Below are 55531 nucleotides of genomic sequence, written 5' to 3'. Positions count from 1 at the left end.
GCATCCTCCGCGCGAACGCGCCGACGGGCACTGTCTTCATGACGGTGCCCGTTCTTCGTTTCACGGGCGTTCGCACACGGCTCGCATCTCTCGCACCGGTACGCGTCCTCGCGCCCGGGTCGTCGATCCGTTCACGCGGCTGGAAGCCATCCAGCCCCGATCGAAAGGCACCCCATGCGCACCCTCGTGCTCAACGCCGGATATGAACCGCTCGCGGTCGTCTCCTTCAAGCGCGCGCTCCTCCTCGTGATGAACCAGAAGGCCACCGTGATCCTCCACGAGGAGGACAATCCGGTGTACGCGGCGAGCGGGACGTGGCAGCGGCCGAGCGTCATCCTGCTCACGAGGTACGTGCGAACACCGCGGGTGCATCAGGTTCCGGTGAGCCGTCGCGGCGTACTCCGGCGCGACGAGCACCGCTGCGCCTACTGCGGGCGCTCGGCCGCCACCATCGACCACGTGCTGCCGCGGTCGCGAGGCGGGCGGGACACGTGGGAGAACCTGGTGGCCTGCTGCCTGCGGTGCAACAACACGAAGGGCGACCACACGCCCGCCGAGATGGGCTGGCAGTTGCGGTTCACGCCGAGGATGCCGCAGGGCCGCAACTGGGTCGTGCGCGGGTTCGAGCGGCCGCTGCCGCAGTGGGACGAGTTCCTCTCCGCCGCCGCCTGATCTCCGGGAGTCCGCTTCGCGACCCGCCGCGTCGACGGTCGTGACAAGCCCGCCGCGTGTGCCCTATCGTGGTACGAGTCCGGAGCCACCCCTGACCTCCGGATCACATGACGCCAACCCGTAGGGTGCTGCAGTGCGGCTTCCGTCGGGATCCGGAGGTTCAGCTGTTGCACGGTGACGAGAACGACGCCCACGAGCCGACCCGCTCCGAGCGGCGAGCGACCGAGCGAGGTCGCACCCGTCGAACCACCCCCACGCGCCGCGCGCGATCCGGTCGCGCCGCTGCGGCGGCCGTGAAGCCCGTGGCGCAGCCGCGCGCCGTCGCCGGAGACGGTGCCGCTCGCGCCGTGGTCGCGGCCCCGCGCCCGACGCGACGCCACGGCCCGTTGCGCGTCTTCGCCACCGTGCTGGTGGTGCCGGCGATCTTCGGCACGGTCGCCCTGCCCGCGTACGCGCTCATGCCGGGCGGCGCCGGCTTCGAGACATCCGGCGTGTTCAGCCTCTCCGTCGCCGAGGCGCAGCGCGTCGACGTCTCCGCGCTGGCGAGCGGAGCGCCCGTGTCGAACGACACCTACTCGGTCACGACCGCGGCCGAGCTCGAACAGGCCCGACTCGACGCCGAAGCCGCCGAACAGGCCGCGTGGGCGGCCGAGCTCGCGTCGCGCGCCGGCTCGGGCAGTTACGCGATCTACACCGTCAAGGCCGAGGGCGACGACTATCCCTGGTGGGACCAGGTGCCCGACGACTACGGCGGCGGGCTCTCGCCGCTGCGCTACTACTACCGCGAGTGCGTCGACTTCGTCGCCTGGCGCCTGAACCGCGACGCCGGCGTCACGAGCGCCCCGTGGAAGTGGGACTGGGGCAACCTCGCGTCCGGCAGTGCGTACGCGTGGGCCGACGCATGGGCCGCGAAGGGATGGCCGACGTCGAGCGAGCCGGTCGTCGGGGCGGTCGCCTGGTTCCCCTACAACCATGTCGCGTACGTGCAGTCGATCAATGCCGACGGAAGCGTGAACCTCGAGGAGTACAACTGGAACTCCGATCACTCGTACCACCGGCGAACCATCCCCGCGAGCGACGCGCTCTACCTCTACCCGCCCGGCTGAGGCTCGCCGCACCGGTCGTTGTGGACACCATGGCGAATCCGGTCGGCTTTGTTGGACGACGCAGCCAGTGAACCCGTGTGCGAGGTGCCGGTAACGTGGGACCTCATTCCATGAAGAGGCAGGTGACCGCGATGACGCAGCCGTTGGACGAGGTGCGACTCGAGGAGATCGGGTTCGTCGACGAGCCCACCCCGGCGACCTCGGCGATCGTCATCCTCGGCTACAACTGAGCCGCGGGTCGAGGAGGCGCGCCAGCGCCGCGCCCCGCGGATTGAGGATGCACGCCGGCGCGGTCTCGAAACCCGCCTACCCGACCCGAGCCAGGCACGCCGGCGCGGGCGTGCCGAGCGTCTCCACGACCTCGACCGGCACGCCGTCCTCGAGCGCGACGATCGCGATCGAGTCCGAGGCCTGGTCGGCGACGAGGGCGAACCGTTCGTCGTGCGTCACGTGCAGGTCGCGCGGATGCCGCCCGCCGGTCGTCACCGACGCGACGTGCTCGAGCGACCGCGCGTCGGGGTCGTACCGCAGCGCGACGAGCGCGTCGGCATCGCGATCGCCGATGAGCACGGTGCCCGACCTTGTCAGCCGGATCGCCGAGACGCCGAGCCCGCGAGCGGCGACCGCCTGGTCGACGGGTACCCACGCGATCTCGCGGCTCTCGGCGAGGTCGACGAGGCTCGCCGTGCGGTCGAGCTCGTTCGCGACGATGGCGACCTCGCCCGCGATGACGAGATGTCGGGGACCGGCGCCGGCGTGCACCGCGATGTCGTCGGCGTCGTCGTGGGTGAGGCGGTCGGGGAGGCCTGCGAGTCCGAGCACGCGGATCCGATCGGCGCCGAGGTCGGGCACGAGGAGCCGGTCACGCGCGGCGTCGATCACGGCCTGGTGCGGATGCGGCGACGACTGGCGCTCGCGGTTCGGGCCGGAACCCGTGAACGCGATCGAGAATACGGCGTCGGCCGGGGCATCCGGAGCCACCGGATGCGCGGTGAGGCGCCCGCCGGAGTAGTTCGCGGCGAAGATCCACGAGCCCGCCTCATCGAAGGCGAGGAAGCACGGATCGCCGGCACCTGTGGAGCCGGCGGCACCGAACGGCGTGACCGCGTCGCCGTCGAGCGTCCAGGTCGACACGCGTCCATCGGCGAGTTCGTGCACGATGCCGAGCACGCGCGTCGCCCTCGAAACGGCGAGGTACATGGGATTCGGGCCGACGTCGATGGGATCGCCGAGGGTCGCCGAGCCGTCGGCCGCGACATCCAGACACCGGATGCCCCGCGCCGGCGATCCGAGTTCGCCGCGCGTCGACGCGCCCACCCAGAACCTCGTGGTCTGCGTCGCCGACATGCTCCCTCGTTCCTCGGGCCGCCGCCCGTGCCGGGCGGCCGTGGCGTGGCGCCCGCGCTCGCTCATCACGCTATCGCGAGCCGGTAGACTCGTGCGGTCAGCCTCTGTAGCTCAATGGAAGAGCAGCGCCGTCCTAAGGCGAGGGTTGGGGGTTCGAGTCCCTCCAGGGGCACCAGTGGAATCGGTCGCCGCGAGCGGGGCATCCGTCCGGCGGACGCTGCCGTCGCGCCCTACCCTGAACTCGCGGGCTCGGTCGGGTAGCGCATCACGAGGACGGTGCTGGCGGGATGGTCGCCGACCCCCTCGTAGACGTGGTCCTCGTCGCCGGGGAAGGTGTGGCTGTCGCCGCTTCGCAACCGCGCCGGCGCCGCGACGCTCCCGACGGCGATCTCCCCGTCGATCACCGTGATGCTCTCCACCACCCCGTCGGAGTGCCTGCGCGACTCCCTGCGTCCGGGACCGATCGCCATGCGGTAGACCTCGACGACCTCGGCGCGCTCGCGCCAGCGGCCGATCAGCCGGGCGTCGACGCTCTGTCCGTGGGCGCGGGGCCCGTCTCCCGCGGCGGCCGAACCCACGGCCGTATCGCCGCTCGTCAGGAGGAGATCGCTGAGCGGCACGGTCAGCGCCGTCGCGATCGCGAACAGCGTGTCGAGGGTCGGGTTGCGCCGCCCCCGCTCGAGTTCGGACAGCGTCCCCTTCCCGAGGCCGGTGGTGACCGCGAGCGAGCCCAGCGAGATGCCGCGTTCGGCCCGGAGGTCTCTGATGCGGCTTCCGATCGAGGCGGAGACATCCGGAAACGACGGCCTGTCCTTGGCGGGTTGACGGTCGGGCATGTCTGCAGTCTACTGTTCTGTGAACAAAACGTTCCGTAAACAGAACACGGGAGGGACCATGCCAGTCCAACGCCTGCAGCACATCCCCGGCATCGGGGTCGACCTGCTCGGCGACCGGGCCGATCGGGAGCACGACGCGTCGTTGCTGCGCCTCGAGAACCTCGACACCGACATCCGGCCGCCTGCGATCGCCCTGGAGCGCACGCGCGCCGCCGTCGACGAGGATCGCGCCAACAGCTACCTTCCATTCCAGGGCGCGGTGTCGCTCCGCGCGGCGGCGGCCGCTCACGTCGGCCGGCTCGCCGCCCGGGCCTACGATCCCGCTCGCGAGTGCGTGATCACGGCGGGAGGGCTCAATGGGATCCTGAACACGCTCCTCGCGGTCGTCGAGCCCGGCGACGAGGTGGTCATGGTCGATCCCATCTACGCCGGGCTCGTCAACCGGGTGCGGCTCGCGGGCGGAGTGCCGCGGTTCGTTCCCCTCACGCCGACGGCGGCGGGGTGGAGCGTGGATCCGGAGCTCCTGGCGTCGGCGGTGACCGAACGCACGGCCGCGGTCCTGATGATGTCGCCGGCCATGCCCACCGGCTCGGTGCTCGGTCGTTCGCACTGGGCGGCGCTCGCGCGCGCCCTCGATGGTCATCGCGCGTGGCTGATCTACGACGCCGCGATGGAGCGCCTTCGGTTCGACGACGGTGAGCGGGTGCACCCCGCGCAGGTCGAGGGGCTGGCCGCGCGCACCATCACGGTGGGGTCGGCGTCGAAGGAACTGCGGATGATCGGATGGCGCGTGGGGTGGGTCGTCGGCCCCGAGGCGATCCTCGCGGATGTCAACCTGGTCGGACTCACCAACGTCGTCTGCCAGGTGGGACTCGCCCAGGAGGCCGTCGCGGCCGCCCTCGAGGCGCCGGACGCCGCCGACGATGTCGATCGCGCCGTCGACACGTGGCGGGCACGGCGCGACGTCATCCTCGACCAGCTGGCGGGGCTTCCCGTCATCCCTCCCGACGGCGGGTGGTCGCTGCTCATCGACACCGCGCAGCTCGGGATGAGCCCCGCCGAGGCGTCGGAACGTCTCTTCGAGCGGGGCCGGGTCGCGGCGACGCCGATGGACGGCTGGGGGCCGTCGGGCGCCCGCTACCTGCGCCTGGTGTTCGCGAACGAGCCGACCGAACGCCTGCACGACCTGCGGACCCGGTTCGATGCCGCCTGGGGCTGAGTCGTCTCGAGCGCATGCCGCGGCGATTCACCGCCCCGCGAGGAGCCGCGACGCCACGACCGCCCCCGTGGCCAGCGCCGCGAGTCCGGCCGCCGTGAACGCGGCCGCGACGAGCCCGACGCCGGTCTCGAGCACGCCGCCGAGCGTCGCGCCCAGCGCGATGCCCGCGTTGAAGAACACGACCATGAGGGCGCTCGCGGTGGCGCGCAGCTCCGGCGAGGCCACACCCAGCAGTCGCGACTGGAGCATCGCCGGCAGGCCGCCGATCGCGAGACCCCAGGCGAGGATCGCCGCGACCACGGCGACCGTGCTCTGGAAGGCGATCCCCAGCGTGCCGAGGGCGACGGCGAACAGCGCCGACATGGCGACGAGGGAGGTGACCGGCCAGCGGTCGGCGGTGAGCGCCGCGATCACGAGGCCGGCGATGCCCGCGGCGCCGAAGCCGAAGAGGATCGGGCTGATCCACGCGGCGGGCAGGCCGGCGACATCCGTCAGGTAGGGCGCGATGTAGGTGAACAGCGTGAAGCTCGCCGCGGCGGTGAAGAGGCACGCGATCGCGGCGGCCAGCACCGGGCGGAACGATTGGTCCCGACGGCGTTCGCCGCGCGGGGCGGGACGGGTGCCGGGACGGCGGGGGAGTCGGCGATGGATCACGACGGCGACGGCGGCGAGCACCGCGGCGAGGCCGCCGAAGACGAGCCGCCAGTCCGCCACCTGCCCGACGAGCGTGCCGAGCGGGATGCCGAGGACCGTCGCGCCGGAGGCCCCGGCGCTGACGACGGCGACGGTTCGACCCGAGACCCGGGGGTCGACGAGCGATGTCGCGTACACCATCACGATCGACCAGAACGCGCCGTGCGCCACGGCGGCGACGACCCGCACGCCGAGCGCGACCTCGAAGCTCGGCGCCAGCGCGGTGATCACGTTGGCGATCGCCATCACGGCGAGCGCGGCGACGATGAACGTGCGGCGGTCGACGCGTGCGGCGAGGCGTACCACGGGGAGGCTCGTGACGATGATGGTGGCCGACCACAGGGAGACGAGCAAGCCGACCTGCGCCGCCGAGACGCCGAACTCGGCGCTCATCGCGGGAAGCAGCCCCGCCGGGATCATCTCGACCGTGACGGTGGCGAACACGGCGAACGCGAGCACGATGAGCGTGGGCCACGGGGTGCGGGTCGCCGGAGGGGCTTCGGGGATGGCGGTGGTCTGTGACATACCGCGAGGCTAAACTTTGACATCTATGTGAAGGTCAAGTCCACGGGAGGACCCATGCGCATCGGCGAGTTGTCGCGACGAACCGGCGTGCCGACCAGGATGCTGCGGTACTACGAGGAGCAGGGCCTGATCGCGTCGGAGCGCAGGTCCAACGGCTATCGCGACTATCCCGAGTCCGCCGTCGCCGCCGTCGAGCAGATCCGCGGCCTGCTGTCGTCCGGGCTCACCACGAGGGTCATCCGGCTGCTGCTCGGCATGGAGGGCGTCGAGGGAGAGGAGCTCGCGCGCACGTGCTCGCGAAACCTCGCCGAGAGCCTCGCCGCGGAACTCGACGCGCTCGAGGCGAAGATCGGATGCCTCACCCGAAGCCGCGACACCGTACGCGAGTTCCTCGTCCGCAGCCGGCACGCGGAGGTGCTCGGCGACGCCCACGTGGTACTCGCACCCGTCGCGGCCGACTGAGCCGACAGGGCGCACCGACCGCGGTCGTCGGCGTCAGGCGTCGTTGAGGTACCGCAGCACCGCGAGCACCCGCCGGTGGGCGTCGGAGTCCACGGGCAGCCCGAGCGCGTCGTAGATGTGCGACGTGTGCTGCACGACGGCCTTCTCGCTGAGGAACAGCTGCGCCGCGATGCGGGCGTTGCTCCGCCCCTCGGCCATGAGCGCGAGCACCTCCTGCTGCCGCGGGGTGAGGTTGCCGATCGTGGTGCCGGCCCGCTTGGCCCGTGCCACCATGACGGCCACGACGTCGGGATCGAGGGCGGTGCCGCCGGCCGCGACGGTGCGCAGGTCATCGAGGAAGGTCTCGACGTCGGCGATGCGCTGCTTCAGCAGGTAGCCGACCCGGCCGGTCTGGGCGTTCAGCAGCTCGTTGGCGTACCGGCGCTGCACGTGCTGCGACAGCACCATGACCGCCGTCTCGGGGTGTTCCCGACGGATGCGCAGCGCCGCCATGAGGCCCTCGTCGGTGTGCGTCGGCGGCATCCGGATGTCGGTGACGACGAGTTCGGGTCGGTGCGTCGCCACGGCCTCCTCGAGCCCGACGGCGTCGCCGGCGTTCGCGGCGACCTCGAAGCCGCCCTGCTCGAGGACGAGCTGGAGGCCGTGGCGCAGCAGCGTCTCGTCTTCGGCGATGACTACACGCACGGCAACTCCACGGTGATGTTCGTGCCCTGTCCGGGCGAGCCAGTGATATTGATGGTGCCGCCGAGCACGTCGACGCGCTCGACGAGGCCGCGCAGCCCGGTGCCGCCGCTCAGCGAGGCGCCCCCGAGGCCGTCGTCGCGCACCTCGACGCGCAGCACGCCGTCGGCCTTGTTCAGCCGTACGGAGGCGTTGTCGGCGCGGGCGTGCTTGACCGTGTTCGCGAGCGCCTCGGCGACGACGAAGTAGGCGGTCCGCTCGACCACGCGCGGGCAGGGGCCGTCCTGGCCGAGCTCGAGCGCGGTCGGGATCGGCATGCGGTCGACGAGGTCCTCGACGGCCGCGGCGAGACCCTGCTCGATGAGCGCGGCAGGCATGACCTCGTGCACGAGTCGGCGCAGGTCGGCTGCGGCGGCATCGATGCCCATGCGCAGCCGGGTGGCGCGCTCCGCGAGGACGTCGGCCGATCCTGGTGCGTTGGGGAGCTGCTGCGCCTCGATCCCGAGGAGCACGAGCTGGACCTGCAGGCCGTCGTGGAGGTCTTGGGCGATGCGGCGCCGCTCGAGGTCGGCGGCGTCGACCAGGCGCTCGCGCGAGCGCTGCAGGGCGATGCGGCTCGCCCGGAGCTCGGCGGTCAGGCGCTCGCGGTCGACGGCGATGGCGACGACGCGCCCCGCGGTGCGCACGAGGTCGGCGTCGCCGATCAGTTCCGAGTCGTACGTGATGGCGCCGACGAGGCGACCGTCGAGGTTGATCTCGACGGTGCCGCGCCCTCGGACGGGCGCGGTGGCGGGAAGCGGCACGCCGTGCTCGTCGACGAACGCCCGCCGCATCGGCACCCAGAACGACAGTTGCAGCGTCTGGTCGCCGAGCGCATTGGCGAGCGCGGTCGCGAGCGTCGGCTTGGCGCCGCCCGTCGCGCCGAGCCAGCTGCCGAGCTCCTCGAGCTCGCCGGTCCTCGCGAAGCCGCCTCGGAGCACGGCGAGCGCGAAGGCGATGGGGATGCCGGCGAGCAGGGCGAGCTGCATGATGCCGGTCAGGAGGCCCGGGATTCCGAGCGCCCGGCCGAGCACGTTGGGGATGAGGACGAGGGCGATCACCGCGAAGGCGCCGTAGCCGTAGAGCCGCATGAGCGCGCCGCGGTGCGCCCGGTCGGCGGTCGCCAGGCGACGTACGAGCAGGGTTGCGGTGGCGATCATGACCGAGACCCCGAGGATCTGCTGGACGAGGCCGCCGGCCGCCGCGAGGTCGGGGCGATCGGCGATGGCGAGGCCCGCCTCGGGCGACTGCGCGGGGTCGAAGAGGTACGAGGGCGCCTCGAACACGAGCGAGGTGACGTAGGCGACCGCGACCGTCGCGATCGACGCCCGTCCGCGGAGCCGCCCCGACGGGAACGCGTGCAGGAGGTGCACCGTCGTGGCCAGCGCGAGCGTGCTGGTGACGGTGCCCGTGGCGACCAGCACGGGGATCTCGGTGTTGGCGAGTCCGGCGGCGTAGACGGCGAACCCGGCGAACACGATGAGTCCGCCCATCCGGTTGCTGGGGCGTCGGTACCAGGCGAGCAGGCCCGCGGCGAGGTAGATGACGAACACGACCGGGAATCCGACGAGCAGCGGGCCGGCCGGGCCGTCGAGCGGGAGGAGCGCGACTTCGACGGCCGCGAGCAGGGCACCGGTCGCGAGCAGCGTCGCGAGCGACCTGTCCAGCGACCGGGACAGGCTCGATCGCATCACCGGGCTCGACATCGCGGTCCAGCGTAATGGGCGCAGCCGGGAGGGTGCCGCGAGGAGCATGCGGGACCTCGCGCTACGACTTCGGAAGCGGTGTGAACGTGTGCCCGAGGGCGGTCGAGACCGCGGCGAAGATGCGCACGGCGGGGTCCATGCACGGCTCGGTGCCGGGGTCGTCGGCGAGGGTCTTCGAATCGGTGCAGTCACCCGACGGGATGTCGCTGTTCGCGAGCACGACGACGGTCGTGTCGCTCGTCGTGTCGTAGTAGAGCGCGGTGTTGAAGCCGGGCAGCTCGCCCGTGTGGCCGAACCAGCCGTCGAGGCATCCCGCACCGAGGCCGTACCCGCCCTTCGGCGCCATCGACGTGAGCCGCTCCACCTGGGCGTCCTCACCGAGCAGGCCCTGGCCGGTGCCGAGGGCTCGGCCGTAGACCAGCAGGTCGGCGGCGGTGGAGGTCATCTGGCCGGCCGTCCACGCCCAGGTGGGGTTCCAATCGGTCGCGTCGACGGGGTCGGTGGAGTCGTCGGGGGTGCCCTGGAGGGTGAAGCCGCGCGAACTCGGCGGGGGCAGCTGCACCTCGTCCGCCGACGGCATCGCGGTGTCCCCGAGGCCGAGCGGCTCGAGCACCAGCTCGCCGAGCACGGTGGCGAACGGTTCTCCGGTGACGAGCTCGGCGATCCGGCCGAGCATCACGAAGTTGGTGTTCGAGTAGTCGAACTGCGCACCCGGTTCGAACTTCTGGGGGAGGGCGAGACCCATCGCGATGAGCTCGTCGGGCGTGTACACCCGCATCGGGTCGGCGAACAGCGCGGCCTGGAAGTCCTCGTCGAGCGTGTAGCTCGCGATGCCGCTCGTCATGTTCAGCAGCATCCGAACCGTGATGAGGTCGCCGTCGGTCACGCCGTCGAAGTACTTCTCGACGGGGTCGTCGAGCGAGAGCGCGCCCTGCTCGGCCAGTTGCAGCAGCACGGTGCCCGTGAACGTCTTGGTCACCGACCCGATGCGGTGGTGCACGTCGGCCGTCATCGGGATCTTCGCGGCGGGGTCGGCGTCGCCGTACGAGGCCGTCCACGTGCCCTCGGGGGTCTGCACGGCGACCACCGCACCGGGGGCGGAGGCCAGCGCGAACCCGGCGGCGGCGGCCTCGTCGAGGGCCGCGGCGGTGGCGTCGTCGACGGGCGCGGTCGCGGCCGCCGGGAGCGGCGTCGTCGCCACCTCATGGGGATCGGCGACGCACGTCGCCGCGACCGGGGCCGCGGTCGCCGGAGCAGCGGCGTTCTCGGCCGGGTCGGCGGCGCAACCGCCGAGGATCAGGGCCACTGCGGCTGCTGCGGCCGCGCCGGCGATCGTTCGTTCGAGACGCACTGTGGGACTCCGTTCCTCGGCGCTCGACGGCGCCCATCCCACTCTGCGCGAGTCACGATGGCCCGACCATAGACCTGGGTCCCGTCCCGCGGTCGGATGCCTCGGGCCCGTGGTCGGATGCCTCGCCCGTTATCGGATGCCTCGGGCCCGCGACATCCGGAACGCCCCGTCAGTCCCAGTCGACGGCGTGCATCCACCCGGCGATGTAGGCGCGCTCGTTCGGGCCGAGGCGCATGCCCATGCGCGGGACCGGCGCATCGTCGAGTTCGCAGAGCTCGAAGATGCGCCGCACCACGACGGCGCGGAGCGGGGCGTGGAGGTTCTCGAGCACCTCGCGCTGGAGGGGGCGCTCGAGCATCGGCCACCAGAGGCCGATGGGCGGCAGCCCGTGCCGGCGTCGGGGGCGGTCGTCGTGGGCGGGTTCGATGAGGGAGGTCATTGCGCCGGCTCCTCGGCCGTCTCGCCCGTCTGCGGGTCGCGGATCACGACGTGCTCGTCGGGGTCGGCCGCCTCCTCGGCTCGCTGATGCTGCTCGGCGGCGTCGACCGCCTCATCGAGTTCGTCCGCCGCGCTCGGATCGGTAGGGTTCGGATCGGTCATCGGTGCACTCCTCGTTCACGGCCGGATCGCGACAGTGAGATCGGCCATCATCCACCGTAGGCGGCCACCTCGTCGAGGGCGAGGGGATTGACCGACCCCGTGCGGGGTGCTACCCCGGGCGGTATGTCGCCAGGCTCAGACCAGCACGTCGGCGAGGTCGTACGCCACCGGCCGGTCGAGCTGCGCGAACGTGCACGAGTGCGGTTCCCGGTCGGGCCGCCAACGCTCGAACTGCACGGTGTGCCGGAACCGCATGCCCTCGAGCTGGTCGTACCGCACCTCCAGCACGAGCTCCGGGCGGAGCCGCACGAACGAGACGTCCTTGCTCGACGCGAAGCGGCTCCGGTCGGTCTCGCCGGTCATCGCCGCGCCGGCCTCGTCGAGTTCGACGTGGGGCGCGAGCTCGTCGATGAGCTGTTGTCGCCGCGCGTCGCTGAAGGCGGACACGCCGCCGACGTTCCGCAGCTGCCCGTGATCGTCGTAGAGCCCGAGGAGGATCGATCCGACGCCTCGTCCCGAGGTGTGCACCCGGTACCCGATCGCGACGACGTCGGCGGTTCGACGATGCTTCGCCTTCAGCATCACGCGCTTGCCCGGCGAGTACGGCGCGGCCAGCGGCTTGGCCACGACGCCGTCGAGTCCGGCGCCCTCGAACTCGGTGAACCAACGCCGGGCGAGTTCGACGTCGTCGGTGATGCGGGTGATGTGGATCGGATGCCCGAGCCCCTCCACGAGGGTCTCGAGGGCGGCGCGGCGCACCGAGAACGGTTCGTCCATGAGCGACCGGCCGCCGAGCTCGAGCAGGTCGAATGCCACGAACATCGCGGGCGTCTCCTGCGCGAGGCGTTCGACGCGGCTCGCCGCGGGGTGGATGCGCTGCGTCAGCGCCTCCCAGTCGAGCCTCGTGCCGCCGGATGCCTCGGTGCTCACGACGATCTCGCCGTCGAGCACGCAGGGCTCCGGCAGGAGCCGCGTGAACGCTTCGACGAGCTCTGGGAAGTACCGCGTGAGCGGTTTCGAGCCGCGGCTGCCGATCTCGACGTGCTCGCCGTCGAACGCGACGATGCCGCGGAAGCCGTCCCACTTCGGTTCATAGACGAGCCCGCCGGCCACGGAGTCGGGCTCGGGCACCGACGGCACGGCCTTCGCGAGCATGGGAGCGACGGTGGTCTCTGGCGCCATGCGACCACGATAGGCCCGGATGCCGCGTCGCGGCGAGGCATCCGCCCGGTGCGTGCTCGCGGGAGCCCTGTCTAGTCGGGGTTGCCCTCGTGTTGAATCTGCCAGGCGATGTCGAGCTGCTCGAATTCGCTGGCGTAGCATCGGCCTTCCTCGCCGGACGTGACCGCGTCGCTGGGGTTCGAGTAGTCGATGATGGTGTCGGTGTCGTCGACGGATACGAGGGGATGGCCTGCCGCGTTCATACATTCCGAGTAGCGCGCGAAGCCCTCGCGGTATTCACGTTCCGTGACCGTGCCGTCCGAGAGTGCTTCCTGCTGGGCGGGGGACGGGTCGGCCTTGGGTGCTCTGGTCGCCCAGGACACCCAGATGACGTAGTCGTGGTGACGGTCGGCGGTGATCCGGAGGGTGTGTCGGCCGCCCCCGTCTACGCCGATGAACCCGCCGCCGTTCGCCTCTCGGGTGTCTTCGGCGTTGCACGTCGACGAACCGATCAGTTCGCCGTCGAACGTGTAGTCGACGCGGCCGGGGTCGAGGCAGTGGAATGCCAGGACGATCGACTCGGCACCCTCCGGCTTCTGGCCGAGTTCGATGTCGGTGTCGCCCGAGCTGCGAATGAAATGGGGAGTTCCGAACAGTCGGGTGTCGTCGTACACGAGGAATTCCGTCATGTCATCGAGGTTGATGCTCGTCGGCTCCGATGGGGAAGCGGTGAGGGCGGCTGCGGAGATCGCACCGCCGGTCAGGGCGCCGGCAAGGCCGAAGGCGGCGATCGAGGCAGCAACGGTCCGTCGCCGGTTCGGTGCGGCCGGTGTGGTCGCGGAGGCGGTGGCGGTGGCGACCAGGATGCGTCGCAGTTCCTGGTCACGCTGACTGCGAGGACGCTCTTCAGAGTTCATCGGTCGCTCCTTTCAACGGATGACGCGGGATGGGGTTCGAGATATGTGCCCGGAGCTGCGCCTTGGCTCGGGACAGTCGCGACCGGACCGTGCCCGCACTGACGCCGAGGAGGTTCGCTGCCTCGTCAGTGGTCAGCCCTTCGAGCACGCAGAGCGTGACGACGTGCTGGTGTTGGAGGGAGAGCAGTGCCAACGAACGGGTTGCCGGCCCGTCGCCGTAGTCCCCGTCGGCATGATCCGGAGTCGAGGCGTCGACCGGCAGTCGCGCGAGCACATTGCGGTGCCGACGTGTCGACCGGGTCACGTTGCGCGAGACGTTCGTGGCGGTACGAAGCAGCCATGGCAGCATCGAGCCGTTGACGAAGCGAATCCCGTCGCGCCGGCGCCAGGCCTCGAGGAACGTCGTGGCGACGACGTCGTCCGCATCAGCGGCCGTCGGCACGAGGCCGTGCACGTGGCGCCGGATGCGGGTGTGATGGCGATCGAATATGCGCCCGAACGCCTCACCGTCGCCCCCGAGCGCACGTGCCCAGTCTTCGTCATCCGCAGTCGTCACACTATGGACTGTCCGCTCGACCCGAGGACGTTCCCAAATCTCAGGATGCCCCGGTCCGGAGCTCGAGAGTGGTGGCTCGCCTGGCGGCGCGTGCGATGACGATGATGACGGCAGCGAGCACCATGGTCTGCGCCACAGCGACGGCGAGGTCGACGCCGGGCAGGGGCACGGCAGCCGCGGCGATGTCTCCGGCGAGGATGAATGCGAACAGCGACAGCAGAAGACTGAGAGAGATGCCTGTGGCAAGGGGTGCGTGCCAGGGCAGTGCTGAAATCACCCCAAGTCCGGCAACGAGCACCGCGGTAGGCAGGCTCGGCCCGAGCCAGTCGAATCCGGAGGCAAGCAAGGAAAGGCCGAGCTGAGTCCCTGCGGCCACCACTGCGATCCACCGCGCGGCCACGTTGCGCCCAGCGAACGCCGCGGCGAGGGCGACGACGAACAGTCCCGCGACGATGACGGTCGGATTGCTGAACGGCCCGAGCGTTCCGGCGTAGTCCACTCCGGGCGACCAGGTGATCACCGAGACGTAGAACGTCAGGAAGGCCGCTGCGAGCACGAGCGGGATGATCACCGCCGGCCGTCGACCGTCTGCGACGCCGAATCCGCGACGCAGGCCGCCGACGGCCAGCGCGAACCGATCCCCGATTCGGGGGCTGGGCTCCCCACGGGCGTCCGCCTGATCGAGCAGGATGCCGACGACCACCGCTTCGTGCTCCGCACGCCACTGGGAGGGATACCACCGCAGCATCCGTCGATACTGCTCGACCCGCTCCTCGCTCACGTGCCCTCCTCGTGCGACCTCGTCCTCGGTCATTGCGCAATCGCCGGTCGACGGGCGAGCCTGACGCGAGCCAGACGGGCCGCAGATTCCATGCGTTCGAGCTCTGCCGCCAGCGACTGCTCCCCGAGTCCGGTCATCCGGAAGTACCTGCGAAGCCGGCCATCGACCACCTCGTCACCGTCGGCGGCAACGAGGCCCTCTCGCTGCAGACGCTCGAGAACCGCGTACAACGTCGCCACCTTCAACTCCACACGTCCCTCCGAGGCGTCGCGGACCTCCTCCATCAACGCGTACCCATGACGGCGCCCGCCGCTGAGCGACACCAACGTCCAGAACGTCGGCTCCCGCATCTCAGACCCCATGATTGCGAGAATACTCCAATAACTGGAATATTGGGCGACGACCTGGATTGTTCGTCACGGATCCTCGGTGCGCCATGGAGATTCGGTTTCTCCCGGACATGTCTCTCGTAGGGTGCATGGACGAAGGAGCAGAGCGTGGGGTTTGAAGACCGGTTGAACGGTGCTGATCCTGGGCAGCGTGTGACTGCGGACGGTGAATGGTCGGCGCGGCAGCTCGCCCAGGCGATGGCTCTCCAGCGGCGGAGACGGCGACTGTTCGGGCGACCACTGACCGCGATGTCCGTTCTGGCTGGGCTGGTCGCGGTGGGCGCGACGGCCGCGGTCGCGAGCTCCGGCTCGTACGGCCCGCCACCGCGATACGTCGGAGATCTCACCTATGAGCGAGTGATCGAGACCGAATCAACGGCGGCGCGCTGCTACCTGACCCTCGGCGTCGAGCCCGACGGCCAGACGGTCGACGAGCTGACCGTCCGGCACTTCGAGAAGGCGAAACGCTTCCTCGCCTCCATCTCGGTCGAGCAACTCGCGGCGGAGGCAGAGGCCGGCGACAACATGTGGTCCGACGCACGGCGCCGTGAGCTCGCAAGGGACGAACCCGACCTCGAACTCGTCAACTCGATGCTTGTCGCGCAGATCTCCGACGAGTTCACGGCGCAAGGGCTGCTTGGGCACGGAGTGAGCTTGCAGACCGAGTACGGCTGCGAGCCGCGATGAGCGCGCGAAGCCGGACAGCCGCCGAACGCCTCACGAACCTGCACGACCGACTCGCAGCCGACCTGCTGCGCTACTTCGTCCGCCGCACCGAGCAGCCGGCCGACGCCGCCGACCTGTTGGGCGAGGTCTTCCTGGTCGCGTGGCGTCGCATCCGGCACATCCCAGCAGACGACGACGAAGCCCGCCTCTGGATCTACGGGGTCGCTCACCGCGTCCATCTGAACTGGCTCCGAGGACGTCGCCGTGCCATCCGGCTGGCGGAACCGCTCCGTGCAGAACTCCTCCGATCCGCCGCGCTCTCGAGCCGAGACGAGGACCTCGAGGTGCACCAGGCTGTGGCATCGCTGCCCCCTGACCAGCGAGAGCTGATCAGATTGGTCTACTGGGACGGGTTCCCCGTCCCCGTCGCGGCCGGCGTCCTCCGCATTCCTACCTCCACGGCACGCGGACGGCTGGAACGAGCCAAGCGCCGACTCCGATCCCAGCTCGAGGAGCCCTCCGAGAATCGACCGCCGCGCGCGGTCACGGGCCCTCGCGGTCGCCCGACGACGACCGACGAAGTGACCGCGTGACTCGCGGCAGTCCCTTGCATCTTCCGACCATCGCATGGGCGACCATGCAGATCCGGACTTGGACGCGCCGGTTCCAGCCGGACATGTACTCGGTGAAGGACATCGTCACGGGAGGAATCGGATGAACGACGCTGAGCTGAGAGAGGCCCACCGTGCTGCGGCGCCACTGGTGGCGCCGCGGGATGAACGGATGGCCGCGCTGCTCGACGCTGTCGTGTCCGAGCGAGTCCGGCTTCGTCGGCGGGGTCGACGGCGCCTCTTCCTGGGGGTGGCGAGTTTCGCGCTGATGCTGGGCGGAACGGGCGCCGCGCTGGCCGTCCCGGGGGTCCAGGAGTGGTGGTTCGGGTTCAGTCCTGACCGTACCGATCAGTGGACCAACGACACCCGGCAGACCTGCCAGGCCAGCTACATCGTCGGTCCGATACCCGGTGTCTCCGACACCGACCCGGCTGTACTCGCGGCTCGGGAGACCTTGGAAGGCATCGACTTCGAGTCGGTCGCGATCGACGAGGCCGTGCTGAAGCGAGGACGTGAGATGGCCGCCGAAGCGCTCGCGGCGGCCGAGCAGAAGGGACAGCCCACCCGCGACATGTGGTTCAACGACCCGGATGCGTGGGCGATCTTCGAGGCCATCCCGGAAATCGTGTTCGACGGGGTGAAGGAACAGGGGCTGGATCCTTCCCGAGTCAGTCTGGAAGGCGGATTCGACTGCGGCGGCCCGAAGTGAGCGCGCGTGACCGCGCTCAAGACCGCCGATTCGAGACCGCCGTTCGGCAGAACGTCTCAGACATCCTGGCGTACCTCGAACGACGGATCGACCCCGCCGCTGACGCCGCTGACATCCTCAGCGATGCGCTCTTCACAGCATGGAAGAAGCGGGCAGACATGCCATTCGACGATGCAGCGCTGCGGCCGTGGCTCTTCGCGTTCGCGCGCAACACCCTGCTGAACGCGCGACGAGCCGCCCGTCGGCGAACGGCGGCAACGAACGAACTCAGGAACTTCCTCACCCAATCCCAGTCCGGCACGAAGCCGTCGACCGAGGGGGCGGTGGAGATCCGCATGGCCGTCGCGAAGCTGCCCGACGACCACAGGGAACTCATCGAACTCGTGCATTGGGAGGGCCTCTCGGTGGCTGAGGCAGCGAACGTTCTCGATATCCCACCGTCGACGGCGCGATCAAGGTACGCAACAGCGAAGCGGCTGCTTCTGGCGGTGCTCGATCCGGCGGGAACCGCGGTCTGAGCGCGCTCCGGTCGCGTCGTCTCATCGAGCGGGCCGGCGAGGAGTGCCGGCATCCGCCCGGGGCGTGCCGCGGCTACAGCACGGTGCGCAGCCCTGCCGACATGGCGGTGTGGTGCTCGAACACCAGGTTGGTCTCGGTGAGGGCGACGGCCGGGTTCGCCGAGAGGTTGTTCAGCACGAACTGTCGCACGTGCTCGCTGTCGCGGACGCGCACGTGGATGAGGAAGTCCTCTGATCCGCCGAGGAAGAAGAGCTGCGCGACCTCGGGCTGGGTGCGCAGGTCGTCGGAGATCTGCTCCATGAGGTGACGGGCGCCGGGGCGGATGCGCACGCTCACGAGCGCCTGCAGGGTGAATCCGAGCGCGAGCGGGTTGATCTCGGCGGTGTACCTCGTGATGACACCGCGCTCGCGGAGGGAGCGCACCCGGGCGAGGCAGGTCGACGGGGAGACGCCCACGGCCCGGGCGAGGTCGACGTTGGGGATTCGGGCGTTCTCGTGCAGGAGGGCGATGATCTGTCGGTCGATCGCGTCGAGTGCGATGGGACCGGATGCCCCGGCGGACGTGCCGGCGGGCGCGCCGACGTCGGACGTCCGCACGGGCCGGCGGCCGTCGGTGGCCTCGCTGATCTGCGGCAGATCGCCCATTCCGGGCCTCGCTTTCGAATGTGTGCGGTGAATCCCGGCAGTCTACCGAATTCCATGCGGTTGTGCTTTGCGTTCGGCGAACAACCGGCGACGATGGAATCACACATCCACACAGCATTCGGAGTCCACCATGCGCATCGGCGTGCCTGCAGAGATCAAGAACAACGAATTCCGCGTCGCGATGACGCCCGCGGGCGTGCACGCACTCGCGCACCGCGGCCACGACGTCGCGATCCAGGCGGGCGCGGGCCTCGGCGCGGGCTACCTCGACGCCGAGTACGCCGCGGCCGGCGCGACGATCGTCGAGACGGCCGCCGAGGCGTGGGCGGCCGAACTCGTCATGAAGGTCAAGGAGCCCATCGCGAGCGAGTACGGCTTCCTCCGTGAAGACCTCACGCTCTTCACCTACCTGCATCTCGCGGCCGACCTGCCGCTCACGCGGGCGCTCCTCGATTCGGGTGCCACGGCCATCGCGTACGAGACCGTGCAGCTGCCCGACCGGTCGCTGCCCCTCTTGACCCCCATGAGCGAGGTCGCCGGCCGGCTCGCGCCTCAGGTCGGCGCCGCCGAACTGCACGCGTCGAAGGGCGGCCGCGGCGTGCTCCTCGCCGGGGTGCCCGGCACGAGCCCCGCGAAGGTCGTCGTCATCGGCGGCGGCGTCGCCGGCGAGCAGGCGGCCGCGACCGCCATGGGTCTCGGCGCCGACGTGACGGTCATCGACATCTCGCTGCCGAAGCTGCGTGAGATCGACGCGCGCTACGACCACCGCATCAAGACGCTCGCCTCGTCGCCGTACGAGGTCGCTCGTCAGCTTCGCGACGCCGACCTCGTGATCGGCGCCGTGCTCGTACCCGGGGCGGCCGCGCCGAAGGTCGTGACCGACGAGATGGTCGCCACGATGAAGCAGGGGGCGGTGCTCGTCGACATCGCGATCGACCAGGGTGGTTGCTTCGAGGGCTCGCGGCCCACGACGCACGCCGAGCCGACCTTCCGCGTGCACGACGCGATCTACTACTGCGTCGCGAACATGCCCGGCGCCGTGCCGGCGACCTCGACGCCCGCGCTCACGAACGCCACCCTCCCGTATGCGCTGAAGATCGCCGACCTCGGCTGGGAGCAGGCGCTCGCCGCCGACCCCGCGCTCGCCCTCGGCCTGAACGTCACGGCCGGCCGGCTCGTCAACGAGGGTGTCGCGCGCGCCCACGGCCTGGAGCTGCAGGCGGCGGGCTGACGCGGCCCGCGCCGACGCCGCTCACGCCGACGGCCCGGGTCTCGCAGGAGACCCGGGCCGTCGTGGGTGCCCGCATGCCGGGCGCCCGTGGTTCAGGAAAGGGTGAGGAAGAGCTTCTCGAGCTCCTCGACCGTCATGCGGTTCGGGTCGTCGGCGTCGCCGCTGGGCTCGGTGAGGCACTCGCGCATCGCGTTCGAGATGATCGCGAAGCCGGCCTTGTCGAGCGCGCTCGACACGGCCGACAGCTGCGTGACGACGGTGCGGCAGTCGCCGCCCGACTCCACGGCGTCGATGACCGCGTTGAGCTGGCCGCGTGCGCGCTTCAGGCGGTTGAGGATGCGCCGGTCCGCGTCATCCGTCGCCGTGGCGGTGGTGGTCTCGATGGTGCTCATGCTGCGCTCCCCAGGGTGACGGGCAGACCATCGCCGTACCAGCGGGTGATGCCGCCGTCGATGTTCACGGCGTCGAAGCCCTCGGACTCGAGGAACTGCGTCGCCCGGGCACTGCGGCCGCCGGCGTGGCACATGACATAGACCGTGCGGTCGCGCGGCACCTCGTCGAGACGGGCGGGAAGGGTGCCGAGCGGGATGTGGTGGGCGCCGGGCACGCTCGCCTGGGCGACCTCATCGTGTTCGCGGACGTCGATGATGTAGGCGTGGGAGATGGACTGCATCGCGGGTGCCTCCTGGATCGGACGGTGGCCGGTGATCGATTGTACGGCGGGGAGCGTCGCGCTATGCTGACGCATACCCCAAGGGTATCAGGATACCCCCGGGGTATCAAACCTCCGGTCGATGCGGCGATGCTCCCGGGAATCCGAGCGAATCAACGTATGGTGTCGGTGTGTGGCGGCTCGATCGGGATCATGACGAGGGGGGCATCCTCCGGCCCCGGACGGATGCCGCAGCCGAACGACTCACCCCGAAGCCCATGCGCACCGACATCACCAGCCCAGAAGCACTGAGCCTCGGCGATCCCGAACTCGTCGCCGGCAACGTCGCCGAGCCCACGTGGCGGCGCTGGCAGGGGGAGCTCGCCGCGGTCGGCGGGCGCTCGCCGCTCGTGCGGTTCGACGACACGACCCGAACGCGGATCGAGCTCTCCACGACGCATCCCGGCGGCCTGCCGCAGTTCATCACCGGCAAGTCGACCCTGCTCTCGAGCCTCATCCGCGACGAGCTCGCGCTGCGCAACGCACGGCTCGCCGCCGCCGAGATCACGCAGAAGGGCATCGAGTTGCGGTCGGTGCGCGGCATCGAGTCGGTGCACCTGGCGATCGGCCTCGCATCGTGGCGCAACGCCGGCGAGGAATACCTGGCTCCGGTGCTGCTCCGGCCGCTCGCGATCCGCCGCTACGGTCGGGACTTCGAGCTGAAGCTCAAGGGCCAGCCGTTCCTCAATCCCGCGCTCGCCCGCGAGCTCCGGGAGCAGTTCCGCATCACGCTCGACGCCGAGGCGTTCGTCGCGCTCGCCATCACGAACGGCGTGTTCAAGCCGCAGCCCGTCATCGACCGGCTGCGCGGGCTCACGTCGCACCTGCCGTGGTTCCACGTGGCGCCGCGACTCGTGGTCTCCTCGTTCGCCGAGGTCGGACCGGCGATGGCCGCGGATGTCGCGCGCCTCGACCATCCCGTCATCGACGCGATCGCCGGCAACCCGGCGGCGCGTGCCGCGCTCGCCGAACGCAACGAGCCCGTGCGCCCGGTGCCGCAGGACGAACGGCCGCCGTCGACCGACACCCTCCTGCTCGACGCCGACTCCGAGCAGGAGCAGGTGATCGCGCAGATCGAATCCGGGTCCTCGCTGGTCGTGAAGACCCTCCCGGGCACGGGCGGCACGCAGACGATCGTCAACGCCATCGGCGCGCTCGTCGCGAAGGACAAGCGCGTGCTCGTCGTGGGCGCCCGACGAGCCAGCCTCGACGGCATCGCCCACCGGCTCGGCCAGGTCGGCCTCGGCGGCGCCGCCGTGACGACCGCGACCCTGCGCCGTGACCTCATCCAGTCCATCTCCCGCAACGAGAAGGCCGAGCGGCCCCGCGTCGCCGACGTCGACGACGCCCTCGTGCGGTTGCGCAAGGTGCTGCTCGACTACCGCTCGGCGCTCACCCGCCGCGACCCCGAGCTGCGGGTGTCGGTGCTCGACGCGCTGGGCGAACTCGCACGGCTCGCCCAGTCGGAGGATGCGCCTTCGACCACCGCGCGTCTCGACCACGCGTCGCTCGTCGCGCTCGCCGAGGGTCGCGACCAGGTCGCGCGCGACCTCGCGAGGGCCGCCGAGCTCGGCGAGTTCCGCTACGGGCCCGGTGACTCGCCGTGGTACGGGGCCTCGTTCACCTCCTCCGACGAGGCGATCCACGCGCACGAGCTCGCCAAGCGCCTGAGCGGCACCGAGTTGCCGCGGCTCCTGGAGCGCGGCCGTGCGCTCATCGCGCAGACGCGGCTGCGACCGTTCGAGTCCGTCGCCGAGCTCGGGGTGTTCCTGCGACTGCTGCTCGACGTGCGCGAGACGCTCGACCGATTCGTGCCGTCGGTGTACGACCGTCCCCTCGGCGAGCTCATCGCCGCGACGAGTTCGCGGCGCGACTCGCCCGGCATGTCGGGTTCGAACCGCCGGCGGCTGCGGCGTCTCGCGCTCGAGTACGTGCGGCCCGGCGTGCACGTCACCGACCTCAACGCGGCGCTTCGCGGCATCCAGCAGCAGCGCACCCTGTGGCATCGGTACTCCGAGGCCGGCGCCATCCCCGGGGTCCCCGTTGGCATCGACGACGTGTACGTCGCGTATCGCACGGTCGCCACCGATCTCGCCGCGCTCGACGCGCCACTCGGTGTCGTGGGCACGCAGCGCCAGCTCGCCGCCCGCCCGGTGCGAGAGCTGGTCTCCGCCCTCGAGGGACTCGCCGCCGAGTCCGAAGTGCTCATGAACCTCCAGGAGCGCACCGCCGTGCTCTCGCGGCTCCGCGACCTTGGACTCGACCCGCTCCTGGTCGACCTCGCGAAGCGCCACGTGCCCGAGCGGTTCGTGGCCGACGAGCTCGAACTCGCGTGGTGGCAGTCCGTGCTCGAGCGCATGCTCGCGAGCGACAAGGCGCTGCTCGGCGCCAACACGACCGTGCTCGACCGCCTCGAGGCCGACTTCCGGCTCGTCGACGAGGCTCACGCGTCGGCGGCCGGTCCGCAGCTCGCGTGGCACCTCGCCGAGAACTGGAAGGTCGGGCTCGTCGACCACCCCGATGAAGCGAACCGACTGAAGCGGATGCTCCGGGGCGACCGGGTGCGGCCGGGGGCACTGCACCACGACACCCCGCAGCTGTTCCGCGCCCTCGCGCCGGTGTGGCTCGCGTCGCCCTACGAGGTCCCCGAGATCGACGACGGGATCGTGTTCGACACGGTCATCCTCGTCGACGCAGGGTCGACGACCATCGCCGAGAACCTCGGCGCTATCCGGCGCGCCAAGCAGGTCGTCGCGTTCGGCGACCCCGTCACGCAGACCCCCACGCTGTTCGAGACCGCCATCGACGACGGCGACGCGCAGCCGGCGGGCTCGACCGAGCACGGCGTCGACGCGCTGCACGCCGACTCCGCGTTGGCACGGCTCGGAGAGCTGCTGCCGACGCTCACCCTCACGCGGAGTTACCGCGCGGGCGGGGAGGACCTCGCCGAGCTGGTGAACCGCCGCTTCTACGCGGGCCGCATCACGTCGCTGCCGTGGGCCGGCAGCTTCCTCGGGCACGGCAGCCTCGGACTGCACTACGTGCGCGGCAACGGCCTGCCCGACGCCGTGACGGGCACCGTGGAGTCGATCGACTCCGAGGTGGCGAAGGTCGTCGAGCTCGTCATGGAGCACGCCGTCAAGCGTCCCCGCGAGTCGCTCATGGTCATCACCGCGAGCGCCAGGCACGCCGCGCGCGTGCACCAGGCCGTACTCGCGGCGTTCGCCAAGCGCACCGACCTGTCCGACTTCATCCTCAAGGACCGCGCGGAGCCGTTCACGGTGCTCACGCTCGAGCAGGCCGTCGCGCAGAGCCGCGACCGGGTCATCTTCTCGGTGGGCTACGGGCGCACCCCGCACGGACGCCTGCTGTCGAACTTCGGTGCGCTCGGGGAGCCGGGCGGCGACCGCCTGCTCGCCGTCGCCATGACCCGCGCTCGGCGCTCGATGGATCTCGTCTCGGCCTTCCGTCCCGAGGACATCGACGAGGACCGGCAGTCGCACGGCGTCCTCGCGCTCGCGGCGATCCTCTCGCAGACCGAGGAGCGCGCCGCGGAGGAGGACGCGCGTCCCACCGGCGAGTCGATGCTCGACGATCTCGCGGCGCGGCTCGACCGCCGCGGCATCCGGGTCAGCGTCGGCCATCGCGGCCGGCTCGCCCTGGCCGCCGCCCACGCGGGCAAGGCCGTCGTCGTCGAGACCGACGAGGCGTTCACGGGGCTCAGCCTGCGCGAGTCGCTCCGGCTCCGGCCCGACGTGCTTCGACGCCTCGGCTGGCACTACCTGCGAGTGCACAGCTTCGAGCTCTTCGGCAACCCCGAGGCGGTCGCCGTGCGGGTCGCCACCCTGCTCGGCAGGCCCGAGCCGGGGGCATCGACGGATGCCGCGGCCGGATGACGACCGACGAACCCAGGCAGCGGGTGGAGCGTGCCGGAACGGGACGGCGAGCGCGTCTCACGCCGGCGCCGGGCACGGATGTCGCGCCCGAGGCGCCCACCCCGTCGACCGGTGACGCCGAGGAGCTCGGCACGAAGCCGAAGCGGCGGCGCGGGTCATCCGACGACGAACGGATCACGCGGGAGCGACCGCCGCACTGGTGACGGACGCGGGCCTCAGTCCGGGCGCCTGCCCGCCCCCTCGCCCTGCGCGGCGAGCAGGTCGCGGATCTCGGCGAGCAGGGTGAGCTCGCTCTCGGGCTCATCGGGATCGGGGGCGCCGGCATTGCGCTTCTGCTCGGTGCGGTGCTTCAGCGTGTTCATCGGCAGCACGAAGACGAAGTAGACCACGGTGGCCACGATGAGGAACGCGATGATCGCGCCGAGCACGGCGCCGAAGCGCACCTCGGCGACCTCCCCCCGCAGGGTCGGGATCTCGAGCACCATCGCCGTGTCGAGGCTGTCGGCGCGGAAGATCACGCCGATCAACGGGTTGATCAGGTTGGTCACGATCGAGTTCACCACCGCGGTGAACGCGGCGCCGATCACGACCGCGACGGCCAGCTCGATCACGTTGCCGCGGAGGATGAACTCCTTGAAGCCCTTGAACATCGACGCCCCTCGTCTCACGCCGCGATGGCTACGCCGCGCTCGGCGACGACCCCGAACCCGAACCCGAGCCCGAACCCGAACCCGAACCCGAACCCGAACCCGAACCCGAGCTCGCGGACGAGCCGGAGCCGCCCGACGACGAGCCCGACGAGCCGCTGCCCGACGAGGCATCCGACCCGCCGGAGCCCGACGAGTCGCCGCCGCTGCGCGAGTCGGTGCGGTAGAAGCCCGACCCGTTGAACGTCACGCCGATGGTGTTGAACAGCTTGCGCAGGCGGCCGCCGCACACGTCGCACACCGTGAGGGCGTCGTCGGTGAAGGCCTGGTGGATGTCGAACGCGTTGTCGCATTCGGTGCAGCGGTAGGAATAGGTGGGCATGGTGACTCTTCCGGATCGAGGGTGCGCCGTCAGAACGCGATGATGCGCGTGGGCGTCACGACCCCGTTCACGGGTTGGTCGTGCACCTCGCGCGGCACCCGCTCGACGAACTCGCTGTCGAAGACGACGGCGTACACCGGAGGACATTTTCCCATCGAACCGAGGGTCTTGTCGAAATAGCCGCGACCCCAGCCGAGCCGCATGCCCGTCGCGTCCACCGCCGCGGCCGGCACGAGGATCAGGTCGACGTCGTTGATCGCCATCGGCCCGAGCAGTTCGCCGCCCGGGTGGCTGGTGCCGTACAGCCCCAGCTCCACGGTCTCGTCTTCGCCGACGGTCCAGTCGAGCAGGCCGTCTTCGCGGGTCACCGGGAACAGCACGCGGATGCCACGGGCCTCCGCCCACTCCACGAACGGCCTGGTGTCCGGCTCGGTCGGCATCGAGAGGAAGCACGACAGCGACTCGGCGCCGGTCGAGCCCACGATCTCCTCGAGCCGCGCGGTGAGGCCCTCGGTGGCCTGCTCCCGTTCGTGGGCGGGCATGTTCTGCCGGCGCTCCCGGATCTCGGCACGGAGGATGCGCTTCTGGACATCCGGATCGGCGGGCATGCCAGCCATCCTAGGACGGTCTGTCGGTCGCCGAGCCACTGCGCCCCGCCGTGACATCCGGATACGCTGAGACGCATGACTCATCGGATCACCAAGGCCGTCATCCCCGCAGCGGGGCTCGGCACCAGGTTCCTCCCGGCGACCAAGGCGATGCCGAAGGAGATGTTGCCCGTCGTCGACAAGCCGGCCATCCAGTACGTCGTCGAGGAGGCCGTTCGCGCGGGCCTCACCGATGTGCTCATGATCACCGGACGCAACAAGAACGCGCTCGAGAACCACTTCGACCGGGTGGCCGAGCTCGAGGCCACGCTCGAGGCGAAGGGCGACACCGCCAAGCTCGAGAAGGTCAACGAGTCCACCGACATGGCCGACATGCACTACGTGCGCCAGGGCGACCCGCGCGGGCTCGGGCACGCGGTGCTGCGGGCGCGCATGCACGTCAACGACGAGCCGTTCGCGGTGCTCCTCGGCGACGACATCATCGACGAGCGGGACGTGCTCCTCACCCGCATGCTCGACGAGCAGGACCGGCGGGACGCATCCATCGTCGCGCTGCTGGAGGTCGACCCCGACAGCATCCACCTCTACGGCGCCGCCGCCGTCGAGGCCACCGACGAACCCGACGTGGTGCGCATCACCGGCCTCGTCGAGAAGCCCTCGAAGGACGTCGCCCCCTCGAACTACGCGGTCATCGGCCGCTACGTGCTGAAGCCCGAGGTGTTCGACGTCCTCGAGCACACCGAGCCGGGCAAGGGCGGCGAGATCCAGCTCACCGACGCGCTCATGGAGATGGCGGGCGACGTCGAGGGCACGGGCGGGGTCTATGGGGTGGTCTTCCGCGGACGCCGCTACGACACGGGCGACAAGCTCGACTACATCAAGGCCGTGATCCAGCTCGCCAGCGACCGAGAGGACCTCGGCCCCGAGCTGAAGCCCTGGCTCGTGCAGTACGTCGCCGGACTCGACCGGACCTGAGATGGCGGCCGCCACGATCCCCACGTTGCGTGACGGGGACGTCACGCTCCGGCCGATCCGTGCGCGCGACGCGAAGGCCCTCGAGCGCGTGCTCCTCGACAACCGGGGGTGGCTGCGCCAGTGGGAGGCCACGTACCCGGGCGGCGGGTCCGTCATCGACACGCGCGCGAGCATCCGCAACCTCCTCGCGCACGCGCGCAGCGGTCACGCGCTGCCGTTCGCCATCGAGCTCGACGGCGAGCTCGTCGGCCAGTTGAACGTCTCCTCGATCGCCTTCGGCTCCCTCTCGTCGGCGACCATCGGGTACTGGGTGGCGCGGTCGGTCGCCGGTCGGGGCATCACGCCGACCGCGGTCGCGCTCGCCACCGACTACTGCTTCTCGACGCTGCGCCTGCACCGCATGGAGATCTGCATCCGGCCCGAGAACCATCCGTCGCTGCGCGTCGTCGAGAAGCTCGGGTTCCGCTACGAGGGTCTCCGGCGCCGGTTCATCCACATCAACGGAGACTGGCGCGACCACTTCGCGTTCGCCCTCGTCGCCGAGGAGGTGCCGCGCGGCGTGCTCCGACGATGGCGGGAGGGACGCGTCCCGGCGGACGCCGCGCGCGTGACCGCCGAGGACCTGGCGGCCTCGGCGTCACCGCTGCGCCACGCCGATCGCTGAACACGCGTGCACGCAGCCGGGCCGAACGCCCGGCGTGACCTAGCGTTGTGCCATGGACGTGATCGGCGGGGGAGTGCTCGTGGCGGCAGCCGCGGCGCTCTGGATCGCGTACCTCCTGCCGAGCTGGTTGCGCCGGCGCCAGTACCTCGCGACGGAGCGCAATGCCGTGCGGCTCCAGCAGACCCTGCGGATCCTCGCCGAGACCGCCGAGACCCCCGAGCCGGTGCGCGTCGAGGCCACCGCCCGCGAGGTCGCGACGCAGCAGCGCATCCTGCACGAACACGAGCAGGCGGTGCGCCTCGCGGCCGAGGCGGCCGAGCAGCTCGCCATCGCCGAGCGCCGGGCCGCCGAGGAGGCGGCCGAGGCCGCGCGTGAGCTGGCGGCATCCGTTCGCGCGCCCGTCACCGAGCCCGTCGCGGTCGTGACGACGGCGGCGGATGCCCCGTCCGCGTCGGCGGCGACCGATGCGGCGAGGGTGGATGCCGCGAAGGCGCGTCGCGCGTTGCGCCGCCGCCGTGGCCGCTTCTCGCTGCTGCTGCTCGCGTCGCTCCTGACGGTCGTCGGAGGGCTGATCGCCGCGGCGTTCGGCGCCTCGCTCCTCATCGCGGGGGGCGGCGCACTCGGCATGGTCGTGGCGTTCGCCGGCCTGGTGCGTCTCGCGAGGGTGCGGGTGCCGCGGATGGCGTCGGCGCCGGTCGTGACGCCCGACGCCGAGCCGTTCGAGCCGATCGACCTGTCCGAGCCGCAGGACGAGGAGCACGGCTGGACGCCGCAGCCGCTGCCGAAGCCGCTGCACCTGTCGCGCGGCACCATCGCCGCGATGGCGATGGCCTCGATGGAGGAGGCGGCGGAGCTGAAGCGCGCGGCCGTCGACGCCGAGGTCGCACGCCGCGCCGACGAACTCGAGCCGCCGGTGCCCTCGATCGCTCCGGCGGCGACGGCGCAGCGCGCCGAGTCGCCCGGCGAACGGGTCGGTGCGGATGCCCGGAGGGCCGTGTCCGACGCCACGGACGAGCGCCGCACTGCCGACCCGGCGAGCCCCTACGCGCGCATGGGCATCGTCGACGACGCGCGTCCCGCGTTCGACGACCTCGACGCCGTGCTGCGTCGCCGCCGGCAGGTCGGTTGAACCCCGGCGGTGGTCCGAACCACCCCCCGAGGAGTGATAGGCTCGTTGTCGCTCGGGCCCATGGCGCAGTTGGTAGCGCGTCTCGTTCGCAATGAGAAGGTCGGGGGTTCGAATCCCCCTGGGTCCACGTTGTGAAGCCCCGGCCATCGGCCGGGGCTTCACGTGTTCCGTCGGTCAGCTGCGTTCCCGAGGCGCCGGTTCACGGTCTCCCGGCGCCGGGCGCGGGCGCTGGGATGCTCATCACCCGTCCGGTGCGTTCGGATGATTCGGCTCCGCCCCAGGCCTGCCCGACGATGTACAGGCGCGGGTCCTCCCCCCGGCTGAGCGCACAGGCGAAGGCGCCGCGGTCCAGTTCGGCCGTGGCCAGCACCTCGCCGCCCTCCCGCACCCGCACGCAGTGCCGGTTGCCGACGTCGGCGTACCACACCGCACCATCGGCATCGATGCAGATCCCGTCCGGGTGGTCGCCGGGCGTCGGCGCCCACGTCCGGCGACCGGTCAGACCACCGTCCGTGCCGATGTCGTATGCCGTGAGTCGACCGGCGTAGGACTCGGCGACGATGAGGGTCGCACCGTCGGGCGTGATCGCCATCCCGTTCGGGAACGCGAGGTCGTCGGCGACCCGTCGGACGTCGCCGTCCGGCGTGACGAGCGCGATCAGGCCCGGCGCGAACGCTCCGTCCGGGAAGTCGAAGCCGATGCAGTTGACATAGGCATTGCCGTGGTCGTCGACCACGATGTCGTTCCAGGGTTTCTCCGACAGCCCGGAGAGGTCCGCATGCCGTGTCATCGACCCGTCAGCCTCGCGGCGTAGCAGCCGTCGCTGCGCCGAGTCCACCACGAGCAGGCTGCCGTCGCGGAGGAAGTCGATGCACATCGGGAACGACGGGACGGTCACCACGACCTCGTGGCCGCCCTCCGGGTCGACCGCGATCACCTGGTTCGCGCCCCAGTCGGAGAACCAGAGCCGTCCGTCGTGCCAGCGCGGTGATTCGCCGAACACGATTCCCTCCATCAGGACGTCGATGGTACGCACTGATCACCTGCCTTTCGCGTTGTCTTCTTTCAGACATGTCGGAGCAGGCGCCGGAGAATCGACACGATCGAAGCCCGTCCTCCGGTCGATCACCCCGACACGGTCGGATCCACCGCTCGGTCGGGGTGCCGCTCCTCGATCCACGAGAACAGCTCCTCCTGGCGCTCGCGATCGAACGTGCGCCCGGCGGGTCGCGTGACCTTCCCGATCTCGACGTATCCGTCATGCAGGTCGGCATGCCGGTCGCCCATCACGAGGTCGATCGCGTGTCGGGCCGTCGCGCGGGGTGTCGACGCCCCGGGCAGCAGCGCCATGGCGGGCATGACGTGCTCCCAGGTCCAGCGCACGTAGCCGGGCAGGTCGCGGACCAGGCCCGTACCCGGTACGAGTCCTGGGTCGTAGGTGTTCAGGCGGTGGCCGGATGCCTCGGCGCGGCGCGCCCACGCGTGCGCGAGGGTGACGAGGGCGAGCTTGCTCTCGGCGTAGGCCCGCCCGCCCGCGTGACGAGTGGCTCCCCGATCGGTGCGGTCGGTGCGGGCCAGCTCCTCGGGTGGCGCGGAGCGCGGTGACGGGACGAGGCCGAAGGAGTGGGCACGTCCCCGGTGGGTGCCCGATCCCATCAGCACCACGTGACCGCGTGGCGCGAGGATCGGCAGGATGCCCCGCACGAGCGCGTGCTGTGCCACGACGTCCACGGCGAAGGTCTGTTCGATGCCCTGCGCGCTCGTGCCGCGACGGTCGCCGAACTGGGCGCCGGCGCTGAGCATCGCGGCGTTCGGAGCGGCGACCTCGCCGCCGGCGATGCGGTCGCGGAGCTGCTGGAGTGCCGCATCGACCGAATCGAGATCGGCGAGGTCGATCGTGATGCCGACGGCGTCTCTGCCTGCCGCGCGGGCACGCCCGACCACGCGGTCGAGCGCGTGCGGGTCGCGTGCGAGCAGGACGAGCCTCGGGCGCGCCGGGTGGTCGATCAGTCGATCGAGCATCTCGGCGCCGATGCCGCGGGTCGGCCCGGTGAGCAGTACGGTGGGGGAGTTGATGTCATGATCTGTCATGACTCGAGTCTGCATGATGTCAGATCATGACACAAGGGTTCGCTAGCATGATCCCATGCCCCGCTGGCCCGCCGACTCTCGCGCGCGACTCGCCGACGCCGCGCTCGAGCTGTTCTCGGAGCACGGCTACTCGGGTGTCACCATCGACGACATCGCCGAGCGAGCCGGGGTGACCGCACGAACCTTCTTCCGGCAGTTCCGCGACAAGGAGGAGGTGCTGTTCGCCGACGACGACCTGCTGCTCCCCGCGCTGCTCGAGACCATCGCGGAGCCGACGGGACCGACCGCCGCCGAGCAACTGATGGAACGGGCACTCGTCGGCCTCGCCGGGCGGATGCAGCCGGCGCGCGATTCGCTGCGCCAGCGTCAGGCGATCATCGATTCGGAGGTCGCGCTCACGGGCCGCGAGCTCGCGAAGCAGGCCCGATGGCAGCAGGCGATCAGCGCCGCGCTCGTCGAGCGCGGCTTCGACCCGGGCGACGCAGGCCTGCTCGCCGCGATCGGCTTCGCGTTGTTCCGGCGCGAGCTGCACGAGTGGCTCGCCGACCCGTCGGACGACCCTCTGCCGCTGGCGGATCGCATCCGTGACGCGCTGCCGTCCGTGCGCACCGTGTTGGACGCATCCACGCACGGCTGAGTGACGCGTCGGCGGGATGGACCGACCGTGACGGCCGTCTACCCCAGCGTGAGGCCGCTGACGGCGACCATGCCGCCCAGCGCGACGATGAGGATCGATGCGACGATGCCGATGATCTCCGTGGCCCGGGGGTTCAGCGATCGGCCGAACAGCGATCCGACGGACGCGAGTACCAGCTGCCACGCGAGCGAGGACGCGCCGACCGCGACCACGAAGACGACCGGTCCGATCGGCGACGTGCTGTGGGTCGTGATCGCTCCGGCGAGGGCGACGAAGTACACGAGCGTCAACGGATTGATCGCCGTGAGCCCGACGAACCTCAGGAACGCCGCGAACGGAGCCGTCGGCTCCGCAACCGCTGCCTGCGCTGACCGCCGCCGCACGGCCATCACGAGCTGCCGTACGCCGATCGCGAGGATCACCAGGCCGGAGACGATGAGGAACGCACCGCGATGGGATTCGACGAGCGGCGCGAACGTCGCGCCGACGAGGGCCGCGACGGCGCAGTACGCCGCGTCGACGATCGCCACCCCGATGGCCGCCGACGCCGCGACGCGGAAGCCGTTGACGAGTCCCTCGCGCAGGAGGAGCGCGCCGATCGCGCCCAGGGGCATGGCGACACCGAGGCCGGCGACGACCCCGGCTCCGGCGGACAGGAGGATCTCATCGAACACATCGTCCAGTCTCGCGGACGCGCCCTTGGCACACCGCGATCCTTGTTGTTCGACGTCTAGAATGAGCGGCATGGACGCCATCGACGAGCAGATTCTCGGTCTACTGCAAGAGGACGCTCGCCGATCGTTCAGCGACCTCGGGCGTCGCGTCGGCCTCAGCACGAACGCGACCGCGGCGCGGGTGCGGCGCATGGAGGAGGACGGCACCATTCTCGGCTACACGGTGCTCACGGGCGGCGCGGCCCTCGGACCGCGGGGCGGACTCGAGGTGTTCATCGACGTTCGCCTCGACAGCGAGACCGACTACGACGACTTCACGGCCGCCATCGAGCCCATGGGCCAGATCGTCGAGGCGATTCACCTGACCGGGCCGTTCGACTACCTGCTCCGCGCCTACGCCCCCGACACGGGCGACCTGGACGCGCTGCTGCGGCGACTCAAGAGAGACTGCGGCGCGGCGCAGACGCAGACGCGGGTCGCCCTGCGGCCGACCCGTGTTCCCGCGCCGTCTCGCCGGGCCGGCTGAACCGCCGGCCGCGCGCTACGCGTTGGCGGCGAGATACCGCTCGTGCACCGCTGCCGGGATCCGTCCGCGCGCCGGCACGTCGATGCCGTTCGCCTCGGCCCAGGCGCGGATCTCCTTCGACGTGGCGGTCGTCGCACTGCTGCGTCGCCCACCTCGCCCTCCTCGCCGAGACGCCGTGCGCGCCGCGTCGACGTACGGCCGCAGGGCCGCGCGGAACGAGGCCGCGTTGTCCGCGGAGAGGTCGATCTCGTAGTTCGTGCCGTCGATGGCGAATGCGACGGTCTCGTCGGCGTCGCTGCCGTCTAAGTCGTCCACCAGCGTGACAACGGTCTTCGTGGCCAATGCCGCGTTCCTCTCGTCGCTGAGTCCGGTCCTGCCTGAAGCATAGTCGCGACGGCCCCCGATCGGCCGGACGCGCGCCGACCGACCGGCCCAGCGGGCCGTTCCACTCCGCACGTCGCCGCGCGCTTCACCTTCCCGCGGTCGGGATGGCCTCGGGAATCGGCGCCTCGCCGACGGCCGTGATCGCGGTGAGTGTCGGATGCCCCGTCGCGAGGATCGCCGCGTCGCTTCGCGGATCGAGTTCTCCCTCGAGGTCGGCGACGGTGAGTCGCACCTCGCCCTCGCCGTGCTCGGTCGCGGTGGTCTGCACGATGCCGAACGGGGCGAGCGTCGCCGGTCGTGGCATGAGGTCGCCGGCGCTCACGTGGTTCGGGACGTTGAGGTTCAGCACGGTGCCCGGCGCGCACTCGAGGAGCACGCGCAGGATCCGGCGTGAGAGCCGCGCCGCCGCGTCCCACTCGTGCGTCTGCGGATGCAGGCCCACGTCGAGCGACACGGCCAGGCCTCGTGCGCCGTTCGAGCCGCCGGTGAGGGCGGCGCCGACGGTGCCGGAGTGCAGGATCGCGTGTCCGACGTTCGCCCCGCGGTTGACGCCGGAGAGCACCGCGTCGGGCGCCGGGCCGAACGCGCCGTGCGCCGCGATGAGCGCGATGAGGGCGGGAGCGGCGTGCACGGCGTAGCACGGCACCTCGAGTCCGTCGATGGTGCGACGGTCCATGTGGATGCGACCGTCGTGCTCGGCGCCGATGATCGACGCACTCGATCCGCTGGATTCCGAGGCCGGCGCCGCGACGACGACCTCGAGGCCCTCCGCCGACGCCGCCAGGGCGAGGGCGTGCAGGCCCGGTGACTCGATGCCGTCGTCGTTGGTGATGAGGACCCTCATGGCCGGTCCACCTCCGTGCGTGAGGCGAGTTCGTCGAGCGTGACCATCTCGGCCTCATCGTCGTCGAGGGGGACCAGTTCGACATGCTCGCGCAGTCGGCGGATGGCCTCGGCGTCGCCGGTTCCGAGCCCGTGCCGGGTCACGTTGAGGGCACCGGCGGCGACGCCGATCCGCACGGCGTCGTGGAGCGGCTCGCCGTCGGCAAGGGCGGCGACGAGGGCCGCCGTGAACGAGTCGCCGGCGCCGCGCACGTCCACCTCCTCCATCGCGGGCACACGGACCGCGTGCGTCGAGCCCGCCTCGACGAGGAGCGCGGGCCGGTCCGAGCGGGTGACGACGACGTTGTGGGCCCCGGCCTGCCGCAGTCGTCGGGCGGCCGCCACGAGCTCCGGCACCGATGTGCCCGTGACCGCGCCCGCGTCGACGAGTTCGTCCTGGCTCACCTTCGCGACGTGCACGCCGCCCGCGAGCGCTGCCGCGAGCCGGGTGCCCGCGAGATCGGCGACGACGGGGATCCCGGCGGCCGCGAGGTCGGCGGCGAGGCGCCGGTACACGTCGTCGGGCAGGACGCCGTCGGTCGCGGGCCCGCTGAGCAGCACCACGCGCGCGTTCATCGCCTCCCGGAGCACCACGGCGTACAGCTCGTCGAGATCGTGTCGCGTCAGTGCGTCACCGGGAAGCTCCGCCACCGGTTCGCGCTGCCCGGCACGGCGGTCGTGCACGTAGGCGGCGCCGTGCCCGGCGCGCTCGACGGCGTGCACCTCGATACCCTCGTCCTCGAGCAGGTGTCGCACCGCGCGGCCCGTCTCGCCGATCAGGGCGGCGCAGATCGCGACATCCCTCCCGAGCGTGCGCAGCATCCGCGCCTGCCAGACGCCCTGCCCGCCCGCGTGAACGTGGATGTCCGCACTGCCCGCCTCATCCTCGAGCGTCACCGTGAGCAGCGGCGACGGGGCGAAGACCACCACATCGGCCATGGGAATCACCTCGGTTCGGAGGTTACGCCCGGCGCACGACAGCGGGAACCGGGTACCCATCGGCCCCGGGGGAGCATAGAATCGCCGGCCGGCGCCCTTCCGGGCCCGGCAGGGCGCCCGCGTTCCACCCTCCGGGAGGCGCCCGGGCGGCTCGCGCGGGCAGGCATATGGTGGAGGGGATGTCGCAGCCGCCCACCGAGGAGATCCCACTCGATCCCGCGAAGCGGTGGCGCGCCTTCTGGGTGTGCGTCGCGGTGGCCGCGCTCACGATCCTGGACCTCACCAAGGTCAACGTGGCGCTCCCGTCGATCCAGGACGCGTTCGACTCGACCTCGACGGAACTGCAGCTGATCGTCGTCGGCTACGTGCTCGCCTTCGGCCTCACGCTCGTGCCGGCCGGCCGCATCGGCGACCAATGGTCGCGGCGCGCCCTCTTCGTGATCGGGCTCACGCTCTTCACGCTCACGAGCCTCGCGTGCGCGCTGGCGCCGAGCTCGGGCGTGCTCCTCGTCGCGAGGCTCCTGCAGGGCGTGGCGGCCGGCATCCAGATGCCGCAGGTCATCGGCCTCATCCAGCAGCTCTTCCGGGGCCCCGAGCGCGGGCGGGCGTTCGGGCTGTTCGGCGCGACGATCGGCATCTCCACGGCCTTCGGTCCGACGCTGGGCGGCCTCGCCATCGCGATCGGCGGGCCCGTCGACGGGTGGCGCGGGATCTTCTGGATGAACGTGCCGCTCTCGCTCATCGCGATCGGGCTGGCCGTCTGGCTCCTGCCCGTCACGCGACGGCGGTCGACCCGGCGGCTCGCGCTCGATCCGGTCGGGGTCCTGCTCTTCGGCGTCACGGTCGTGGCACTCATGTGGCCGTTCCTGTTCACCACCGGCTCGCCCGACGACAACCCGGCGAGGTGGTGGCTCCTCGTCGCCTTCCTCATCGCCGTCACGGCGTTCGTCGCATGGGAGCGCCACTACGCGGCATCCGGGAGGCATCCGCTCGTCCCGCTCACGCTGTTCGGAGTCGGCACCTACCGCAACGGCACGCTGCTCATCAGTTCGTACTTCGCTGCGCTCCCGGCGATGTTCCTGCTCACGACCCTCTACCTCCAGCACGGGCTCGGGCTCGCGCCGGTGTACGCCGGCATGGTGGGCATCGGCTTCGCGCTCATGAGCGCCGTCGGGTCGTGGCTCGGCGGACGCCTCGTGAACCGGCTGGGGCGCCCGCTGGTGGTCTGGGGGATCGTCGCGGTGCTCGGCGGCGTCGGGCTGCTCGTGCTGGCCGCGCTCGCGACGCCGCCCGGGATCACGCCGTGGGCGATGGCCGCGGCGATGACGATCGGCGGAATGGGCGGCGGGTTCGTGATCGCCCCGAACCAGACGCTCACCCTCGCCGACATCCCGGCCAGGCAGGGCGGACTCGCGGGCTCCGTCAACCAGCTCAGCCAGCGCGTCGGCACGGCCGTCGGCACCGCGGTGGGCCTGTCGCTGTTCTACTCCACGATCTACCGCGAGAACGGCTCGGCGGAGTCGGCCGATCTCACCGTGTACCACCACGCGTACGGCTTCGGCATGGTCTCGGTCGGGATCTTCCTCGCGATCGCGTTCGCCATCGGGGTGGCCGACCTCGGCGCTCGGCGGCGCAAGCGGCGCGCGCTCGGATGAACGCACCCGTCGGTCAGCGGATGCCGCGGGCATCCGTTCGCCGGCGCCGGGGGTGCGCTCAGCGGATCGCGAGGATGCGAGCGCGCTCGGGCGGGTCGTGATGCTCGATGGCGGCGCGCACGGCCACGCGCGGCATGGTCGGCGCGTGCCGTTCGACGAAGTCGGTCAGTCGGTCGCGGTCGATGTCGCCGGCCGCACGCAGCACCCAGCCGAGCGCCTTCTGCACGAGCGGCTCGGGGTCGTCGGCGAGCGTCTCGGCGAGGGCGTACGCGTCGTCGAGTTCACCGCGACGGATGAACGCGAACGTCGCGACGAGCGCCGTGCGGCGCTCCGGCCAGAATCCGGATGCCGCGAGCCGGGCGAGCGGGGCGCGATCGCGATCGAGCAGGTACCCGCCGACCACGTCGTGCGCGGCCAGGTCGACCAGATCCCAGTGGTCGATACGGTCGTGCCGGCGGAGGTAGAGCCCGTAGAGATCCTCGCGCCGCTCGTCGCCGGTCTTCCGGTGCGCCGCGGACTTGCCCATGATGCTGCACGCGAGCGCGCGCACCTCGTGCGTCGGCGCTTCCAGGAGGAGCTCGAGTTCGTCGGCGGGGAGGTCGAGGGCGGTCTTCGCGAGGTCGAAGACCGCGCCCATCCGCACGCCGATGAACGGCGCCTCGGGGTCGGGCGGGAAGTACCGTTCGTACTTCCGGCGCTCGTCGGCGCTCGCCATGCCCTCGAGCGTCGCGATCAGCTCCGCGGCATCCGTCATCCTGCGATCCCCTTCGAACTGCGTCGCGACCCAGCGTACGACTGCGTTCCGGCCCGGGACGGGCCTCTGCGCGACTCGTCCTCCACAGGCGTGGCGAGGTGGGAGTTCTCCACAGGTAAATGCCAGATCAGCGGCGATTTCCTCGGTCGTTCGAATGTCGGTAGGTGAGTGCATGATCGAAGCATGGACACCTTGGGCGCGCTCGAGCACGATCTCGACGTGCTGCGCGCCGAGTGGTCGGGGGCGTTGCCCGCGTTCGGGGCGCACTCGGGCGACGCGCAGGCCGAGGTCGAGCAGCTCAGCGATGCCGGGCTGGTGCGGGTGACCGACCGCCTGGCACGCCTGCGCCGTGATGCCGACGCGCTGCTGACGCGGGTGGCGGCGGAGGTCGCCCGGCGCTCGGGGCCCGAGTACGGCGAGGCAGGGCTGGCGAAGGCGCACGGGTTCCACAATCCGGTCAGGCTGGTCGCCGCGGCCACGGGCGGGTCCCGAGGGGACGCGGCCCGGCTGGTCGCGGTCGGCGTCGCCACGGCGGAACGGCAGAGCTTCAGCGGCGAGCGTCTCCCGTCGCGGCACCCGCATGTGGCGGGGGCGGTCGCGGCGGGCCGACTCAGCGTCGACGCGGCATCGGCGATCACGTCGATGCTCGACCGGGTCGCGATGCGCGCCGATCCGACGCTCGCCGACGCCACCGAGTCGGCGCTCGTCGGGCTCGCCTGCCGGGTGCCGCTCGAGGTGCTGCACCGCGGCGTGCGCGAGGCCGAGGCGCGACTCGACGCCGACGGCGTCGAACCCCGTGAGGAGCAACTCCGGGCCGAGCGGTCGCTCACCATCCGCGAAGACGGCAACGGGCTGGTGCACCTGCATGCCCGCCTGGATCCCGAGAGCGCTGCACCCGTGAAGGCGGCGATCGAGGCGCTCGTCGGCGACGCGCTTCGGCGCCGCGACCGCGGCCGGGCGGCGCCGGCGGTCGACGACACGCGCACGATCCCGCAGGTCCAGGCCGACGCGATCGCCGCCATCTGCCGGCACGCCCTCGGCTGCGAGCAGACCATCGCCCCGCTGGCGAAGGCGTCCGTCATCGTGCGGATGGATCTCGACACCCTCCGAGACGGCATCGGGCACGCACGTATCGATGGCATCGACCAGCCCATCTCCGCCGGCACCGCCCGCCGCATGTCCGCCGACGCCGAACTCATCCCCGCCGTGTTCGGCGGCGACAGCCTCCCCCTCGACCTGGGTCGCGGCGCACGCCTGTTCACCCGGGCGCAGCGCCTCGCGCTCGGCGAACGCGACGGCGGATGCGCCTCGTGCGGGCAGAACATCGGCTACGTCGACGCACACCACATCAGATGGTGGGAACGCGACACCGGTCCGACCGATCTCAGCAATGGGGTCATGCTCTGCTCGTTCTGCCACCACCGAATACACCGCGAAGGATGGGACATCCGCGCAACCCGAACCGAGGTCTGGTTCATCCCACCACCCCACGTGGACCCAGACCAGCGCCCACGCCTCGGGGGGCGCGCCAGGTTCGAACTCGACCCGGCCTCCGGTGAGGCCGCGGCGTGAGCGGTGGAGCGCCGGACGAACGTGCCCTCGAGCCGTCGGTGCGCCTCGCGCGCGGGCGGCGTCGGCCTGCGTCAGGCGGCGAGGTGACCCACAGGCATCAGGAGCCCGGCCAGTTCATGCGCCGAGAGCTCGCGACCGAAGGCGGGGTGCCCGGGCTCGAGCGCTCGCCCGTTGGCCAGTTCGCCGCCGTCGACGGCGTCGAAGCCGATGTCGTCGATGATGCGGGCGATCGCGGCCCGGGCCTCGGGGTCGTCGCCGACCACGGCGAGCGCGCGTCGCAGCGGCGAGCCGGGATCCATGGCGTCATCCTCCATCTCGTGGTAGCCGAGATGGTTGAGCGACTTCACGAGGCGGGCGAGCGGATTGCGCGCGGCGTTGATCTCGCTCGTCGTACGCTCGTCGGCATCGACGTCGGCGATGTGACCGTCGACGGGCGGCCAGTAGTTCGTGGCGTCGACGACGATGCGTCCGCCGAAGTCCGCCCAGGGCACGGTGCCGGCCTTTCCGAACGGCACGGCGACGATGATGACGTCGGAGGCGGCGACGAGTTCGTCGGGCGACGCCACGCGGGCGCCCGGTGCGACGACCGAGACGAGCAGGTCGAGCGCGGTCTGCCGCGGAGATCCGGCCATGAGCACGTCGTAGCCGGATGCCACGAGCAGTCGTGCCAGCGCGGTGCCGACCCGACCCGCCCCGAAGATCCCGACGACCGGCCGATCCGTCACGTCCATGTCTCCATTCTCGCCCGCAGATCGCATGCACGCGTGAGCATTCCTCGCGTCGACGTTCGAATTCGCATGCGTCGACATCATTCACGAACGCCCGGCGTCGGCGTCGCATTCCCGGGCCGTACGGAGGGGATCGCGCCGGTCGCACCGTGGGGCGGTCGCACCGAGCGGGGTCTGGGGAATAGTCTCGCGATGACGACGGTTCCGGTACCGCATGCGTTCGCATCGAACGCGGAGGCTTGGAACGCGGAGATGGGACAGGACATGGCTGGGCGCTACGAATTCGGGCTCGACACCTTCGGCGACGTGACGGAGGGACCCGACGGCACGCGCCTCTCGCACGCCCAGGTGCTGCGGAACGTCGTCGAGGAGGCGGTGCTCGCCGACCGCCTCGGTCTCGACTTCTTCGGCGTCGGCGAGCATCATCGCCACGAGTTCGCCGTGTCCGCGCCCGAGGTCGTGCTCGCCGCGATCGCCGGTCGCACCGAGCGCATCCACCTCGGTTCGGCGGTCACCGTGCTGAGCTCGGACGACCCGGTGCGCGTGTTCCAGCGCTTCGCGACGCTCGACGGGCTCTCGGGCGGACGCGCGGAGGTCATCCTCGGCCGCGGCTCGTTCATCGAGTCGTTCCCGCTGTTCGGCTACGAGCTCAGCCAGTACCAGGACCTCTTCGAGGAGAAGCTCAACCTCTTCGCCGCGCTGCTGCCGCAGGAGCCCGTGACGTGGTCGGGCGAGCTGCGTGCGCCCCTCACCGACCAGCTCGTCTACCCGCCCGTCGAACACGGCCGACTGAAGACCTGGGTGGGCGTCGGCGGCAGCCCCGAGTCGGTGGTGCGCGCCGCGAACTACGGACTCCCGCTCGTACTCGCCATCATCGGCGGCAGCCCGGCGCGCTTCACGCCGCTCGCCGACCTCTACCGGCGGGCGCTCGAACAGTTCGGCCATCCCGCCCAGCCGATCGCGGTGCACTCGCCCGGCTTCATCGCCGACAGCGACGACGAGGCTCTCGACACGCTCTGGCCGCACTACAAGGTGCTCATCGACCGTATCGGCCGCGAGCGCGGCTGGGGTCCCGTGAGCCGCGCGCACTTCGAGGACGAGGCGGGGCCGCAGGGCGCGCTCTTCGCCGGCGCCCCCGAGACGGTGGCGCCGAAGATCGCCGCCGCGATGCGGTCGATCGGCGCGACCCGCTTCGACCTCAAGTACTCCAACGGCACCCTGTCGCACGAGGCCCTCATGGGCAGCATCGAGCGCTACGCGACCGAGGTGGTGCCGCGCGTGCGGGAGCTCCTCGCCGAGGGGGAGGCCGCCGACTCCGAAACCGCCGCGGCCGATGCATCCGCCGCCGATCGGGCGGATGCCGCGGCCGCCGCCGAACACCCGGCCGAATGATCGACGGGCGTCACCGGCACCCGGGCCGCCCGGCGGATCCGTCGGGTCCGCCCGCACCGGGTGAGTTCACGCGGCACCCGCTGCGCGTGCGGCCCGTCGGCGCACGAGGCCCCGGAACCACGCCGCCTCGGGCAGACGCGCGAGGAACGTCCCGGCGAGGATCGTGATGAGCACGTAGGCGGTCGCGAGCGGCGCGAGCGAGGGGTTCACGCCCGCGCCGACGGCGATGCCCGCGATCACGATCGAGAACTCTCCGCGCGGAATGAGCGAGAGACCCGCGCGCCATTGGCCCAGGGTGCCGACGCCCGCCCGCCGTGCCGCGAAGGCACCGGTCGCGAGCTTGGTGAAGATCGTGACCGCTGCCAGGCCGAGCGCCGCGGGAAGCATCACCACCAGTTCCGACGAGTCCGTGGTGAGCCCGAAGAAGAGGAAGAACGTCGCGGCGAAGAGATCGCGCAGCGGGGTGAGCACCTGGCTCGCGTTCGTCGCCACGCGGCCCGACAGCGCGATGCCCACGAGGAAGGCCCCCACCGCGGCCGACACGTTGACCTCCGCGGCCAGGCCGGCGACCAGCATCGTGAGGCCGAGCACGCCGAGCAGCAACGGCTCGAACTCGTCGGCCGGGAAGAGCCGGGACACGATGTGGCCGTGCCGCAACGCGATGAAGAGGATGAGGCTCACCACCGCCACCGCGATCGCGACCGAGATCGCGCCCTGCAGGAGGCTCACGCCGATGACGATGGCCGAGAGCACCGGGAGGTAGAACGCCATCGCGAGGTCCTCGATCACGAGCACCGCGAGGATCGACGGTGTCTCGCGGTTCGAGAGCCGGCCGAGGTCGCGCAGGAGCTTCGCGATGACGCCCGACGACGAGATCCACGTCACGCCCGCGAGGGCGACGGCCGCGATGGGGCCCCACCCGAGCATCAGGGCGAGCGCGGCACCCGGCAACGCGTTCAGGGCGGCATCGACGAGACCGGCCGTTCGCGCGGACTTCAGGCTGTCGAAGAGCTCGGAGGCCGTGTACTCGAGGCCGAGCAGCGCGAGCAGCAGGATGACGCCGATCTCGGATGCGGTCTGGAGGAACTCCTCACTCGCGGCGAGCGGCACCAGCCCGCCCTCGCCGAAGGCGAGTCCGAGGACGAGGTAGAACGGGATCGGCGACATCCCGAGGAGGAGCGCCAGGCGCCCGAGGAGGCTCATGCCGAGGAGCAGCGCGCCGACTTCGATCAGGAGCAGCGTGGTCTCGTGCAAACCGGCCGCCTCAGTCGGGGCCGCTGGCGAGCAGTCGGGCTACTCCGTCGAGTCCTTCACGGGTGCCGACGACGACGAGGACGTCGCCCGCGCGCAGCATCTCCGCCGGGGTCGGCGAGGGGATGATCGCCGCGTCGCGGACGATCGCGACGATCGACGCGTGCGTGCGCGTGCGAGCCTTCGTGTCGCCGAGCCTGCGGTTCAGGTAGGGCGAATCCGTGGGCAGTGCGATCTGCTCGGTGTAGAGGCCGGCAGTCTCATCGCTGAGGCTCGTGAGCCGGCTGAGCATGACGGATGCCCCGAGCACGTCGGCGAGCGCGGCGGCCTCGTCGTCGTTCAGGGGAATGGAGTCACGGCATTCGTCGGGGTCGTCGATGTCGAAGAGGCCGAGGTCGCGTTCGCCGTCGCGGTGCGAGACGACACTGATACGCCGGCCGCCCTCGGTGACGAGATCGTGGCGAACGCCGATCCCGGGCAGATCGACCTTCTCGATTCGGATACCCACGACCGCTATCGTAACCCCGCCGACGGGTGCCGCCGGCACCTGCGGGTCAGTGTCGGAGACGGGCCTCGGTCGTCATCTCGAGCACGGGAGTGCCCGCGTCGTCGAGGAGCGCGAATGACGGCAGCACAGCCGTGAACTCGGCGAGCGAGTCGAGGTGCGTGCCACCGCACGGGATGCGCGCGGTGCCGTCGGGCAGTTCGCAGACCCACGAGCGACGGTCGGTCAGCAGTTCGCCGTCGCGTTCGATGCGCACGGATGCCCCGGAGGCGACCCATCGGTCGAGCACGTCGGCGACCGCGCGACCGAGGTCTTCGAGGGCGTCGTTCGTCAGCGACGCGGTGTCGAAGCCGGCGCGGCGCAGCGACTTGTTGAGCCGGTACCGGTCGACCGAGCCGTTCGCCACGATGCGCGACGAGGCGATCGCGGCGCCGTCGAAGTCGGGGCTGCCGAGCGCGTCCTCGCGCGCCGGCTTCGACCACCGGTCGGCGAGCACCCGGTTCAGGGCGAGGGACGCGAGATGGCACGCGGTGTGCCCGGCCGAGAGGGCATGCCTCGTCGCGGCATCCGCTTCGATCTCGACCGCGTCGCCCTCGGCGACGTCGGCGTCGGCGTCGACGAGGTGCGCGACGAGGAACGCCCAGCCCTCGGTGCCCTTCCGCACGGGGATGTCCGAGCCGAGATGCAGCGACTCGAGGTCGGTGGCGGCGACGACGGCGTCACGGATCGGGTGCGCGACGCCTCGGACGCGGAGCGTGCCGGAATCGGCGGGCTGGTCGGGCCAGGCCGCGTCCACGGGATGGAAGCTCGTGGACTCGGTGATCACGGCGATGCGGCCGTCACCGGCCGCTGCGACGTGCAGCACGCTGGTCGACGCGGCGAGCGCGCCGGAGGGGTAGATGACGCGGGTGTCGCGCGAGGGCAGCGGCATCCGGTCAGACGCCGTCCGAGCGGCCGAGGATGTTCACGGGGATCGCGATGGCGAAGGAGGCGAGCAGGATGGCAGCCAGGAACAGGATGGCTTCGAAGCCCACCACCGCGGGGGCGATGCTCATGAGCCACAGGCTGAACGTGAAGATGCCCATGGCGATGAGGAAAGCGACGACGTTCACAACGACCTCCAGGTTGCGGTGCGGCGTTCGCCGCCCGCGTCAGTCTATCGGCCGTGGCACGGTCGTCGCGTCCACCCCCGGTTCACGCCTCGAGGGGACCGAGCCACGCGGTCGCGACGGTCGAGTGCGCGGACTCGTCGTCGGAGGGGTGGAAGATGCCCGCGAGCACGTCGCGGTAGAGGCGGCCCAGCTCGGAACCCGAGAAGTACGTCGAACCGCCCGCCACCCGCACGGCCTGGTCGACCACTTCCTTGGCGGTCTCGGTGGCCCGCACCTTCACGCCCACCAGCTTCGCGAACCAGAGCCCGCCGTGGTCGACGAGGTCGTCGAGGTCGCGGGCGAGAGCGACGAGCTGGGGCTCGAGTGCGTCCTGCGCGAGCGCGGCGTCGGCAACGCGCCAGCGGATGTCGGGATCCTGCGCGAGCGTGCGGCCGTCGTGCTTCATCGACGTCCGGCGGTGCGCGGCGGCGACCGCGAGATCGAGGGCGCGGGCGCCGATGCCCGCGTACACCGAGGCGAGGAGCAGCTCGAAGCTCGCGAAGATGCCGAAGATGAAGGGGTCGGCGTTCGGACCCGGGTCGAGCCGGCGCACGATGCGATCGGATGCCGCGAATGCGCCGTCGAGCACGGTCGTGCGGCTCTGGCTCGCCCGCATGCCCATGGTGTCCCAGTCGTCGAGGGTGCGTACGTCGGGATCCTCGCGGTCGATGAAGCCGTAGACGAGCTTCGGCGCGTCGGGCGAGGTCGTGTCGAGGCCCATCGTGCCGAGTCGTGTCCATGCGGGCGCGAGCGAGGTGAAGATCTTCCGGCCCGTGTAGCGATAGCCGCCGCCCGGCTGCGGTTCGGCCTTCGTGCGCGAGCCGAACAGCATGAGGTCGTTGCCCGCCTCGCTGATGCCGAAGCCGAACACCTCGCCCGCGCCCGCCTCCCTGAGCACGAACTCGAGCGTGTCGTCGCCACGGTCGCGGAGGATCTTGGCGACCCCCGTCCACACCAGGTGCATGTTCACGGCGAGGGCCGTCGCGGGTGCGGCGCCCGCGAGCCGTATCTGCGCCCGCACCACCTCGTCGAAGCCCCAGCCGAGCCCGCCGAGCTCCTCGGGCACGAAGGCCCGCAGGTAGCCCGCCTCGCGGAGCTCGGCGAGGTCCTCGGTGAAGAAGGCGTTCTCTCGGTCGTAACCGGCCGCGCGCTCGCGGATCCGTTCGAGGAGGTCGTCGGTCAGCAGGGTTCCGTACGTCGAGCTCACGACGCCAGACTACGCCCGCGGTGGGTCGCTCCGGGATGCCTCGGGCGTGGCCGTCACGGCGGTCGAGACATCCGTTCGATGCCGACGTCCGCGGGTGGCGAGCACGACGACGAGGACGATGAGGGCGGCCGCGACGAGCAGGGCGCCGATCCACGGGAGCAGCACGCCGACCGCGATGCCGAGCCACTTCGCGAAGTCGACGAGCGCGTTCCAGCCCGCCACCAGGCCGCTCCAGAAGTCGTCGGGCGCAGGGTCGGGCACGACCTCCTCCGTGACCAGTTCCACCGTCAGCGTGGAGAAGTCGACCTGGTCGACGAGCCAGTCGCGCTGCTGCGTGAGGCTGTCGAGCTCGGCCTGGCGCGTCGTGAGTTCGGACTCGATGGCGATGAGGTCGGTGATCGAGGTCGCCGTGCCGAGGAGCTCCCGCAGCCGGTCGACCGAGGCGCTCAGCGCATCGATGCGGGCGTCGAGGTCTTGGCGCTGTTGCGTGACATCCGACGCGTTCATCGACACGGAGTTCACGTCGCCGATCTCGCGGAGCTCGGCGACGACGCCGTCGAGCTCGTCGGAGGGGACCCGCAGGGTGAGCGATGCGCGCGCCGGCTGCGCGTCGGTGCCGGGCGTCTCGCTCCGATCGTCGACGCGGCCGCCCGCCCGTTCGGCGAGCTCGGCGACGTCCTCGGCGCTCTCGATCGGGTCGTCGACGGTGATCGAGATCCACCCCGTCGTGATGACGCTGCGGTCGGTCGCCGGTTCCTCGGCCGACCCGCCCGCCGAGTCCTCCGCCATCTCGCCGTCGATCCGCGGTTCGGGCGCCTCGACGGCGGGACCCTGCGCGGGAGAGTACGAGCCCGGGGTGCCTGCGGAGCATCCGGCCAGGAGCAGTGCGGTGATCGCGGCAACCGCCGCCACGGGTGCGAGTCGTCTCATGCGCTCACTGTATTGCGATGCGGGAATCCGGTGTCTGGTGCTCGGCTGGGAGTCCGGTCACGATCGGATTGCGCTTCGCTGTGAGTCGCCGAACGGCCACAACGAAGCGCCGGCGCCACTCGTTCACCGGTCTCCCGGGCTCGTCGAAGGCCGGTCCCCGGGCTCGCCGAAGGCCGGTGCCCGAGTCCGTCGAAGGGTCAGTCCAGATCTGGGTCGCGCCCGGTGCGTTCGCCCGTCTCCAGCGAGGCGATCGCCGCCAGGTCGTCGGCGTCGAGGGCGAAGTCGAAGACGTCGAGGTTCTCGCGCAGGCGCTCGGGCGACGACGCCTTCGGAATGACGATGTTGCCGAGCTCGATGTGCCAGCGCAGCACGATCTGCGCGGGCGTGCGCCCGTGCTTGTCGGCGAGGTCGTCGAGCAGCGGCGTGCCGAGGATGCGGCCGCGGGCGAGCGGCGACCACGCCTCGGTGCGGATGTCGCGGCCCTCGTCGTAGGCACGGACCTCCGACTGCGGCAGCCACGGGTGCAGCTCCACCTGGTTGACGACGGGCTTCACGCCCGTCTCGGCGATGAGGCGCTCGACGTGGTGCGCGTGGAAGTTCGCCACCCCGATCGAGCGCACCCGGCCCTCCTGCTGCAGTCGGATGAGCGCGCGCCACGTGTCGACGTACCGGTCGGTCGACGGCACCGGCCAGTGGATGAGGTACAGGTCGAGCCGTTCGAGGCCGAGGAGCGCCATCGACCGGTCGAAGGCGCGCAGGGTCGTGTCGAAGCCGTTGTCGTCCTTCCACACCTTGGTCGTGACGTAGAGCTCCTCGCGCGGCACCGCGGCCTCGCGCACGGCGATGCCCACCTGCTCCTCGTTGCCGTAGAACGCCGCCGTGTCGAGGTGTCGGTATCCGACGGTGATCGCCTCGCGGCACAGGCGCGCGGTGTCCGACGGCGGAACCTTGTAGAGCCCGTAGCCGAGCTGCGGGATGGTGGCGCCGTCGTCGAGCGACAGGCGGGGTGCGGGCGTGATCGGCTGCGACATCCGTCGGCTCCTTCTCAGCTGGGTTGCAGCGGCACCGGTTCGGTGTCGGGAATTGGGCTCGCGTCACGGCCCCTGAGGTCGGGATGCCAGCGCCGGCCGAGCGCGGACACGAGGAAGCCCGCGAACGCGAGGCCCGTCGCGGCCCAGAACGCCCCCGGCGCCCCGTAGCCGTCGATGAGGAACCCGGCGAGCGCCGACCCGAGGGCCGCACCGATGAGCTGGCCGGTGCCGACCCAGCCGTACGCCTCGGCCGTGTCGGAGAACTTCACGCTCGCCGAGACGATGGCGAACAGCACGGCGAGCACGGGGGCGATGCCGATGCCGGCGATGAAGAGCGTCGCCGAGAGCCACCAGAAGTCCATCGCGAACGCCGCGAGTGCCGTGCCCGCGAAGACGATCAGCATGCGGCGTGCGGTCGCCCACGGGCCGATCGGCACGTGGCCGAGGAACAGTCCGCCCGCGAGGCTGCCGATGGAGAAGATCGCGAGCACGATGCCGGCCTGGGCGCCGTCGTGACCGAACGTCGCGACGACGCCGGCTTCGATCGCCGCGGCGGCGCCGATGAGCAGGAATCCGACGATCGTCGCGAGCATCACCGGCGGTCGGGTGAGCACGACGCCGAACTTCCGCTTGGACCGCGGGATGCGCACGCGCCCGAGTTCGGGCGACGAGATGAACCAGATGCCGCCGACCACCATGAGGGCCGCCGCGAGCAGGATGCCCCACACGGTGCCGATCTGCGTCGACACGAACGTCGTGACGACCGGGCCCACGACCCAGATGATCTCCTGCGCCGAGGCGTCGAGCGAGAACAGCGGGGTCAGCTGCCGCGAGTTCACCATCTTCGGGTAGATGGTGCGCACCGCCGGCTGCACGGGCGGCGTCGCCAGGCCCGCGACGAGCCCGATCGCCATGTAGAGCGGCACGGTGAGCGGCAGCACGCCGATCGCGACGACGGACGTCACGCACACGACGAGGGTGGTGATCAGCACGGGACGCATGCCCCATCGGCCCATGAACCGGCTCGTGAGGGGGCCGGCCACGGCCTGGCCGATCGAGGTCGCCGCCAGCACGAGGCCGGCGGCGCCGTAGGAGCCGGTCTGGCGTTCGATGTGCAGCAGGAACGCGAGCGAGAGCATGCCCGACGGGAACCGCGCGGTCAGCTGGGCGGCGATGATGCGTGCGACGCCCGAGGTTCTGAGGAGATCGGAGTAGCTGCCCACGGTGGGTCCACTCTAGCGACGCGCGCGGCTCCGACGGCTCGGCGCGTCAGCTCGCGAGCGCCTTCGCGATGCGCTGCGGAGAGACGGTCTCGGCCGTGCGCAGCTCCTGTGCGAAGAGGCCGACGCGCAGCTCCTCGAGCATCCAGCGCACGCGCACGAGCCGTTCGGGCGCCTCGGGGTCGATGGGGAAGGAGCCGCCCGCCTTCTCGAATGCCGCGATGGACGGCTCGAGCTGGTTCAGCGCCTGCCGGTCGCGCCCCGGGTTCTCGACGAGCTTCCGCACGCGCACGATGATCGCCTCGAGGTAGCGCGGCAGGTGGCGCAGTCGATCGAGGCCGGTGGCCGAGACGAACCCGGCCGGCACGAGCGCCTGAAGTTGCGCCCGCATGTCACCGAGGGCGGCCATGAGGTGGATGCTCGATGCGCCCGCGATCGCGCGGTCGGCATCGCGCGAGAGGCGCACGATGCGTGCGACCAGCGCGACGGTCTCGAACATCCGGTCCATGATGCCGGCGGCGATCGCGTCGCGCACGGCCTCGAACTCGGCGCGTGTGCGCACGAGCCCGTCGGGATGCCGCGCCCGCAGCTCGGCGTCGACGCATGCCGCGAGGCAGTCGTCGAGCAGCGCCCGGGTGCCGGGGTAGGCGCTCGCCGCGAGCGCGAGCTTCTCCTCGTTCGACAGGTGCTCCTGCACGTAGGCGACGGGCGTGGGCGTGGCGAGCACGAGCAGGCGACGGATGCCGCGACGCGACGCCCGGTCGCGTTCCTCCGCCGTGGCGACCAGACGCAGCGCGACGCCGGTCCCCGAGCCCGTCGACGACTTCCCGTCGACGAGCGCCGGATAGGCGCGGATCACGTTGCCCGCCTGGCGCGTGTCGAGGTGCGCGGGCAGCTCGTCCCACTCCCACGCGGTGATGCCGTCGCGTTCGGCGAGCGCGGGGTGAGAACGGACGTCCGCTGAGCCTGTCGAAGCGACGCGCCCTTCGACAGGCTCAGGGCGCGAGGTGCGTGCCTTCCCGGTCACGGCCTTCGCGACGGCTTCGCGGGTGCGGTCGGCGAGGCGTTCCTGCAGTTCGCGCAGGTCCTTGGACGTGCCGAGCGTGCGTCCGCGCTCGTCGACGGCGCGGAAGGTGACGCGCAGGTGCGGCGGCACCCGATCGAGGTCGAAGTCCGACGGGTCGACCGGGGCGAAGGTGAGCCGGCGGATCGCCTGCCCCACCGCCGCGGCGAGCGGCTCCCGCGCCTCGCCCGCCTCGGGACCGGCCGGCAGCTCGGCGGCGATCTTCGCGGCCCACTCCGCGGCCGGCACGACCTGGCGTCGCAGGACCTTCGGCAGGGTGCGGAGGAGCGCCTGGATCAGCTCGTCGCGCAGGCCCGGCACCTGCCAGTCGAATCCGTTCGGCTCGATACGGGGCAGCAGCACGAGCGGGACGACCACGGTGACCCCGTCGTCCTCGGCGCCCGGTTCGAAGCGGTAGGCGAGCGAGAGCGTCTGGTCGCCCTGTCGCCACCGATCCGGGAAGCCGTCGCCGCGATCCGGCTCCGCCTCGTCGCCGACGAGATCGGCGGCGGTCATCGTGAGGAGATCGGGCCGAACGCGGTGCTCGCCACGCCACCAGCGTTCGAAGGCACGGGTGTCCGCGACATCCGCCGGCACCCTCGCCTCGTAGAAGGCCACGACGGCTTCATCGCCGGCGAGGATGTCGCGCCGTCGGGTGCGTTCCTCGACCTCGCCGAGCTCTCGGCGGAGCTCGCGGTTCGAGCGCAGGAACCGGAAGAGCCGCCGGTCGAGCCGCGTCGTGTCCCAGTCCTCCTTGACGAGTGCGTGTCGGACGAAGAGGTCGCGAGCGAGCGCGGCGTCGACGCGGGAGAGCTGGATGCGCCGCTTCGCCACGATGGGCACGCCGAACAGCGTCACCTTCTCGTCGGCGACCGCGGCGCCCTGGCGACGCTCCCACCGGGGCTCGCTGTACGTGCGCTTCACGAGCGGGCCCGCGAGCGGCTCCGCCCAGGCGGGATCGATCGCCGCGTTCATGCGTGCGAACAGGCGACTGGTCTCCACGAGTTCGGCGCTCATGAGGGCCGCCGGCGGCTTCTTCGCGAGGGCCGAGCCGGGGAAGACCATGAACCGCACGTTCCGGGCGCCGAGGAACTCCGCCTGCGGACGCCGGCCCTTCCGCTCGGACTCGCGCACGGCGCCCGCGCCACCACGTCCGCTCGCGGTCTTCGCGTCGTCGCGGAGCCCGATCTGCGAGAGCAGCCCGGCGAGGAGGGCCCGGTGGACGCCGTCGGCGTTCGGTGCGCCGGCCGCGGATGCCACGTGCAGCCCGAGCGGCTTCGCCAGCCGCACGAGCTGTCGGTAGAGGTCCTGCCACTCGCGTACGCGCAGGTAGTTGAGGAATTCCGCCTTGCACATGCGCCGGAATGCGCTGCCCGAGAGCTCGCGCTGCTTCTCCTCGAGGTGGTTCCAGAGGTTGAGGAGCGTGAGGAAGTCGCTCGTCGGATCGACGAAGCGCGCGTGGAAGGCGTCGGCCTGCTCGCGCTTGTCGAGCGGCCGCTCGCGCGGGTCCTGGATCGTGAGGCCCGCGACGATCGCGAGCACCTCCCGGGAGACCCCCTGCGCCTTCGATTCGAGCACCATGCGGGCGAAGCGCGGCTCGATCGGCAGGCGCGCCAACTGCCGACCGACCCGGGTGAGCCGAGGTCCGTTGCGGCCATCATCGGTCCCTGAGCCTGTCGAAGGGTCGAGCGCCCCGAGCTCGCGCAGCAGTTCCAGGCCGTCGCGGATGCCGCGGCTGTCGGGCGGGGTCAGGAACGGGAACTCCTCGATCTGCCCGAGGCCGAGCGAGGCCATCTGCAGGATGACGGCCGCGAGGTTCGTGCGCAGGATCTCGGGATCGGTGTACGCCGGCCGCCGCTCGAAGTCCTCCTCCGAGTACAGGCGGATCGCGATGCCGTCGCTCGTGCGGCCGGATCGGCCCGAGCGCTGGTTCGCCGACGCCTGCGAGATGGCCTCGATGGGCAGCCGCTGCACCTTCGAGCGCACCGAGTATCGGCTGATGCGTGCCGTGCCCGCATCGATCACGTACCGGATGCCCGGCACGGTCAGGCTCGTCTCGGCGACGTTGGTCGCGAGCACGACCCTGCGCCGCAGCCCCGCGACCTTCGACGGCTCGAAGACCCGGTGCTGGTCGGCCGACGACAGCCGCCCGTAGAGCGGCAGCACCTCGGTCTCGCCGCCGCGCCTGGTCCCTGAGCCTGTCGAAGGGCCGTAGTGCGCGCGCACCGCCGCCTCGGCGTCGCGGATCTCGCTCTCACCAGAGAGGAACACGAGCACGTCGCCGGATGACTCGCGCTCGAGTTCGTCGAGGGCCTCGAGGATGCCGCGCTGCACGTCCTTGTCCTCCGCCGCCGCGCCCTCGTCGTCGGCGTCCTCGCCGGTGCCGCCCGACGACTCGGCGACGAGCGGCCGATAGCGGATCTCGACGGGGTAGGTGCGCCCCGACACCTCGATGACGGGGGCGGGCGAGCCCGTGGCATCCGTGAAGTGCCTGGCGAAGCTCTCGGGGTCGATCGTCGCGCTCGTGACGATGACCTTGAGGTCGGGGCGGCGGGGGAGGAGGCGCTTCAGGTAGCCGAGCAGGAAGTCGATGTTGAGGCTGCGCTCGTGCGCCTCGTCGATGATGATCGTGTCGTACCGTCGGAGCTCGCGGTCGCGGTGGATCTCGTTGAGCAGGATGCCGTCGGTCATCACCTTGACGCGTGTCGCCTCGCTCACCCGGTCGGTGAAGCGCACCTGGTAGCCGACGAGTCCGCCGAGGTCGACGCCGAGTTCGTCGCTGATGCGCTCGGCGATCGTGCGCGCGGCGATGCGGCGCGGCTGCGTGTGCGCGATCGACTCGCGTCCGAGCTCGAGGCAGATCTTCGGCAGCTGCGTCGTCTTGCCCGAGCCGGTCGCCCCGGCGACGATCACGACCTGGTGATCGCGGAGGGCGCGCGCGATCTCCTCGCGCTGCGCGGAGACCGGCAGCTCTGGGGGATAGGTGATCGCGGGAAGCACAGCCCTCCATCCTACGGCCGCTCCGCTCGCGCTCCCGCGATCGCCTCGTTCGCGCTCCCGCTCAGGCGGTGGGCCCGGCCGGCACGTGGTGGTTGCCGCGCACGAGGTCCGCAGGGTCGTACGCCGCCTTGACGGTGCGCAGGCGTGCCCATGTCACGTCGTCGAAGAAGCGACGCGCGTCGACCGGGCGCTCCACGAAGTTCGGGTACTCGCCGATGGTGAGCGGTGCGAGGATCGCATCCAGCCGCTCCAGCGGGCCGAGGACGTCGACATCCGGGGAGGTCGGAACGGTGAGGCCGAACACGAGGACCTCGCCGGGCAGCGTGGCGCGGGCGCCGGCGTCGTCGGGTCGGCGCGCGAAGGCGCCGCCGATGTGCCGGATCTGCAACATCACCAGCGCCGAGCCCGGGGCGGACAGGGTCGCGAGCTCATCGATCGTCGCGGCCGGAAGCTCGTCGACGAGGGCAGTCGTCGACCGGTAGGGCAGCGGGTCCTCCGGGTCCATCGCCAGCGTGCCGAGCGCGATGGGCTCCTGCGCGCCCAGCGTGTCCATGACCGGCCCGAGGTCCTGCAGGGGGCGCAGCAGGCGCCTCGCCTCGAACTCGGTGCCGAGGTGCGCGGCCATGACGATGGCGAACGATCGCCCCCGCACCGGCTCGGGGACCTCCTCCGCCGGCGGGAAGTGGAGGACCGTGACCCACGTGGTGAGCTCCTCGGGGAACGACGGCAGCAGCGCGGTCCAGGTGCGAAGCACTTCGGCGGTGCGCTCGACCGGGAAGAAAAACGAGCCCGCGGCGAGCCGGGGGACGGAGACGACGTCGAACTCGAGCGCGGTGACGACGCCGAAGTTGCCGCCGCCTCCGCGCAGCGCCCAGAACAGGTCGGCGTGGCGTTCGGCGTCGGCGCGCAGGAACTCGCCGTCGGCCGTCACGAGTTCGACCGCGTGCAACGCGTTCGTCTGCATGCCGAACTTGCGCGTGAGCCAGCCGATACCGCCGCCCAACGAATACCCCGCGATCCCGACGTCGAGGGACGAGCCGTGCAGGCCGGCGAGTCCCCGCTCCGAGAGCGCGGGTGCGACGTGCTGCCACTTCGCCGCGGCGCCGACCCGGACTCGCCGCGCCTCGGCATCGATCTCCACCTGCGTCATCCTCGACGTGTTCACGAGCATCGCCCCGTCGAGCGAGTCGCGCGAGGACGCACCGTGCCCGGTGCCCTGCGCGGCGATCCGCAGCCCGGCTTGCCGGGCGATCGCGACGGCCTCGGCGACCTGGCTCGTGTTCTCCGGCAGGGCGATCAGCGCGGGCCGCTGGTCGTCGAGCAGGTTGAACGTGGCGCGGGCGGCATCCCATTCATGGTCTCCGGGCGCCAACAGGGCGACGTCGGGAGCTCCAGGTCGGAGTGCGGGTTCGATTGCAGACATGTTCTATTCCTTTCAGTGAACAGGTGTGTTCGGCGAAAGAATATGGCCGGATTCGACTGACTGTCAATTCATCGAACAGAAGTGTGCGTAGAATTAGGGGATGGCACGGAGGTACGAGCAACGGGCGCGGGCCGAGCAGCAGGAGCAGACGCGTCAGCGCATCATCCGGGCGGCGCTCGAACTGCACCGCACGGTCGGACCCTCGTCGAGTTCCTTCAGCGCGGTCGCCGACCGCGCTGGCGTGCAGCGCAGCACGCTGTACCGCCACTTCCCCGACGAGCGCTCGCTGTTCCTGGCCTGCTCGGGGATGCACCTCGAGGAGCATCCGGCGCCCGATCCCGCGTCATGGACGGCGATCGACCAGCCGGCCGCACGAGCCGAGTTCGGCCTCGGCGCGCTCTACGCCTACTGGGACGCGAACGAGGCCATGATCGCGAATGTGCTGCGCGACGGTGAGAGCGACCCGGTGCTCCGCGAGGTGAACGAGCTCCGAATGGGCGGGCTCATCGCCGCCATGCGGCAGGTCCTTCTCGAGGCGTGGCCTCCGGAAATGCGGGGCGCGCGGCTGATCGCGATGACCGCGCTCGCGGTCGACTTCCGCACCTGGCAGACGCTCGTCCGACGCGGGGGCCTCACGGGCGCGGATGCCGCCGCGTGCATGGCGTCGACGCTGGTCTCGACTGCCGCCGCCGGATCGATCGAATCCGCGGCCTGATTCCACCCGGATGAGCACCGCGCGGCACCGGTGTTCGCGTCCTGCGAACACGGGCTGTCCCTGGAAGGCCCGGCGGTGTTGCATGGGCGTATGACGAACACCTCAGCCGCCCTCGTACCCCGGATCCAGCTCAACGACGGCCACTCGATTCCGCAGCTCGGCTTCGGCGTCTTCCGGGTCGACCCGGGGCAGACCGAACGGATCGTCACGGATGCGCTCGAGGTCGGCTACCGGCACATCGACACCGCCCGCATCTACGGGAACGAGGAGGGCGTCGGGCGGGCGATCGCCGAATCCGGCATCCCGCGCGAGGAGCTGTTCGTGACCACGAAGCTCTGGAACGACGACCAGGGCACGCAATCCGTCTTCGACGCCTTAGACCGCAGCTTGGAGCGTCTCGGACTGGACTACGTGGATCTCTACCTGATCCACTGGCCGGCGCCGGCCAACGACCGCTACGTGGAGACGTGGCGGGCCTTCGAGAAGCTGCGCGAGTCCGGACGCACGCGCTCGATCGGGGTCTCGAACTTCCTCGTGCCGCACCTCGAGCGGCTGCTCGCCGAGACGGCCATCGTGCCCGCCGTCGACCAGATCGAGCTGCACCCGTACCACCAGCAGCCCGCGACCACGGCGCTCGCCCAGGAGCACGACATCGCCATCGAGGCGTGGGGACCGCTCGGCCAGGGCAAGTACCCGCTCTTCGAGCTGCCCGAGGTGGCGGATGCCGCGGCCGCCCATGACGTGACGCCGGCCCAGGTCGTCATCCGCTGGCATCTGCAGCGCGGGCACATCGTGTTCCCGAAGTCCGACCGGCGCGAGCGGATGGCGGAGAACTTCGACGTCTTCGGCTTCGAACTGTCGGACGCCGAAGTGGAGGCGATCACGGCGCTCGAGCGCGAAGGCCGGGTGAGCGCCCACCCCGAGGAGGTGCACTGAGCCGGGAATCCGGGTCCGATCAGGCCCTGGTTCGCCCGTATGGCGCGACGCGCCGCGGGCGACACGCCCGGGATGCGAGCCTGATTTGGCACCATCCCGGGATCCGCGTAAATTCTTACTCATCGCCACGGCGGTGCGGGAAGCGGCTGGGCCTCGAAGGCACGGTGCGACTCGGCCGAGACGGCGGGCATCTTAGCCAAATAACCTCGAAGGCGCATTGCGACTCGGTGATTTCAAGCCTAAGATGAAACTCCACTTCCTCTCGGGACGTGACGTTCGCGTCGTGTCTCAAGGCCGCTGGCCGGCCGTCGGCTTCGACTCTGTTCTGGAGCCGCGAGTGACGTGGTACCATAGATAGGTTGCCCTGAAGGCAGGCCGCGAGGCTGAACTTCGGGTGCGTCCGTTTCTTGAGAACTCAACAGCGTGCACT

General features: G+C 71.2%; 58 protein-coding genes and 2 tRNA genes. 23 read left to right on the top strand and 37 right to left on the bottom strand.

All coding sequences use genetic code 11. From position 1 onward, the window contains the following. Positions 1-174 precede the first annotated feature (174 nt). Entirely contained in the window at positions 175-672 is a 498-nt protein-coding gene (locus EZM51_RS19400) for an HNH endonuclease (RefSeq protein ID WP_136709956.1), read from the top strand. 167 nt (positions 673-839) lie between these two features. Beyond that, entirely contained in the window at positions 840-1778 is a 939-nt protein-coding gene (locus EZM51_RS19395; protein WP_169054000.1) for a CHAP domain-containing protein, read from the top strand. Between the two features lie 306 nt (positions 1779-2084). Here the strand turns inward: EZM51_RS19395 and EZM51_RS19390 are convergent, their stop codons facing one another. After that, positions 2085-3125, bottom strand: coding sequence for a beta-propeller fold lactonase family protein (locus EZM51_RS19390; protein WP_169053999.1), 1041 nt, complete (start codon positions 3123-3125; stop codon positions 2085-2087). Positions 3126-3225: 100 nt separating this feature from the next. On the opposite strand from EZM51_RS19390, the gene EZM51_RS19385 reads away from it, so the two are divergent. Continuing rightward, a tRNA-Arg gene (locus tag EZM51_RS19385) sits at positions 3226-3300 on the top strand. A 55-nt stretch (positions 3301-3355) separates the two neighbouring features. Here the strand turns inward: EZM51_RS19385 and EZM51_RS19380 are convergent. Beyond that, complete coding sequence (locus EZM51_RS19380; protein WP_136709953.1) at positions 3356-3961, bottom strand: helix-turn-helix domain-containing protein; 606 nt, start codon at positions 3959-3961, stop codon at positions 3356-3358. A 58-nt stretch (positions 3962-4019) separates the two neighbouring features. Here EZM51_RS19380 and EZM51_RS19375 point away from each other — a divergent pair, with 58 nt between their 5' ends. Then, complete coding sequence (locus EZM51_RS19375) at positions 4020-5180, top strand: pyridoxal phosphate-dependent aminotransferase (RefSeq protein ID WP_136709952.1); 1161 nt, start codon at positions 4020-4022, stop codon at positions 5178-5180. 27 nt (positions 5181-5207) lie between these two features. Here EZM51_RS19375 and EZM51_RS19370 read toward each other — a convergent pair whose 3' ends face one another. Beyond that, positions 5208-6398 (bottom strand): MFS transporter, encoded by a 1191-nt coding sequence (locus tag EZM51_RS19370; protein ID WP_136709951.1) that lies wholly within the window; start codon positions 6396-6398, stop codon positions 5208-5210. A 54-nt stretch (positions 6399-6452) separates the two neighbouring features. On the opposite strand from EZM51_RS19370, the gene EZM51_RS19365 reads away from it, so the two are divergent. Continuing rightward, positions 6453-6860 (top strand): MerR family transcriptional regulator, encoded by a 408-nt coding sequence (locus tag EZM51_RS19365; RefSeq protein WP_136709950.1) that lies wholly within the window; start codon positions 6453-6455, stop codon positions 6858-6860. 33 nt (positions 6861-6893) lie between these two features. Here the strand turns inward: EZM51_RS19365 and EZM51_RS19360 are convergent, their stop codons facing one another. The 10 genes from EZM51_RS19360 to EZM51_RS19320 all read right to left on the bottom strand — a co-directional run bounded on the left by EZM51_RS19360 (position 6894) and on the right by EZM51_RS19320 (position 15014). Beyond that, entirely contained in the window at positions 6894-7544 is a 651-nt protein-coding gene (locus EZM51_RS19360; protein WP_136709949.1) for a response regulator transcription factor, read from the bottom strand. Further along, complete coding sequence (locus EZM51_RS19355) at positions 7535-9286, bottom strand: ATP-binding protein (RefSeq protein ID WP_211195994.1); 1752 nt, start codon at positions 9284-9286, stop codon at positions 7535-7537. Before EZM51_RS19355 ends, EZM51_RS19360 begins: the two co-directional genes overlap by 10 nt. Before the next feature lie 61 nt (positions 9287-9347). Beyond that, on the bottom strand, positions 9348-10637 hold the full coding sequence (locus EZM51_RS19350) for a serine hydrolase domain-containing protein (RefSeq protein ID WP_211195993.1): 1290 nt from the start codon (positions 10635-10637) through the stop codon (positions 9348-9350). A gap of 169 nt (positions 10638-10806) precedes the next feature. Further along, complete coding sequence (locus tag EZM51_RS19345; RefSeq protein WP_136709948.1) at positions 10807-11076, bottom strand: hypothetical protein; 270 nt, start codon at positions 11074-11076, stop codon at positions 10807-10809. Further along, a complete protein-coding gene (locus EZM51_RS20730) occupies positions 11073-11237 on the bottom strand; it encodes a hypothetical protein (protein WP_169053998.1) in 165 nt (54 codons plus the stop codon). Before EZM51_RS20730 ends, EZM51_RS19345 begins: the two co-directional genes overlap by 4 nt. A gap of 135 nt (positions 11238-11372) precedes the next feature. After that, positions 11373-12419, bottom strand: coding sequence for an ATP-dependent DNA ligase (locus tag EZM51_RS19340; protein WP_248305749.1), 1047 nt, complete (start codon positions 12417-12419; stop codon positions 11373-11375). A 71-nt stretch (positions 12420-12490) separates the two neighbouring features. Beyond that, positions 12491-13072 (bottom strand): hypothetical protein, encoded by a 582-nt coding sequence (locus tag EZM51_RS19335; protein ID WP_136709947.1) that lies wholly within the window; start codon positions 13070-13072, stop codon positions 12491-12493. 232 nt (positions 13073-13304) lie between these two features. Next, positions 13305-13871, bottom strand: a complete 567-nt coding sequence (locus tag EZM51_RS19330; RefSeq protein ID WP_136709946.1) for an RNA polymerase sigma factor — start codon at positions 13869-13871, stop codon at positions 13305-13307. 40 nt (positions 13872-13911) lie between these two features. Beyond that, positions 13912-14652 carry a hypothetical protein gene (locus EZM51_RS19325; RefSeq protein ID WP_169053997.1) on the bottom strand — a complete coding sequence of 247 codons (741 nt, stop codon included), beginning with the start codon at positions 14650-14652 and terminating at the stop codon, positions 13912-13914. 29 nt (positions 14653-14681) lie between these two features. Further along, positions 14682-15014: a PadR family transcriptional regulator gene (locus EZM51_RS19320; RefSeq protein ID WP_136709944.1), complete on the bottom strand. Its 333-nt coding sequence runs from the start codon at positions 15012-15014 to the stop codon at positions 14682-14684. Between the two features lie 135 nt (positions 15015-15149). On the opposite strand from EZM51_RS19320, the gene EZM51_RS19315 reads away from it, so the two are divergent. The 4 genes from EZM51_RS19315 (at position 15150) to EZM51_RS19305 (ending at position 17545) form a co-directional block, all read left to right on the top strand. Then, positions 15150-15728, top strand: coding sequence for a hypothetical protein (locus EZM51_RS19315; RefSeq protein ID WP_136709943.1), 579 nt, complete (start codon positions 15150-15152; stop codon positions 15726-15728). Then, on the top strand, positions 15725-16300 hold the full coding sequence (locus EZM51_RS19310; RefSeq protein WP_136709942.1) for a sigma-70 family RNA polymerase sigma factor: 576 nt from the start codon (positions 15725-15727) through the stop codon (positions 16298-16300). The genes EZM51_RS19315 and EZM51_RS19310 overlap by 4 nt, the downstream gene beginning before the upstream one ends. A 121-nt stretch (positions 16301-16421) precedes the next feature. Continuing rightward, positions 16422-17027, top strand: coding sequence for a hypothetical protein (locus tag EZM51_RS20725; RefSeq protein WP_169053996.1), 606 nt, complete (start codon positions 16422-16424; stop codon positions 17025-17027). Continuing rightward, complete coding sequence (locus EZM51_RS19305; protein ID WP_169053995.1) at positions 17024-17545, top strand: RNA polymerase sigma factor; 522 nt, start codon at positions 17024-17026, stop codon at positions 17543-17545. Before EZM51_RS20725 ends, EZM51_RS19305 begins: the two co-directional genes overlap by 4 nt. 73 nt (positions 17546-17618) lie before the next feature. Here EZM51_RS19305 and EZM51_RS19300 read toward each other — a convergent pair whose 3' ends face one another. Next, positions 17619-18191 (bottom strand): Lrp/AsnC family transcriptional regulator, encoded by a 573-nt coding sequence (locus EZM51_RS19300; RefSeq protein ID WP_136709940.1) that lies wholly within the window; start codon positions 18189-18191, stop codon positions 17619-17621. 130 nt (positions 18192-18321) lie between these two features. On the opposite strand from EZM51_RS19300, the gene ald reads away from it, so the two are divergent. Beyond that, positions 18322-19422 carry an alanine dehydrogenase gene (gene ald, locus EZM51_RS19295; RefSeq protein WP_136709939.1) on the top strand — a complete coding sequence of 367 codons (1101 nt, stop codon included), beginning with the start codon at positions 18322-18324 and terminating at the stop codon, positions 19420-19422. A gap of 92 nt (positions 19423-19514) precedes the next feature. On the opposite strand, the gene EZM51_RS19290 is transcribed toward ald, so the two are convergent. Next, entirely contained in the window at positions 19515-19814 is a 300-nt protein-coding gene (locus EZM51_RS19290; RefSeq protein WP_136709938.1) for a metal-sensitive transcriptional regulator, read from the bottom strand. Then, complete coding sequence (locus EZM51_RS19285; protein WP_136709937.1) at positions 19811-20170, bottom strand: rhodanese-like domain-containing protein; 360 nt, start codon at positions 20168-20170, stop codon at positions 19811-19813. Before EZM51_RS19285 ends, EZM51_RS19290 begins: the two co-directional genes overlap by 4 nt. Before the next feature lie 182 nt (positions 20171-20352). On the opposite strand from EZM51_RS19285, the gene EZM51_RS19280 reads away from it, so the two are divergent. Both EZM51_RS19280 and EZM51_RS19275 read left to right on the top strand, forming a co-directional pair. Next, positions 20353-24030, top strand: a complete 3678-nt coding sequence (locus EZM51_RS19280; protein WP_169054002.1) for an ATP-binding protein — start codon at positions 20353-20355, stop codon at positions 24028-24030. After that, positions 24027-24233 (top strand): hypothetical protein, encoded by a 207-nt coding sequence (locus tag EZM51_RS19275; protein ID WP_136709935.1) that lies wholly within the window; start codon positions 24027-24029, stop codon positions 24231-24233. The genes EZM51_RS19280 and EZM51_RS19275 overlap by 4 nt, the downstream gene beginning before the upstream one ends. Positions 24234-24245: 12 nt before the next feature. Here the strand turns inward: EZM51_RS19275 and mscL are convergent, their stop codons facing one another. The 3 genes from mscL to EZM51_RS19260 are packed head-to-tail and all read right to left on the bottom strand — an operon-like array spanning position 24246 to position 25667. Beyond that, positions 24246-24680 carry a large conductance mechanosensitive channel protein MscL gene (gene mscL, locus EZM51_RS19270; protein ID WP_136709979.1) on the bottom strand — a complete coding sequence of 145 codons (435 nt, stop codon included), beginning with the start codon at positions 24678-24680 and terminating at the stop codon, positions 24246-24248. Between the two features lie 28 nt (positions 24681-24708). After that, positions 24709-25059, bottom strand: coding sequence for an FmdB family zinc ribbon protein (locus EZM51_RS19265; protein WP_136709934.1), 351 nt, complete (start codon positions 25057-25059; stop codon positions 24709-24711). 29 nt (positions 25060-25088) lie between these two features. Beyond that, complete coding sequence (locus EZM51_RS19260; protein WP_136709933.1) at positions 25089-25667, bottom strand: 5-formyltetrahydrofolate cyclo-ligase; 579 nt, start codon at positions 25665-25667, stop codon at positions 25089-25091. A 75-nt stretch (positions 25668-25742) separates the two neighbouring features. Between EZM51_RS19260 and galU the strand changes: the two genes are divergently transcribed. The 4 genes from galU to EZM51_RS19240 all read left to right on the top strand — a co-directional run bounded on the left by galU (position 25743) and on the right by EZM51_RS19240 (position 28562). Continuing rightward, complete coding sequence (galU, locus tag EZM51_RS19255; RefSeq protein WP_136709932.1) at positions 25743-26642, top strand: UTP--glucose-1-phosphate uridylyltransferase GalU; 900 nt, start codon at positions 25743-25745, stop codon at positions 26640-26642. Between the two features lies 1 nt (position 26643). Further along, positions 26644-27306, top strand: coding sequence for a GNAT family protein (locus EZM51_RS19250; RefSeq protein ID WP_136709931.1), 663 nt, complete (start codon positions 26644-26646; stop codon positions 27304-27306). A 52-nt stretch (positions 27307-27358) separates the two neighbouring features. Continuing rightward, positions 27359-28435 (top strand): hypothetical protein, encoded by a 1077-nt coding sequence (locus EZM51_RS19245; protein WP_136709930.1) that lies wholly within the window; start codon positions 27359-27361, stop codon positions 28433-28435. Between the two features lie 54 nt (positions 28436-28489). Continuing rightward, positions 28490-28562: transfer RNA gene (locus tag EZM51_RS19240), tRNA-Ala, on the top strand. Between the two features lie 72 nt (positions 28563-28634). Here the strand turns inward: EZM51_RS19240 and EZM51_RS19235 are convergent. Continuing rightward, on the bottom strand, positions 28635-29450 hold the full coding sequence (locus EZM51_RS19235) for an SMP-30/gluconolactonase/LRE family protein (protein ID WP_136709929.1): 816 nt from the start codon (positions 29448-29450) through the stop codon (positions 28635-28637). A 110-nt stretch (positions 29451-29560) separates the two neighbouring features. After that, complete coding sequence (locus EZM51_RS19230) at positions 29561-30526, bottom strand: SDR family NAD(P)-dependent oxidoreductase (protein WP_169053994.1); 966 nt, start codon at positions 30524-30526, stop codon at positions 29561-29563. A gap of 55 nt (positions 30527-30581) precedes the next feature. On the opposite strand from EZM51_RS19230, the gene EZM51_RS19225 reads away from it, so the two are divergent. After that, the gene (locus EZM51_RS19225) at positions 30582-31163 is read left to right on the top strand and encodes a TetR/AcrR family transcriptional regulator (protein ID WP_136709927.1); all 582 of its coding nucleotides are present in this window, start codon (positions 30582-30584) and stop codon (positions 31161-31163) included. 38 nt (positions 31164-31201) lie between these two features. Here the strand turns inward: EZM51_RS19225 and EZM51_RS19220 are convergent, their stop codons facing one another. Next, positions 31202-31837: a LysE family transporter gene (locus EZM51_RS19220; RefSeq protein ID WP_169053993.1), complete on the bottom strand. Its 636-nt coding sequence runs from the start codon at positions 31835-31837 to the stop codon at positions 31202-31204. A gap of 70 nt (positions 31838-31907) precedes the next feature. Here EZM51_RS19220 and EZM51_RS19215 point away from each other — a divergent pair, with 70 nt between their 5' ends. After that, a complete protein-coding gene (locus tag EZM51_RS19215; protein WP_136709925.1) occupies positions 31908-32363 on the top strand; it encodes an Lrp/AsnC family transcriptional regulator in 456 nt (151 codons plus the stop codon). Positions 32364-32378: 15 nt separating this feature from the next. On the opposite strand, the gene EZM51_RS19210 is transcribed toward EZM51_RS19215, so the two are convergent. From EZM51_RS19210 to EZM51_RS19200, 3 genes are all read right to left on the bottom strand, one after another. Next, the gene (locus EZM51_RS19210; RefSeq protein WP_136709924.1) at positions 32379-32705 is read right to left on the bottom strand and encodes an Lsr2 family protein; all 327 of its coding nucleotides are present in this window, start codon (positions 32703-32705) and stop codon (positions 32379-32381) included. Between the two features lie 127 nt (positions 32706-32832). Next, a complete protein-coding gene (locus tag EZM51_RS19205) occupies positions 32833-33591 on the bottom strand; it encodes a 5'/3'-nucleotidase SurE (protein WP_136709923.1) in 759 nt (252 codons plus the stop codon). Further along, the gene (locus EZM51_RS19200; protein ID WP_211195992.1) at positions 33588-34568 is read right to left on the bottom strand and encodes a PfkB family carbohydrate kinase; all 981 of its coding nucleotides are present in this window, start codon (positions 34566-34568) and stop codon (positions 33588-33590) included. Before EZM51_RS19200 ends, EZM51_RS19205 begins: the two co-directional genes overlap by 4 nt. Before the next feature lie 179 nt (positions 34569-34747). Between EZM51_RS19200 and EZM51_RS19195 the strand changes: the two genes are divergently transcribed. Then, positions 34748-36223: an MFS transporter gene (locus EZM51_RS19195; RefSeq protein WP_136709922.1), complete on the top strand. Its 1476-nt coding sequence runs from the start codon at positions 34748-34750 to the stop codon at positions 36221-36223. A 58-nt stretch (positions 36224-36281) separates the two neighbouring features. On the opposite strand, the gene EZM51_RS19190 is transcribed toward EZM51_RS19195, so the two are convergent. Next, entirely contained in the window at positions 36282-36977 is a 696-nt protein-coding gene (locus EZM51_RS19190) for a DNA alkylation repair protein (RefSeq protein ID WP_136709921.1), read from the bottom strand. A 183-nt stretch (positions 36978-37160) separates the two neighbouring features. On the opposite strand from EZM51_RS19190, the gene EZM51_RS19185 reads away from it, so the two are divergent. Further along, on the top strand, positions 37161-38549 hold the full coding sequence (locus EZM51_RS19185; protein WP_136709920.1) for an HNH endonuclease signature motif containing protein: 1389 nt from the start codon (positions 37161-37163) through the stop codon (positions 38547-38549). Between the two features lie 71 nt (positions 38550-38620). Here the strand turns inward: EZM51_RS19185 and EZM51_RS19180 are convergent, their stop codons facing one another. Next, positions 38621-39280, bottom strand: coding sequence for an NAD(P)-binding domain-containing protein (locus EZM51_RS19180; protein WP_169053992.1), 660 nt, complete (start codon positions 39278-39280; stop codon positions 38621-38623). 261 nt (positions 39281-39541) lie between these two features. On the opposite strand from EZM51_RS19180, the gene EZM51_RS19175 reads away from it, so the two are divergent. Further along, complete coding sequence (locus tag EZM51_RS19175; RefSeq protein WP_136709918.1) at positions 39542-40669, top strand: LLM class flavin-dependent oxidoreductase; 1128 nt, start codon at positions 39542-39544, stop codon at positions 40667-40669. Positions 40670-40735: 66 nt separating this feature from the next. On the opposite strand, the gene EZM51_RS19170 is transcribed toward EZM51_RS19175, so the two are convergent. The 10 genes from EZM51_RS19170 to EZM51_RS19130 all read right to left on the bottom strand — a co-directional run bounded on the left by EZM51_RS19170 (position 40736) and on the right by EZM51_RS19130 (position 53450). Continuing rightward, complete coding sequence (locus tag EZM51_RS19170) at positions 40736-41923, bottom strand: cation:proton antiporter (protein WP_136709917.1); 1188 nt, start codon at positions 41921-41923, stop codon at positions 40736-40738. A gap of 10 nt (positions 41924-41933) precedes the next feature. Then, on the bottom strand, positions 41934-42428 hold the full coding sequence (locus EZM51_RS19165; RefSeq protein WP_136709916.1) for a cation:proton antiporter regulatory subunit: 495 nt from the start codon (positions 42426-42428) through the stop codon (positions 41934-41936). Positions 42429-42474: 46 nt separating this feature from the next. Continuing rightward, entirely contained in the window at positions 42475-43356 is an 882-nt protein-coding gene (locus EZM51_RS19160; protein WP_136709915.1) for a metal-dependent hydrolase, read from the bottom strand. A 4-nt stretch (positions 43357-43360) separates the two neighbouring features. Next, positions 43361-43537, bottom strand: a complete 177-nt coding sequence (locus EZM51_RS20720; protein WP_169053991.1) for a hypothetical protein — start codon at positions 43535-43537, stop codon at positions 43361-43363. Between the two features lie 82 nt (positions 43538-43619). Then, a complete protein-coding gene (locus EZM51_RS19155; protein WP_136709914.1) occupies positions 43620-44783 on the bottom strand; it encodes an acyl-CoA dehydrogenase family protein in 1164 nt (387 codons plus the stop codon). Between the two features lie 9 nt (positions 44784-44792). Further along, entirely contained in the window at positions 44793-45713 is a 921-nt protein-coding gene (locus EZM51_RS19150; RefSeq protein WP_136709913.1) for a DUF4349 domain-containing protein, read from the bottom strand. Between the two features lie 197 nt (positions 45714-45910). Further along, on the bottom strand, positions 45911-46732 hold the full coding sequence (locus EZM51_RS19145; RefSeq protein ID WP_136709977.1) for an aldo/keto reductase: 822 nt from the start codon (positions 46730-46732) through the stop codon (positions 45911-45913). Positions 46733-46758: 26 nt separating this feature from the next. Then, positions 46759-47967: an MFS transporter gene (locus EZM51_RS19140; RefSeq protein ID WP_136709912.1), complete on the bottom strand. Its 1209-nt coding sequence runs from the start codon at positions 47965-47967 to the stop codon at positions 46759-46761. Between the two features lie 46 nt (positions 47968-48013). Further along, positions 48014-52027: an ATP-dependent RNA helicase HrpA gene (hrpA, locus tag EZM51_RS19135; protein ID WP_136709911.1), complete on the bottom strand. Its 4014-nt coding sequence runs from the start codon at positions 52025-52027 to the stop codon at positions 48014-48016. A gap of 61 nt (positions 52028-52088) precedes the next feature. Further along, positions 52089-53450 carry an FAD-binding oxidoreductase gene (locus tag EZM51_RS19130; RefSeq protein WP_136709910.1) on the bottom strand — a complete coding sequence of 454 codons (1362 nt, stop codon included), beginning with the start codon at positions 53448-53450 and terminating at the stop codon, positions 52089-52091. A 100-nt stretch (positions 53451-53550) separates the two neighbouring features. On the opposite strand from EZM51_RS19130, the gene EZM51_RS19125 reads away from it, so the two are divergent. Both EZM51_RS19125 and EZM51_RS19120 read left to right on the top strand, forming a co-directional pair. After that, positions 53551-54165, top strand: coding sequence for a TetR/AcrR family transcriptional regulator (locus EZM51_RS19125; protein ID WP_136709909.1), 615 nt, complete (start codon positions 53551-53553; stop codon positions 54163-54165). Between the two features lie 90 nt (positions 54166-54255). Next, the gene (locus EZM51_RS19120) at positions 54256-55101 is read left to right on the top strand and encodes an aldo/keto reductase (protein ID WP_136709908.1); all 846 of its coding nucleotides are present in this window, start codon (positions 54256-54258) and stop codon (positions 55099-55101) included. The last annotated feature ends 430 nt before the right edge of the window (positions 55102-55531 follow it).

It is taken from the genome of Agromyces sp. H66 (assembly GCF_004959775.1).
Lineage (GTDB): Bacteria > Actinomycetota > Actinomycetes > Actinomycetales > Microbacteriaceae > Agromyces.
The sequence above is the reverse complement of the archived record's forward strand: the minus strand, read 5'-3'. Positions and strand labels throughout refer to the sequence as shown.

Excerpts from the sequence above, each read along its gene's own strand:
- EZM51_RS19280 (WP_169054002.1), top strand. The coding sequence starts at position 20,353 with ATGCGCACCGACATCACCAGCCCAGAAGCACTGAGCCTCGGCGATCCC.
- galU (WP_136709932.1), top strand. The coding sequence starts at position 25,743 with ATGACTCATCGGATCACCAAGGCCGTCATCCCCGCAGCGGGGCTCGGC.
- EZM51_RS19215 (WP_136709925.1), top strand. The coding sequence starts at position 31,908 with ATGGACGCCATCGACGAGCAGATTCTCGGTCTACTGCAAGAGGACGCT.
- EZM51_RS19340 (WP_248305749.1), bottom strand. The coding sequence starts at position 12,419 with ATGGCGCCAGAGACCACCGTCGCTCCCATGCTCGCGAAGGCCGTGCCG.
- EZM51_RS19290 (WP_136709938.1), bottom strand. The coding sequence starts at position 19,814 with ATGAGCACCATCGAGACCACCACCGCCACGGCGACGGATGACGCGGAC.
- EZM51_RS19370 (WP_136709951.1), bottom strand. The coding sequence starts at position 6,398 with ATGTCACAGACCACCGCCATCCCCGAAGCCCCTCCGGCGACCCGCACC.
- mscL (WP_136709979.1), bottom strand. The coding sequence starts at position 24,680 with ATGTTCAAGGGCTTCAAGGAGTTCATCCTCCGCGGCAACGTGATCGAG.
- EZM51_RS19400 (WP_136709956.1), top strand. The coding sequence starts at position 175 with ATGCGCACCCTCGTGCTCAACGCCGGATATGAACCGCTCGCGGTCGTC.
- EZM51_RS19365 (WP_136709950.1), top strand. The coding sequence starts at position 6,453 with ATGCGCATCGGCGAGTTGTCGCGACGAACCGGCGTGCCGACCAGGATG.
- EZM51_RS19125 (WP_136709909.1), top strand. The coding sequence starts at position 53,551 with ATGGCACGGAGGTACGAGCAACGGGCGCGGGCCGAGCAGCAGGAGCAG.
- EZM51_RS19245 (WP_136709930.1), top strand. The coding sequence starts at position 27,359 with ATGGACGTGATCGGCGGGGGAGTGCTCGTGGCGGCAGCCGCGGCGCTC.
- EZM51_RS19300 (WP_136709940.1), bottom strand. The coding sequence starts at position 18,191 with ATGGGCGATCTGCCGCAGATCAGCGAGGCCACCGACGGCCGCCGGCCC.
- EZM51_RS19185 (WP_136709920.1), top strand. The coding sequence starts at position 37,161 with ATGGACACCTTGGGCGCGCTCGAGCACGATCTCGACGTGCTGCGCGCC.
- EZM51_RS19180 (WP_169053992.1), bottom strand. The coding sequence starts at position 39,280 with ATGGACGTGACGGATCGGCCGGTCGTCGGGATCTTCGGGGCGGGTCGG.
- EZM51_RS19235 (WP_136709929.1), bottom strand. The coding sequence starts at position 29,450 with ATGGAGGGAATCGTGTTCGGCGAATCACCGCGCTGGCACGACGGACGG.
- EZM51_RS19320 (WP_136709944.1), bottom strand. The coding sequence starts at position 15,014 with ATGGGGTCTGAGATGCGGGAGCCGACGTTCTGGACGTTGGTGTCGCTC.
- EZM51_RS19230 (WP_169053994.1), bottom strand. The coding sequence starts at position 30,526 with ATGACAGATCATGACATCAACTCCCCCACCGTACTGCTCACCGGGCCG.
- EZM51_RS19190 (WP_136709921.1), bottom strand. The coding sequence starts at position 36,977 with ATGACGGATGCCGCGGAGCTGATCGCGACGCTCGAGGGCATGGCGAGC.
- EZM51_RS19120 (WP_136709908.1), top strand. The coding sequence starts at position 54,256 with ATGACGAACACCTCAGCCGCCCTCGTACCCCGGATCCAGCTCAACGAC.
- EZM51_RS19250 (WP_136709931.1), top strand. The coding sequence starts at position 26,644 with ATGGCGGCCGCCACGATCCCCACGTTGCGTGACGGGGACGTCACGCTC.
- EZM51_RS19200 (WP_211195992.1), bottom strand. The coding sequence starts at position 34,568 with ATGGCCGATGTGGTGGTCTTCGCCCCGTCGCCGCTGCTCACGGTGACG.
- EZM51_RS20730 (WP_169053998.1), bottom strand. The coding sequence starts at position 11,237 with ATGACCGATCCGAACCCTACCGATCCGAGCGCGGCGGACGAACTCGAT.
- EZM51_RS19150 (WP_136709913.1), bottom strand. The coding sequence starts at position 45,713 with ATGAGACGACTCGCACCCGTGGCGGCGGTTGCCGCGATCACCGCACTG.
- EZM51_RS19275 (WP_136709935.1), top strand. The coding sequence starts at position 24,027 with ATGACGACCGACGAACCCAGGCAGCGGGTGGAGCGTGCCGGAACGGGA.
- EZM51_RS19355 (WP_211195994.1), bottom strand. The coding sequence starts at position 9,286 with ATGTCGAGCCCGGTGATGCGATCGAGCCTGTCCCGGTCGCTGGACAGG.
- EZM51_RS19345 (WP_136709948.1), bottom strand. The coding sequence starts at position 11,076 with ATGACCTCCCTCATCGAACCCGCCCACGACGACCGCCCCCGACGCCGG.
- EZM51_RS20725 (WP_169053996.1), top strand. The coding sequence starts at position 16,422 with ATGAACGACGCTGAGCTGAGAGAGGCCCACCGTGCTGCGGCGCCACTG.
- EZM51_RS19285 (WP_136709937.1), bottom strand. The coding sequence starts at position 20,170 with ATGCGTCAGCATAGCGCGACGCTCCCCGCCGTACAATCGATCACCGGC.
- EZM51_RS19205 (WP_136709923.1), bottom strand. The coding sequence starts at position 33,591 with ATGAGGGTCCTCATCACCAACGACGACGGCATCGAGTCACCGGGCCTG.
- EZM51_RS19390 (WP_169053999.1), bottom strand. The coding sequence starts at position 3,125 with ATGTCGGCGACGCAGACCACGAGGTTCTGGGTGGGCGCGTCGACGCGC.
- EZM51_RS19160 (WP_136709915.1), bottom strand. The coding sequence starts at position 43,356 with ATGCCGCTGCCCTCGCGCGACACCCGCGTCATCTACCCCTCCGGCGCG.
- EZM51_RS19375 (WP_136709952.1), top strand. The coding sequence starts at position 4,020 with ATGCCAGTCCAACGCCTGCAGCACATCCCCGGCATCGGGGTCGACCTG.
- EZM51_RS19265 (WP_136709934.1), bottom strand. The coding sequence starts at position 25,059 with ATGCCCACCTATTCCTACCGCTGCACCGAATGCGACAACGCGTTCGAC.
- ald (WP_136709939.1), top strand. The coding sequence starts at position 18,322 with ATGCGCATCGGCGTGCCTGCAGAGATCAAGAACAACGAATTCCGCGTC.
- EZM51_RS19380 (WP_136709953.1), bottom strand. The coding sequence starts at position 3,961 with ATGCCCGACCGTCAACCCGCCAAGGACAGGCCGTCGTTTCCGGATGTC.
- EZM51_RS19260 (WP_136709933.1), bottom strand. The coding sequence starts at position 25,667 with ATGCCCGCCGATCCGGATGTCCAGAAGCGCATCCTCCGTGCCGAGATC.
- EZM51_RS19175 (WP_136709918.1), top strand. The coding sequence starts at position 39,542 with ATGGCTGGGCGCTACGAATTCGGGCTCGACACCTTCGGCGACGTGACG.
- EZM51_RS19195 (WP_136709922.1), top strand. The coding sequence starts at position 34,748 with ATGTCGCAGCCGCCCACCGAGGAGATCCCACTCGATCCCGCGAAGCGG.
- EZM51_RS19225 (WP_136709927.1), top strand. The coding sequence starts at position 30,582 with ATGCCCCGCTGGCCCGCCGACTCTCGCGCGCGACTCGCCGACGCCGCG.
- EZM51_RS19130 (WP_136709910.1), bottom strand. The coding sequence starts at position 53,450 with ATGTCTGCAATCGAACCCGCACTCCGACCTGGAGCTCCCGACGTCGCC.
- EZM51_RS19310 (WP_136709942.1), top strand. The coding sequence starts at position 15,725 with ATGAGCGCGCGAAGCCGGACAGCCGCCGAACGCCTCACGAACCTGCAC.